This is a genomic window from Halioxenophilus sp. WMMB6, from assembly GCF_033283405.1.
In the GTDB taxonomy this organism is placed as follows: Bacteria; Pseudomonadota; Gammaproteobacteria; order Pseudomonadales; family Cellvibrionaceae; genus Halioxenophilus.
Window position 1 is genome coordinate 115,343 of sequence record NZ_JAWMQR010000010.1, and the last position, 57,671, is coordinate 173,013.

General features: G+C 59.4%; 52 protein-coding genes (2 of these 52 running past the window's edge). 35 read left to right on the forward strand and 17 right to left on the reverse strand.

Annotation, left to right across the window (positions count from 1 at the left end; translation table 11 throughout):
• Positions 1–1,372, reverse strand: the 5' portion of a protein-coding gene (locus SBL51_RS19845) for an efflux RND transporter periplasmic adaptor subunit (protein ID WP_317932883.1). The gene continues 95 nt to the left of window position 1, outside the view; only the first 1,372 of its 1,467 coding nucleotides appear in the window; it begins with the start codon at positions 1,370–1,372; the stop codon falls past the left edge of the window.
• Between the two features lie 59 nt (positions 1,373–1,431).
• Positions 1,432–1,818, reverse strand: coding sequence for a hypothetical protein (locus SBL51_RS19850; RefSeq protein ID WP_317932884.1), 387 nt, complete (start codon positions 1,816–1,818; stop codon positions 1,432–1,434).
• A 224-nt stretch (positions 1,819–2,042) separates the two neighbouring features.
• Here SBL51_RS19850 and SBL51_RS19855 point away from each other — a divergent pair, with 224 nt between their 5' ends.
• The 4 genes from SBL51_RS19855 (at position 2,043) to SBL51_RS19870 (ending at position 5,352) form a co-directional block, all read left to right on the forward strand.
• The gene (locus SBL51_RS19855) at positions 2,043–3,068 is read left to right on the forward strand and encodes a molybdopterin-dependent oxidoreductase (RefSeq protein WP_317932885.1); all 1,026 of its coding nucleotides are present in this window, start codon (positions 2,043–2,045) and stop codon (positions 3,066–3,068) included.
• Positions 3,069–3,151: 83 nt separating this feature from the next.
• Entirely contained in the window at positions 3,152–4,021 is an 870-nt protein-coding gene (locus SBL51_RS19860; protein WP_317932886.1) for a BadF/BadG/BcrA/BcrD ATPase family protein, read from the forward strand.
• A 179-nt stretch (positions 4,022–4,200) separates the two neighbouring features.
• Positions 4,201–4,779 carry a MarR family transcriptional regulator gene (locus SBL51_RS19865; protein ID WP_317932887.1) on the forward strand — a complete coding sequence of 193 codons (579 nt, stop codon included), beginning with the start codon at positions 4,201–4,203 and terminating at the stop codon, positions 4,777–4,779.
• 30 nt (positions 4,780–4,809) lie between these two features.
• Positions 4,810–5,352 (forward strand): glutathione peroxidase, encoded by a 543-nt coding sequence (locus SBL51_RS19870; protein ID WP_317932888.1) that lies wholly within the window; start codon positions 4,810–4,812, stop codon positions 5,350–5,352.
• A 76-nt stretch (positions 5,353–5,428) separates the two neighbouring features.
• Here the strand turns inward: SBL51_RS19870 and SBL51_RS19875 are convergent, their stop codons facing one another.
• Positions 5,429–6,526 carry a hypothetical protein gene (locus tag SBL51_RS19875; protein ID WP_317932889.1) on the reverse strand — a complete coding sequence of 366 codons (1,098 nt, stop codon included), beginning with the start codon at positions 6,524–6,526 and terminating at the stop codon, positions 5,429–5,431.
• 484 nt (positions 6,527–7,010) lie between these two features.
• On the opposite strand from SBL51_RS19875, the gene SBL51_RS19880 reads away from it, so the two are divergent.
• The 4 genes from SBL51_RS19880 (at position 7,011) to SBL51_RS19895 (ending at position 9,685) form a co-directional block, all read left to right on the forward strand.
• Entirely contained in the window at positions 7,011–7,352 is a 342-nt protein-coding gene (locus tag SBL51_RS19880) for a hypothetical protein (RefSeq protein ID WP_317932890.1), read from the forward strand.
• A 97-nt stretch (positions 7,353–7,449) separates the two neighbouring features.
• Entirely contained in the window at positions 7,450–7,758 is a 309-nt protein-coding gene (locus tag SBL51_RS19885; protein ID WP_317932891.1) for a pyrimidine/purine nucleoside phosphorylase, read from the forward strand.
• Positions 7,759–8,045: 287 nt separating this feature from the next.
• Positions 8,046–8,951, forward strand: coding sequence for a TIGR03619 family F420-dependent LLM class oxidoreductase (locus SBL51_RS19890; protein WP_317932893.1), 906 nt, complete (start codon positions 8,046–8,048; stop codon positions 8,949–8,951).
• 149 nt (positions 8,952–9,100) lie between these two features.
• Complete coding sequence (locus tag SBL51_RS19895; protein WP_317932894.1) at positions 9,101–9,685, forward strand: ankyrin repeat domain-containing protein; 585 nt, start codon at positions 9,101–9,103, stop codon at positions 9,683–9,685.
• Positions 9,686–10,351: 666 nt separating this feature from the next.
• On the opposite strand, the gene SBL51_RS19900 is transcribed toward SBL51_RS19895, so the two are convergent.
• Positions 10,352–11,500: an acyl-CoA dehydrogenase family protein gene (locus SBL51_RS19900; protein WP_317932895.1), complete on the reverse strand. Its 1,149-nt coding sequence runs from the start codon at positions 11,498–11,500 to the stop codon at positions 10,352–10,354.
• Positions 11,501–12,238: 738 nt separating this feature from the next.
• Here SBL51_RS19900 and SBL51_RS19905 point away from each other — a divergent pair.
• The 4 genes from SBL51_RS19905 (at position 12,239) to SBL51_RS19920 (ending at position 17,822) form a co-directional block, all read left to right on the forward strand.
• Complete coding sequence (locus tag SBL51_RS19905) at positions 12,239–13,393, forward strand: PilT/PilU family type 4a pilus ATPase (protein ID WP_317932896.1); 1,155 nt, start codon at positions 12,239–12,241, stop codon at positions 13,391–13,393.
• A gap of 508 nt (positions 13,394–13,901) precedes the next feature.
• A complete protein-coding gene (locus SBL51_RS19910; protein WP_317932897.1) occupies positions 13,902–14,243 on the forward strand; it encodes a hypothetical protein in 342 nt (113 codons plus the stop codon).
• A gap of 270 nt (positions 14,244–14,513) precedes the next feature.
• The gene (locus SBL51_RS19915; protein WP_317932898.1) at positions 14,514–16,901 is read left to right on the forward strand and encodes a fatty acid cis/trans isomerase; all 2,388 of its coding nucleotides are present in this window, start codon (positions 14,514–14,516) and stop codon (positions 16,899–16,901) included.
• Between the two features lie 75 nt (positions 16,902–16,976).
• Positions 16,977–17,822: a glycosyltransferase family 2 protein gene (locus SBL51_RS19920; protein ID WP_317932899.1), complete on the forward strand. Its 846-nt coding sequence runs from the start codon at positions 16,977–16,979 to the stop codon at positions 17,820–17,822.
• 11 nt (positions 17,823–17,833) lie between these two features.
• Here SBL51_RS19920 and SBL51_RS19925 read toward each other — a convergent pair whose 3' ends face one another.
• Positions 17,834–18,238, reverse strand: a complete 405-nt coding sequence (locus SBL51_RS19925; protein WP_317932900.1) for a hemerythrin family protein — start codon at positions 18,236–18,238, stop codon at positions 17,834–17,836.
• 421 nt (positions 18,239–18,659) lie between these two features.
• Between SBL51_RS19925 and rbsK the strand changes: the two genes are divergently transcribed.
• The 6 genes from rbsK (at position 18,660) to SBL51_RS19955 (ending at position 25,433) form a co-directional block, all read left to right on the forward strand.
• Entirely contained in the window at positions 18,660–19,598 is a 939-nt protein-coding gene (gene rbsK / locus SBL51_RS19930; protein WP_317932901.1) for a ribokinase, read from the forward strand.
• Positions 19,599–19,623: 25 nt separating this feature from the next.
• On the forward strand, positions 19,624–20,031 hold the full coding sequence (locus SBL51_RS19935; protein WP_317932902.1) for a GNAT family N-acetyltransferase: 408 nt from the start codon (positions 19,624–19,626) through the stop codon (positions 20,029–20,031).
• Positions 20,032–20,167: 136 nt separating this feature from the next.
• Positions 20,168–21,163: a sugar ABC transporter substrate-binding protein gene (locus tag SBL51_RS19940; RefSeq protein ID WP_317932903.1), complete on the forward strand. Its 996-nt coding sequence runs from the start codon at positions 20,168–20,170 to the stop codon at positions 21,161–21,163.
• A 9-nt stretch (positions 21,164–21,172) separates the two neighbouring features.
• Positions 21,173–22,717 (forward strand): sugar ABC transporter ATP-binding protein, encoded by a 1,545-nt coding sequence (locus SBL51_RS19945; protein ID WP_317932904.1) that lies wholly within the window; start codon positions 21,173–21,175, stop codon positions 22,715–22,717.
• Between the two features lie 24 nt (positions 22,718–22,741).
• Positions 22,742–23,743: an ABC transporter permease gene (locus tag SBL51_RS19950; RefSeq protein ID WP_317932905.1), complete on the forward strand. Its 1,002-nt coding sequence runs from the start codon at positions 22,742–22,744 to the stop codon at positions 23,741–23,743.
• A 157-nt stretch (positions 23,744–23,900) separates the two neighbouring features.
• Complete coding sequence (locus SBL51_RS19955) at positions 23,901–25,433, forward strand: MFS transporter (RefSeq protein ID WP_317932906.1); 1,533 nt, start codon at positions 23,901–23,903, stop codon at positions 25,431–25,433.
• Here SBL51_RS19955 and SBL51_RS19960 read toward each other — a convergent pair.
• A complete protein-coding gene (locus SBL51_RS19960) occupies positions 25,430–26,074 on the reverse strand; it encodes a DUF2959 domain-containing protein (protein WP_317932907.1) in 645 nt (214 codons plus the stop codon). The genes SBL51_RS19955 and SBL51_RS19960 overlap by 4 nt on opposite strands.
• Before the next feature lie 173 nt (positions 26,075–26,247).
• Between SBL51_RS19960 and SBL51_RS19965 the strand changes: the two genes are divergently transcribed.
• The 5 genes from SBL51_RS19965 to SBL51_RS19985 all read left to right on the forward strand — a co-directional run bounded on the left by SBL51_RS19965 (position 26,248) and on the right by SBL51_RS19985 (position 29,998).
• Positions 26,248–26,712, forward strand: a complete 465-nt coding sequence (locus SBL51_RS19965) for a YaiI/YqxD family protein (RefSeq protein WP_317932908.1) — start codon at positions 26,248–26,250, stop codon at positions 26,710–26,712.
• A 10-nt stretch (positions 26,713–26,722) separates the two neighbouring features.
• On the forward strand, positions 26,723–27,130 hold the full coding sequence (locus SBL51_RS19970; RefSeq protein WP_317932909.1) for a VOC family protein: 408 nt from the start codon (positions 26,723–26,725) through the stop codon (positions 27,128–27,130).
• A 307-nt stretch (positions 27,131–27,437) separates the two neighbouring features.
• On the forward strand, positions 27,438–27,992 hold the full coding sequence (locus SBL51_RS19975; RefSeq protein WP_317932910.1) for a flavodoxin: 555 nt from the start codon (positions 27,438–27,440) through the stop codon (positions 27,990–27,992).
• Between the two features lie 33 nt (positions 27,993–28,025).
• Positions 28,026–29,393 (forward strand): (Fe-S)-binding protein, encoded by a 1,368-nt coding sequence (locus SBL51_RS19980; RefSeq protein ID WP_317932911.1) that lies wholly within the window; start codon positions 28,026–28,028, stop codon positions 29,391–29,393.
• An 80-nt stretch (positions 29,394–29,473) separates the two neighbouring features.
• Complete coding sequence (locus SBL51_RS19985; protein ID WP_317932912.1) at positions 29,474–29,998, forward strand: gamma carbonic anhydrase family protein; 525 nt, start codon at positions 29,474–29,476, stop codon at positions 29,996–29,998.
• Here the strand turns inward: SBL51_RS19985 and SBL51_RS19990 are convergent.
• Positions 29,995–30,864, reverse strand: a complete 870-nt coding sequence (locus tag SBL51_RS19990) for a DMT family transporter (RefSeq protein ID WP_317932913.1) — start codon at positions 30,862–30,864, stop codon at positions 29,995–29,997. The two genes, SBL51_RS19985 and SBL51_RS19990, sit on opposite strands and share 4 nt — an antisense overlap.
• Before the next feature lie 274 nt (positions 30,865–31,138).
• On the opposite strand from SBL51_RS19990, the gene SBL51_RS19995 reads away from it, so the two are divergent.
• From SBL51_RS19995 to SBL51_RS20005, 3 genes are all read left to right on the forward strand, one after another.
• Positions 31,139–31,858, forward strand: a complete 720-nt coding sequence (locus tag SBL51_RS19995; protein WP_317932914.1) for a pilin — start codon at positions 31,139–31,141, stop codon at positions 31,856–31,858.
• Between the two features lie 161 nt (positions 31,859–32,019).
• Positions 32,020–33,513: a hypothetical protein gene (locus SBL51_RS20000; RefSeq protein ID WP_317932915.1), complete on the forward strand. Its 1,494-nt coding sequence runs from the start codon at positions 32,020–32,022 to the stop codon at positions 33,511–33,513.
• Positions 33,495–34,535: a succinylglutamate desuccinylase/aspartoacylase family protein gene (locus tag SBL51_RS20005; RefSeq protein WP_317932916.1), complete on the forward strand. Its 1,041-nt coding sequence runs from the start codon at positions 33,495–33,497 to the stop codon at positions 34,533–34,535. Before SBL51_RS20000 ends, SBL51_RS20005 begins: the two co-directional genes overlap by 19 nt.
• A 16-nt stretch (positions 34,536–34,551) precedes the next feature.
• Here the strand turns inward: SBL51_RS20005 and SBL51_RS20010 are convergent, their stop codons facing one another.
• Together SBL51_RS20010 and SBL51_RS20015 are read right to left on the reverse strand one after the other, a co-directional pair.
• The gene (locus SBL51_RS20010; protein WP_317932917.1) at positions 34,552–34,872 is read right to left on the reverse strand and encodes an antibiotic biosynthesis monooxygenase family protein; all 321 of its coding nucleotides are present in this window, start codon (positions 34,870–34,872) and stop codon (positions 34,552–34,554) included.
• A 28-nt stretch (positions 34,873–34,900) separates the two neighbouring features.
• Positions 34,901–37,093 (reverse strand): FdhF/YdeP family oxidoreductase, encoded by a 2,193-nt coding sequence (locus tag SBL51_RS20015; protein WP_317932918.1) that lies wholly within the window; start codon positions 37,091–37,093, stop codon positions 34,901–34,903.
• 159 nt (positions 37,094–37,252) lie between these two features.
• Here SBL51_RS20015 and SBL51_RS20020 point away from each other — a divergent pair, with 159 nt between their 5' ends.
• A complete protein-coding gene (locus tag SBL51_RS20020; RefSeq protein WP_317932919.1) occupies positions 37,253–37,945 on the forward strand; it encodes a DUF3313 family protein in 693 nt (230 codons plus the stop codon).
• A 19-nt stretch (positions 37,946–37,964) separates the two neighbouring features.
• On the opposite strand, the gene SBL51_RS20025 is transcribed toward SBL51_RS20020, so the two are convergent.
• Positions 37,965–38,432, reverse strand: a complete 468-nt coding sequence (locus SBL51_RS20025; RefSeq protein WP_317932920.1) for a M15 family metallopeptidase — start codon at positions 38,430–38,432, stop codon at positions 37,965–37,967.
• 287 nt (positions 38,433–38,719) lie between these two features.
• On the opposite strand from SBL51_RS20025, the gene SBL51_RS20030 reads away from it, so the two are divergent.
• From SBL51_RS20030 to SBL51_RS20060, 7 genes are all read left to right on the forward strand, one after another.
• Positions 38,720–39,607 (forward strand): hypothetical protein, encoded by an 888-nt coding sequence (locus SBL51_RS20030; protein WP_317932921.1) that lies wholly within the window; start codon positions 38,720–38,722, stop codon positions 39,605–39,607.
• A gap of 212 nt (positions 39,608–39,819) precedes the next feature.
• On the forward strand, positions 39,820–42,696 hold the full coding sequence (locus SBL51_RS20035; RefSeq protein WP_317932922.1) for an EAL domain-containing protein: 2,877 nt from the start codon (positions 39,820–39,822) through the stop codon (positions 42,694–42,696).
• A 226-nt stretch (positions 42,697–42,922) separates the two neighbouring features.
• Complete coding sequence (locus SBL51_RS20040) at positions 42,923–44,278, forward strand: TolC family protein (protein WP_317932923.1); 1,356 nt, start codon at positions 42,923–42,925, stop codon at positions 44,276–44,278.
• The gene (locus SBL51_RS20045; RefSeq protein WP_317932924.1) at positions 44,275–45,492 is read left to right on the forward strand and encodes an efflux RND transporter periplasmic adaptor subunit; all 1,218 of its coding nucleotides are present in this window, start codon (positions 44,275–44,277) and stop codon (positions 45,490–45,492) included. Before SBL51_RS20040 ends, SBL51_RS20045 begins: the two co-directional genes overlap by 4 nt.
• Positions 45,485–48,631, forward strand: a complete 3,147-nt coding sequence (locus tag SBL51_RS20050) for an efflux RND transporter permease subunit (protein ID WP_317932925.1) — start codon at positions 45,485–45,487, stop codon at positions 48,629–48,631. Before SBL51_RS20045 ends, SBL51_RS20050 begins: the two co-directional genes overlap by 8 nt.
• Positions 48,625–49,293 (forward strand): response regulator transcription factor, encoded by a 669-nt coding sequence (locus tag SBL51_RS20055; protein ID WP_317932927.1) that lies wholly within the window; start codon positions 48,625–48,627, stop codon positions 49,291–49,293. Before SBL51_RS20050 ends, SBL51_RS20055 begins: the two co-directional genes overlap by 7 nt.
• Complete coding sequence (locus tag SBL51_RS20060) at positions 49,293–50,579, forward strand: HAMP domain-containing sensor histidine kinase (protein WP_317932928.1); 1,287 nt, start codon at positions 49,293–49,295, stop codon at positions 50,577–50,579. Before SBL51_RS20055 ends, SBL51_RS20060 begins: the two co-directional genes overlap by 1 nt.
• Here SBL51_RS20060 and SBL51_RS20065 read toward each other — a convergent pair.
• The 7 genes from SBL51_RS20065 to SBL51_RS20095 form a co-directional block, all read right to left on the reverse strand.
• Positions 50,576–50,797, reverse strand: coding sequence for a hypothetical protein (locus SBL51_RS20065; RefSeq protein WP_317932929.1), 222 nt, complete (start codon positions 50,795–50,797; stop codon positions 50,576–50,578). The two genes, SBL51_RS20060 and SBL51_RS20065, sit on opposite strands and share 4 nt — an antisense overlap.
• A 29-nt stretch (positions 50,798–50,826) precedes the next feature.
• Positions 50,827–51,396 carry a 3D domain-containing protein gene (locus SBL51_RS20070; protein WP_317932930.1) on the reverse strand — a complete coding sequence of 190 codons (570 nt, stop codon included), beginning with the start codon at positions 51,394–51,396 and terminating at the stop codon, positions 50,827–50,829.
• A 16-nt stretch (positions 51,397–51,412) separates the two neighbouring features.
• Entirely contained in the window at positions 51,413–51,943 is a 531-nt protein-coding gene (locus tag SBL51_RS20075; protein WP_317932931.1) for a GNAT family N-acetyltransferase, read from the reverse strand.
• Positions 51,944–52,030: 87 nt separating this feature from the next.
• A complete protein-coding gene (locus SBL51_RS20080; RefSeq protein ID WP_317932932.1) occupies positions 52,031–53,197 on the reverse strand; it encodes an acetyl-CoA C-acyltransferase in 1,167 nt (388 codons plus the stop codon).
• Positions 53,198–53,317: 120 nt separating this feature from the next.
• On the reverse strand, positions 53,318–54,019 hold the full coding sequence (locus SBL51_RS20085) for a hypothetical protein (protein ID WP_317932933.1): 702 nt from the start codon (positions 54,017–54,019) through the stop codon (positions 53,318–53,320).
• Between the two features lie 197 nt (positions 54,020–54,216).
• Complete coding sequence (locus tag SBL51_RS20090) at positions 54,217–55,101, reverse strand: DMT family transporter (protein WP_317932934.1); 885 nt, start codon at positions 55,099–55,101, stop codon at positions 54,217–54,219.
• 99 nt (positions 55,102–55,200) lie between these two features.
• Positions 55,201–56,031 carry an AraC family transcriptional regulator gene (locus SBL51_RS20095; RefSeq protein WP_317932935.1) on the reverse strand — a complete coding sequence of 277 codons (831 nt, stop codon included), beginning with the start codon at positions 56,029–56,031 and terminating at the stop codon, positions 55,201–55,203.
• A 356-nt stretch (positions 56,032–56,387) separates the two neighbouring features.
• On the opposite strand from SBL51_RS20095, the gene SBL51_RS20100 reads away from it, so the two are divergent.
• Positions 56,388–57,671 carry the 5' portion of a diguanylate cyclase gene (locus tag SBL51_RS20100; protein WP_317932980.1) on the forward strand. Its footprint extends 378 nt past the window's final position, so the window shows 1,284 of its 1,662 coding nt (coding positions 1–1,284); it begins with the start codon at positions 56,388–56,390; its stop codon lies off the right edge, out of view.

Here is a 57,671-nt window from a genome sequence, read left to right on the forward strand (position 1 = left end):
CACCCTCCGCCAGCCGGGTCAGGTTGATCTCCGGAGCCACGCTGAAATCGAGGGTGGCGGCCGGTCGATGCCACTTGGCAATCGCCTCGCGGCTGATGTTGAGGGTGCGTTGGTCGGCATTGATGGCATTGATGACACCGGCGACGGTGGCGGTTTTGGCCATGCTCGCCGGTGGCGCCTGCATGCGCAAAAAGTCTGAGCGCTTGCTCGATTCGGAGTCGATCAGGAACTGGGCTGAGGTCACCACCCGGTCGCCGGGCATAAGGCCGGTTAGAATCTGCACTAGGTTGCGGTCGCTCTGGCCGAGGGTGACCGCCACCGATTTGTACTCGCCGGCAGCAAGCTGCACCACCACCCGGTCCTGGTTGCCGGTGCGAATCACCGCCTCGCGCGGCACGGTAAGGGCAGCGGGCAGGGTTTGTTCAATGCGCACCTGGGTGTACATACCCGGCTTTAGCTGGTGATCCGAATTGGCAAACCGCAGCCGTAGGCGCAGAGTGCGACTCATCTCGTTGAGGCTCGGGTAGATGTAGTCGACTTGGCCCAGCCACTCCCGGCCGGGTAGAAACTCGAGGTTCATGGTCACCGGCAGACCCACGGCAATGCGGTTGGCCTGGCGGGCAAAAACCTCGGCCTCCACCCAGACGGAGTCGAGCGCGGCAATCGACATCAGCTGCACCCCCGGCTCCACGTAAAAGCCGGCGCGCACATTGAGGTTATCCAGCACACCGTTTTTGGGGGCGTAAAAGATAATACTCTGGCTCACCTGACGGCTCTTTTTCAGGCTCTGAATAAAGGTTTCGGGAATTTGCAGAGCGCGCATGCGCTCCTCGGTGGCGGCCACCAGGCGGCTATTGTTCTGATTGAGTGCCAGCAGCAGCTCCTCCTGGGCGTTGACCAGCTCCGGCGAATAGAGGCTGTAGAGCTTTTGGCCGCGGCTGACCGGGTCACCGGTGGAGCTGACAAACAGCTGTTCTATCCAGCCGTTAACGCGCGGGTGGATATGTTCCAGCTGGTTCTCGTCGTACTGTACAAAGCCGACGGTTTCGATATTCGGAGTAAGTACTCGCTCATCGGCTGTGGCCGTGCGCACGCCCAGGTTATTGATCACCGTGGGCGTTATGCGGACGGCGCCAGGGTTGTCGGTACTACTCGGGGCCTCTTTATAAACCGGCACCAGGTCCATGCCCATGGGCGACTTGCCGGGGGCATCGCGGCGGTAGTTGGGGTCCATGGGCGCCACCCAATAGAGTGGCTGGCGCTCGGCGGGCTGCTCGGTCGGTGCCGGTTGCAGGGCAAAATAGAGGGTCGGCAGAGCGCCCAGGGCAAGGCCCAGGGCCAGCATCGGCCAGGCTCGGGATTTTAAATGCACGCTAAAAACTCCTAAAGATACGGTGGTGTGGCCCAAATTGCGGGCGGATTAAGCCTGTATCAGAGGAGGATGGGAGGGTGATATAAACCGCTTTGGGGGGAGCTCACCAGGGCAACCGCTGTGGTGCTCTCGAATTGAAAGAGGAGTGGCTCAATGGCTGTCGGTTCCGCCGGCGGCAGGGCGAAAATACCCAGACAGTGGCCGCTGGCACAGCTGCCGTGGCAACAGCTACCGGCAACCTTGGCCGGCTGGGGTTGGGCGGCGTCTTCAGCCTGATGGTGGCAGTGGTCCTGGGCGCTCTGCTGGTGGCTCGCGGCCGCCTGCTCGTCTTGGATTGGTGTGGCCTCGTGCTGACAACCACCGCCGGCCATAGCGCGCGTCGCCAGCGACAGAAGCAGCAGCAGGCAGAGGCAGTGGCTGAATTTACGGCTAAGTCGACGCGTCATTGGTTCGCCATTGGCTAAATCATGAGCGGCGCAGTGTAACAAAAGCCCACAGCGACAACCAGTTTCGGATCAAAAACCGAGCTGATATTGTCACAATCGTTATAAAAACCGCAGTTGGCGCCTAAAAACAGCCATCAGCGAAATAAAAACGGCGGTTGGCGGTGCAGAATCGACCAGCCAGGCAAAGGCGAGTGCCAGGTTGCCAGTGAATCCGCAGGAGAGACATGAGCCGAGAACCGCAATTACCACCCCGCCAGCAGCTGACCGACAAATTTCCCCTGGTAGGCGAACAGAGAGCCAGCACCGAGCTGACCACCGACAACTGGCGGTTAACCATTACCGATGCCCTTGGCCGGGTGCAACAGCTTACCTTTGCCGAGCTGTTGGCCCTGCCGCAAACCGACTATGAGCGGCCGATTCACTGCGTTACCCGCTGGAGCCGCCTGGGCGACCGCTTCACCGGTGTGCTGCTGGCTGATTTGGTGGCCGAACTGGGGCTGGACACCGGTGCCCTCTTTGTGCGCTTCGTCGCCTACTCGGCGCGCAACCACGACACCTCCCTGCCCACTGCCGTCTGCCTGCAGGAGGCGGTGATGTTGGTGCACGCCATCAATGGCCAGCCGCTGGCGCCAGAACACGGCTTTCCGGTGCGCACCTTTGCCCCCACGCGTTATTTCTACAAGAGTTTGAAGTGGTTGCAGGCGATTGAGTTTATCGAACAGGACCAGCTCGGCTTCTGGGAGCGCGGTGGCTACCACAACAACGCCGACTACCGCAGCGAGCAGCGCTACGTCACCGGCAACCTGACCGGTCGCGAACTGGAGAAACTGCGCCAAGCTAAAAATTTCAAGAAATACCAGGGCCAGGTGTTAATCTCACTCGACCTGTCGAATCTGGATCTGACCGGTATGAATTTACAGGGGGTGCAGCTTAAAAACTGTAATCTCGATGGCTGTAAACTGGCCGGCGCCAACTTAAGCGGCGCCAACCTCTCCAACTCATCGTTGATGGGCGCCGATTTAACCGCCGCCAACCTGGCCGGCGCCGACCTCGACGGCGTGCTGTTCATGGGCGCGACCTTGATCAATGCCAATTTCGATGGCACGTTTCTCAATGCCACCGAGTTTATCCGCGAAGGCCTGCCAGCGGCCCTGGTGGCGGGTATGCACTTTCAGGATGCCCAGTGCAGTGGTTTAATTAGCCGCCAACTGGACTATCTATTGGCGCACGGCGCCCAATCGAAACGCTAAACGTCACGGGTTGCCAGTGTCTGAGCCACCTGCCACAGAGCAACAGCAACGCATAAACACATCGACCAAAAGCGAACAGAGACATGTATTTTTTAGGCATTGATGGCGGCGGCAGTAACTGCCGGGCACGATTGGAATCCGCCACCGGCGAGTTGCTGGGTTTTGGTCAGGCGGGGCCGGCCAATGTCGCCAGCAACCCCGAGGTGGCCAAGGCCAATATCCTGGCGGCCACCGCCGATGCGGTGGCCAGTGCCAATATCACCCCCGCCGAGCACCTGCCCATCCATGCGGTGCTGGGGCTGGCCGGCTACAACCTGGCCGCCGGCCGGGTGGCCATGGCCGAGTGGCGCTCCCCCTTCGCCAACACCTTTGTCACCAGCGATATGCACATTGCCTGCGCCGGCGCCCACGCCGGCCAGGATGGCGCGATTATGATCGTCGGTACCGGCTCATCGGCGATTCTCTGTTTGGGCGAGCAACTGCAGGAGGTGGGTGGCTACGGCCTGCCCCTGGGTGACCAGGCCAGCGGCGCGGAGATGGGGTTAACGGCAGTGCAGCTGGTGTTGCAGTGCCTCGATGGCCTGCTGCCCACTACGTCACTGGTGCAGCGGGTATTGCAGCAGGTGGCGGTGACCAGCGCCACCGAGCTGGCCGAGATCTTCCACAAGGCCAAGCCGGTCGACTTCGCCCGCCTGGCGCCGGTGGTGGTGGAGCTGGCCCGCAGTGGCGACCCCCACGCCGAGGCGATAGTCGCCAAGGCGATCAGCTACATGACGCGCATGATCAGCCATCTGCAGCAGGCCGGCGCGCCGCGCATCTCCCTGGTGGGTGGCCTGGCCGAGGTGTTGGCCGCCTTTCTGCCTGAGGAGCTGCAGGCCAAGCTGGCAGCGGCGGCCATGAGCCCGGTGGAGGGCGCCGCCCTGCTCGCCCGGGAGAAGTTTGCTACCCCCTAGCAGCTGCGCCGGGGTGTGATGGTCTGCCTGTCAAAAATTAAATTGTGCACAATTTAATTGTGTATTAGGGTAAGACCTTTCGAGGTTGAGCTACAACCGAACAGCGGACAGCCAGTAATCAGAAGCCTGATAACTGGCAGGCCAAGGCCTAGCACATACACCCGAGAGCCGGTAAACCGATGCCGAATAGCCCTAAGCCCAACGCCAAAATGTCAGCTATCAGCGAACCGAAAACCGATTTGACGCCGGAACCCAGCTACGACCGCTTGAAGCTGGATGCCCAGCTCTGCTTTCCCATCTACGCCGCCAACAATTTGATTACCCGCGCCTATCGCTCACTGCTGGAACCTCTGGGACTCACCTACCCCCAATACCTGGTAATGCTGGTGCTTTGGGAGACACCACAAATTGCCATGGCCGAGCTAGCACGCCGGCTGTTGCTCGACTCCGGTACCCTCACCCCGTTGCTCAAGCGCATGCAGGCAGCGGGGCTGCTGGAGCGCCGCCGGGCCAGCAGTGATGAGCGCCGTCTTATTATTGAACTGACCAGTGCCGGGGCCGACCTAAAAGCTCAGGCGCGCACCATACCCGAGGCCATGGCCTGCCGGCTGGCGGCCGAGCAGGAGTGGCTGGCCGGCCTGCGCATGGACATTAAACAACTGGTTACTCTGCTGAGTGAGCCAGGTAATTCAGCCAAGCAAAACGATTATGCCGATCAAGAAAAACAAGCAAAGCCGGGTGAAAACCCAGCTACCTAACCGCCAATAACAGCAACAAGGGGAATAACTATGAGCAGCATTCACGATATCGAGGTCACCACCATCGACGGCAGCCCCGTCAAACTGGGCGACTACGCCGGCAAAGCACTGTTGATTGTCAACGTCGCCTCTGCCTGTGGCCTGACGCCACAGTACGAAGCCCTGGAAGCGCTCTACGAAGCGAAAAAAGATCAAGGCTTGGAGGTGCTGGGCTTCCCGTGCAACCAATTTGGCGCCCAGGAGCCAGGCACCGAAGCGGAAATCAAAGAGTTCTGTACAATGAAATTCGGGGTGAAATTCCCCATGTTTTCAAAAATTGAGGTCAATGGTGACGGCCAACACCCGCTCTACCAAACCCTGCTCGGTGCCATTCCCGCCCGCACCAAAGCGCCGGACAGCGGCTTTGAAGAGAAGATGATCGCCTATGGCAAAGAGGTTAAAGATGGCGCGGTGATGTGGAATTTCGAGAAGTTTCTGGTCTCCCCCACCGGCGATGTCATCGGCCACTTTGCCCCGGATATGACCCCCGATCACCCCATCCTCGCCGAAGCCATTGAGAAAGCCCTGGCGTAAGCGAAAAAACCCGGCCGAGGCCGGGTTTTTTTATGCCTGTGAAGACCATGTTTTGCAGCAGATAATGCGCCGCCAACTAATCCACAGTGGCGCGCAGCTGCACGCGAACGATGTCGCCGCTGGTTACCGTCAACCCGGCAGCAACACAGTCGAAATAGTTGCCCGTTAGCGTAATCGAGACGCGTTGGTGGGTGGTCTGATTGACGCAGAGGGCGTCATAGACACCGGCACCACGAACGGAAACGGATACTACCGGTTCGAGTTCAACGGCCCGCACCCGATAGATGGCGAACTCCTGGTCGCTGATCATGGCGATCAAACTCCCCCCGAGCAAATCGATAAAATCTTTGGTATTACCCAGTACGGCAATGGTACCGGTTTGCAAGGTGGTAACACTGTCCCACACCTTAACCTCGTCGGCCTGGTTGTTGGTGTAGACGGAGGTGCCATCGATCGAGTAGTGGATGGCGCGGGGATAGGCGCCGGTGGCATAACTGAAAAACTGGCCATCCAGCAGGTCGACCGCCAGCGCCTGGCCGTTACTGCCCAGGGTATTGAAATCATTTTTAATCAGCAGCTGGGGTTCGCTGGGCGTGACTTCAAAAACGCCGGTACTGGCGGGGCTCAAGCCACGGTTGGCAAAAATAAGCTTGCTGCGGTCGGGGGTGAGCTCAATGGCGCCGCGCGTGTAGGTGGAGAGGCCACCGGTAAAGGCGCTGACGTATTGGCCGGTGGTGCGGTCCACCCGCATGATGCCGCCGCTCTGTGTCGCGGTGGTGACAAAAATTTGGTTGCCGGCGACGGCAATCTCATAGCCCTCGTAGGGAATGGCGATGGGATCGAGAAATAGGTTGGTTAGCAGGTCGATAACAAAGATCTGGTTCCAACCGCTAACGGTGACATAAGCCAACTGATCGGTCTCGTCGAGGGCGACATCATTGGGCGCGCCGGGTAGTGGGATCGCGGCCAGTTGGCTCAGTGATCTGGCACTAATAACTAACAGCTGATTGCCGAGCTGGTCGGGTACGTATACAAAATCACCTGTGCTGTCGGTCGCCAACTGCAAGCCGGTGGCATTGGTTGAAAAAACCTTTTCAATCTGGGCGTTGGCCAGCGGCGCGAAGAGCGGCAGGCAGGCGAAAATTAATAGGGATTTTAATAGTTTGCTTGTCATTGTATTGCCTATCTCTCATGTGATTTATAAGGGTGTAAAGCCACGTTAAAAGTGTTGCCGGTGTTTGCTGACCACTAATTTATTGAAAGTTAATTCAGTAAAATCCAACCGCTAGCGGCCCCCAAAAATCTAGGTGAAGATAGTATTTATGCAGTAGTGAATAGATTGAATTTAAACAGAAAAGCTGATAAAACCTGTGGCAAATAACAGGCCGTTGGCGGCTATATTTACCATTTTCTGAACCAGAAAAATTGATATGGTAATCGCAGGCTACACTGGAAAAGCAGCCGGTGTTGGTAGGCATAAACGCTTGCAAAACTCGACTCTTACCAAGAGTTTATCGCCAACCCAATATTCAGGAAAAATGGCCATTAGCGGTTAGTTTCTTAGCTCGAGGCGACCGTAATGTGTTAGCGCTGGCGTTGGAATACGAAGTTAATTCTCATCGAAACGCTATTGGCGCACTTCCTAAGAGGAGTTGTAAATGTTCAGCATGCTTTGGTTGATTGGAGTGGGCTTGATTGTGGCAGCGCTACTCAGCCACTACCTGTTTATCCGACGTCTGCAGCTCCACCACGGTGATCTGTATCACGCGTTGGGAACGCCGGCTTTCTCTACCCAATACCCCATCTCACGTTGGTTGCAGTGGCGCAAACCGACTAATGGTGCTGACGTGGATGCCTACAGCGAATTTATGCTTAATAGTGGCTGGTTATCGATTGCCGACCCGCGCCTAACCTGCCTGGCCCTTATCCGCTGCTATGCGCAGGTGGCCTTGGGACTGCTACTGTTGGCGGTTGTGGCTATCTATCTTTGGCTAGTGTGAGGCTGGTGATATGCCGTTGAATCGGAGTATGATTCGCTCCCGATTTTTTAAGCGCACACAGCCGAAACTCGGCTGGTTAAGCCCCCCAGGAGCAACCATGACTGAATTTAACAATGTAACCGTAGTAAAAGCAGCCAACATCTATTTCGATGGCAAGGTGACCAGCCGCATCGTGCTGTTTGCCGATGGCACTAAGAAAACCCTGGGCATCATGATGCCGGGCGAGTACGAGTTTGGTACCGACTGCAAAGAGCTGATGGAGATCACCGCCGGCGAGCTGGAAGTGCAACTGCCAGGCGCCACTTGGCAAAAAATCAGTGGCGGCCAGAGCTTTGAAGTGCCGGCCAACGCCAAATTCCAACTGAAAGTAAGCCAGGTAACCGATTACTGCTGCAGTTACTTTTAATTCCCCCGCCAAGGGTTGGCTGGGTTCTGGCCAGCCTTTGGCTGCGCTTGGGGCGCCATGCTTGTATTGGCCCCAGCAAGACACCGGCCCTCGCTTCACACATAGAACACCACCGACAATCTAAATTTTACTGCCTGCCAACCTTGCCTACCGGCAAATAGATGGGCCACAAACGATAAAATTATCCATTAAAAAAATAATAAAAAATTAGCAGTACTCATTAGCACAAATAAAAAACAATAAATTAAATAAAAGTAACGATAAGAAAAACGTACAAGAGGTGCTCAATGAAATTCAACGCCTATTTACCGGTGGGCAACGTTACACCCGGCCAGTTTCAATCCAAACAGGCCATCAAAGAGATGGTTACTGCTCTGGAGAAGGCAAAGTTTGCTATCTGCTGCGTAACCGACCACCCAGCCCCCTCTTCGGCTTGGCTCCATGCCAGTGGCCACGATGCATTGGATCCGTTCACAGCGCTGGCGGTAGCCGCCGCTTACAGTGAATCACTGCTCTTACAAACCAATATTCTGGTACTGCCCTACCGCAACCCATTTATCACCGCCAAGGCAGCCACCACCTTGCAGGTATTGTCGGATAATCGCTTTATTATGGGTGTTGGCACCGGCTACCAAAAAGAGGAGTTCGATGCACTGGGGATTGATTTCCACAAGCGCGGCAAGCTTACCGATGAAGCCCTGCAAACACTGGCGCAAATTTGGCGGGGTGGCAGTATCGTCGCCGAGGGGCTGAATTTTAACGCGGTCGGCAATGAGCCGCGGCCAACACCGGCAGTGCCCCCCAAAATATGGATTGGTGGCAGCAGTGCCAAAGCCATGGAGCGGGCCGCTAAAGCTGACGGCTGGTGCCCGTTTTTTTCTGTGCCGCGGTTAACCCAATCGAACCAGGATACCGGCATTCACACCGCCAAAGATCTGCAGGAAAAAATCGAGCAACTCCGCACTATGCGAAGTGAAGTGGGCAACAGCCCAGAGTGCGAAATCACCGTTGCGCCCGCGCTGCGACTAAAAAGTATCGAGTCACCCGAAACCGAGCGGTACATAGAGCAATTAATTGAAATGAAAAGTGCGGGTGTCACCTGCGCTACTGTCTATCTACCCCACCCAAGTAGGGCCAGCTATTTAGAAAATATTCAGTGGTTTAAAGAGGTTGTTGTGCCGCAGTTGGGTTAATAGCAAACAGTCGGGCAAATTGATGAACTATAAAAACTCAGCGATTCTCCAAAATTTAATATGAGCGAAAAGTTAGTGGAAATAGAATAAAAGCAAGGAGACAGGCACTCAAAATCTCTATCCGGCAGTTACTTTGACTAAAAAATATAATGAAAATAGATGATCCATTTGCACTATACGAAACAGCTTTTAAAGATGATGCTGACAGTATCAGGGTACTAGTGTTAGAGGGTTGTATGGATCCTGGTGCTCTTCATCCAAAATCCGGCCATACGCCAATACATTTAGCCTGTGAAGCAAACTCGTTAAATGCCATCGTTGCATTGCTCGCCTTAGGTGCAGACCCTAATCAGAAGTACAGCAAAATATCTCGGGTGGATGGGCGTAGGACTTTGGATCAAACCACGGCGCTGGCGAATGTTGTAAGCGGTGAGGCGGCCGAACTATTGATCAGTGCAGGTGCTATTGTGGATGAAATCGATGGCGAGGGGTTTACCCCTCTGGCCAAAGCCGCTATCAAGCGTTATCCCGCAGTGGTTGAAGCCCTACTCAACGGAGGAGCAGATCCGAGCAGAAAATTATCGATAGATGGTTCGACGATAACGGTTGCTGAGTTAATAGACCATAAAATAGCTGTATTGAAACAAACCTTCGGTGACGATTTGAACTGTGCCCAGCAATCCTACCTACACGAACTTGCTCAGATTCAAGAGTTATTAAATATCAAGAATTAGGGTAATCGCTATGGCTAGTTCTTTATCGCCATATAATTTCCGCTCAAGCAACTATTTGCTTCAAAAACCATCGCCACTTGCTTTCGAACGATAAGTCTCAGCCACCAAGCAAAACAAAACCAAAGCCCTCCGCCGCCGGGATGGAAAATGCCTCGCAAAGTAAGACAAATCCCTCATAAAGTAAGAAAAATGCCCCACCAACAGGGAAAATTGCCCCGGTCACTAGCATAAATGCCTCCCCAGCAGGCAATTTGCCCCCCGAAGTGAGAAAAATGGTTCTGCCACCGGCCATCTTCTACCAGCAACCGGCAAAAATAGTGTCGCCGCTAGCAAATTGCCCCTCACCGGGAGAATGGCGAGCCTTTTACAGCCATTGTTCTACCCGCCAGTAGCATTTATCTAACAACCAGCGGCATTTAACTCACTCAACCCGAAAAGGGCGACGGTCGAAGTGGCAACCATGTCACTCAAACAGGGAAAGCTTTGGACCAGTAATCGGCGTAGCTTTGTGCTTGGGCCTGCCAAGATTCCTTAGCCTCTAAATTCAGCCTTAGTCTATAGCGTTACTAAGCAAACCGGCCGCCACTCGACAATCCTTTGTATGACGCCTGTGCAACAGGCCTTCGCCAAAGGTGTAGTCAAAACATCCGGTGGCCTGAACAGGAGTTACGCCAACGGATGGTTCGGCTCCAACCCCAGTTGATGGCGGCCGGCCAGCTCCCGGCTGGCATCCCAATCCCAGAAGGCATGAGTGCACAGGGTATTGAGATCCCGCCAGTAGCGCTGCATGGGTTTGTCGAGATGAAAGCTGGAGGCGCCGGAGTTGGTCATCATGGTGTTAACGGTGTTGAGGGCAAGGCGGGAGAGAAAGGCCACCCGCCCCTTGAAATCCAGCCGCTGCTCCAGGGTAAAGGGCTGTTTGTTGGCAAGCGTCAACAGCTTCTGCAGATTGAACCGGGCCAGGTCCCGAGTGGTTTGGCTGGCGATTCTCGCTTCACCCAAATTAATGTGCGCGTGCTGTTGATCCTTCACCACTGCGCCACTGAAATTTCTGACCCGCTGGGCGACACTGGCCGCGTACTCCTCATAAGCGCCCAACAACCCGCCAGTGACGACACCGGCGATGGTGTTATAGGCGATGGGCAGCACGGGTAAGGAGTAGATGGGGTTGGCGTAACGCAGCGAGCCCGGCGTCGGCCCGGCGGCAAACTCCGCCTGGCTGGTGGTGCGATGGTGGGGGACGAACACCTTATCGAGCACCACCTCATTACTGCCGGTGGCTGCCATGCCGGTAAAATGCCAGACATCCTCTACCTGCACATCGCTGGCGGGCAGCAGGAACATCCAGGCCGCGCCTTCGCCAACACCACTCACCAGCACCCAATCGGCGTGCATAATACCACTGCCCCAGGGCGCTTTGCCGCTCACCAGCCAGCCGCCGTCGGTGGCCTCGGCCGTCATCACCATGGCATTGATCGCCGGCATAAGGGCAAAGCCACGGCTGCCAAATACCTCCTGTTGTGCCTGCTCGCCCATTTTCGCCACGTACATATTGTGGTTGATGTAAAAGGCGGTAATCCAACCGGTCGAAACACAGGCACTGCTGATAATCTCGACCACCTCCAGCATGGTGGCCAGGCTCGCTTCCGCCCCGCCCCACTCTTTGGGCACCAGCATCTGCATAATGCCGGCCTCAATCAGCTCCTGGATGGAGTCATCGTGCGGCCGGCGCAGCGCCTCTGCCTCGGCGGCTCGGGCCTTGATGGCGGGCGCCAGTTGCCGCGACCTGGCGATTAATGTTTGGTCGGTGGTCATAAATTCCCTCTTTTTGCTGATCAGTGTTTGGTCGGCGTTAGCCGGAGCTTACCCTAGCAATAGTAGTTATGACATAACAATATATCTAAATGGGTGAGTGGAGATGAGCCGGATACTGGTGAAGAGGGTGGGATTAACCTGCAGTAGATTTAACCTTCGCTTGGGCGACCGCCGGTCGCCCCTACGGGTTTCGGTTTGCGGTGGAGGTTAACTGTCTGCCTGTAGGGGCGATCGGCGATCGCCCGAGAGGGCTGGGTTTAACCCCGCAATCAATTTAATCCGCAGGTGGGCGACCGCCGGTCGCCCCTACGGGTTTCGGTTTGCGGTGGAGGTTAACTGTCTGCCTGTAGGGGCGATCGGCGATCGCCCGAGAGGGTGGGGTTAACCGCGCAATCCATTTAATCCGCAGGTGGGCGACCGCCGGTCGCCCCTACGGGTTTCGGTTTGCGGTGGAGGTTAACTGTCTGCCTGTAGGGGCGATCGGCGATCGCCCGAGAGGGTTGGATTTAACCCCGTAATCCATTAACCCGCAGATGGGCGGCCGCCGGTTGCCCCTACGGGTTTCGGTTTGCGGTGGAGGTTAACTGTCTGCCTGTAGGGGCGATCGGCGATCGCCCGAGAGGGCTGGGTTTAACCCGTAATCCATTAACCCGCAGATGGGCGGCCGCCGGTTGCCCCTACGGCCTTCGCTTTGCGGTTTTCTGTCTATACTAATTTTATTTGCCCAGGGAATGATCGATGAAGTTTGAAGATTATCTGAAGATACTTGCCTTTAAAGATGGTTCGGATCTCTACCTCAGTACCGGGGCTCCCCCCTGTGCCAAGTTCCAGGGCCAACTGAAGCCCCTGGAGAAGAACCCGCTGCAGCCCGGTGAGATCGCTGAAATTGCCCAATCGTTGATGGATGAGAAGCAGCGTAAGGAGTTTGCCGAGGAGCTGGAGATGAACCTGGCGATATCCATGTCCGGTATTGGCCGTTTTCGTATCAATATTTTCAAGCAGCGCAACGAGATCTCGATTGTTGCTCGTAACATCAAGACTGAAATCCCCAAATTCGACGATCTGCGCCTGCCACCCATCCTGAAAGAGGTGATCAACAAGAAACGGGGCCTGGTGCTGTTTGTCGGTGCCACCGGTTCCGGTAAATCGACCTCCCTGGCGGCGCTGATCGACCACCGCAACAGCACCAGCGCCGGCCACATTATCACCGTGGAAGATCCGGTGGAGTTTGTCCACCGCCACAAAAAATCGGTGATCAATCAACGCGAAGTGGGGGTTGATACCCACAGCTTCCACAACGCCTTGAAAAACACCCTGCGCCAGGCGCCGGATGTGATCCTGATTGGTGAGATTCGCGACCGCGAGACCATGGAGCACTGCCTGGCCTTTGCCGAAACCGGCCACCTCGCCATCTCCACCCTGCACGCCAATAACGCCAACCAGGCGCTGGACCGGATTATCAACTTCTTCCCGGAAGAGCGCCGGGCGCAGTTGTTGATGGATCTCTCCTCCAATATTCAGGCGTTTGTTTCCCAGCGTTTGATCCCCACTGTGGATGGCAAACGGGCGGCGGCGGTGGAGGTGCTGCTTGGCACGGCCACTATTCAGGAGAAGATTCTCAAAGGCGAGTTTGAAGATATCAAAGAGATTATGGAGAAGTCGGAAAACCTCGGTATGCAAACCTTCGATACCGCGCTCTTTTATCTCTATCGCGAGGGCCGCATCACCTTGGATGAGGCGATCCACAATGCCGACTCCCCCAACAACCTGCGCCTGCGCATTAAACTGGCGGGCAATGCCGGCAGTGGTGCCGGCGCCGCCGGCGATCAGAAGATGAGCCTGGCGCTGGAGGAGATTGCCGAAGAGGAAGAGGAACCCGGCGCGTCTCATTAATGGTGGTTGCCAAGCTCGCCTGCCCGGCTGGGAAATAAAACCTGCCGCCCTTCCCCTATAAAACCAGCCTTTAATAAAACCTGCACAGTCTCAACCACTGTGCAGGTTTTTTTATTGCTTTTGCTGTGAGCCGACCGGCGCGGTGACCAGTAACGGTTTGCTTACTACCGCCAGAAAGCCCACTGAACCGCAGCTGAACCATAAAAAATATTGGCAAAAATCGCCGCAACTATTTCAGAAAATCAAATCGGGTTTTCGCGTTGGAAAAAATTATTTGTCACTGCCTGCCAACTTATTAACAAACGCTTTTATTAGCGCGTGTTACTCCAATGGCTCGGCAATTTTTACCAGGCAACGGAAAGTAAGAACCGGTTCACAGCCTGGCCGACAAATCGACGATGACTTCGCATCTTGAAGGTTTGCTCTGTTGGAAAATCGGCAAAGTCCTTCTAATACTGATAGATCGGAAAAATATCCATTTAGTCACCGTGGTAAAAGGAGACAGTTTATGTCAGTGATTAGTGCCTCAGTTAAAGCCAAGCGATTGGCATCGGTGGTCACCATCGCCCTGGCCGCTTTGGTCAGCAGTACCGGCGCCTGGGCTGGTAACAATCATCACGACAGCGGCCTGCCACCCGGTTTGGCGAAAAAAGCCGCAGCCGGTCAGCCACTGCCGCCTGGCTGGCAGAAGAAACTGGTGGTTGGCCACCGTCTGGATCGCGATATCTACCGCCACGGCGATGTGATTGTGGCGGATGACCGCGGCCTGGTGACCGTGCGTATCGAAGGTAAATTGGTTCGTCTGGTGGAAAATACGCTGGAGATTGTCGATATTCTCGACACGCTGTAAGTGGTAAACCTTAATACCGCAGGTGTGGCTCTACCATCGGCCACGCCTGACCGGCCGGAGCCGCGCTCCGGCCTCCCCGCTCAACGCCCTGCCATCACCACAAATTTATCTAGCCGCTGCCATCACGCTGGTTGTTAACCGGACGCTCTGGTCCGTTGTTGGCGGCGCTCTGGTGATAATCACCGGGTGCAAGGCTGGCGCGATTGTCTTATATTGGGCCCCTTATCGAGGGGGCACCCCCGCAGCGCCTCGGCACAAATTTGTGATGCAATGGTTATATTGAAACGCGGCGCTGGTCGTCTGTCACAACGGTTGTTGATCCTCACCGCCCTGTTTACGCTGGTGGCCTGTTCGGCACTTACCCACTACGAGTTAAACCAGCGTTTTGGCAGCCCAGAGCCTAAAGCGCGGATAACGGCCGATAGCCAGCAGACGCAGCTTTTTCGCGAGCAGGTAGAGCCCATCCTCAATAGCCGCTGTGTGGTCTGCCACGCCTGTTACGACGCCCCCTGCCAGCTGAAGTTGTCCTCGCCCGAAGGTATCGACCGGGGCCTAACCCAAGCCAAGGTCTACAGTGCCAAGCGCCTGATTGCCGCCGACCCAACCCGCCTGTTTATCGATGAAACCACTACCGAAGGCTGGCGTTCGGTAGGCTTCGACCCGGTATTGAATGAGCGCAGCGATACGCCCGACGCCAACTTGGCCGGCAGCCTGCTCTACCAGCTGTTGGCTTTGAAGCAGCAGCACCCTCTGCCCGACGATACCACTCTTGCGAGCGATACGTTTGACTTTGCCCTGCACCGCAACGAGAGCTGCCCCACCCGCGAAAGCTTTGACACCTACGCCAGGGCCAACCCTCTGGCCGGTATGCCCTACGGTATGCCGGGACTGAATGCCGGTGAGTTCGCCAGCATTGAGCAGTGGCTGGCAACGGGTGGCCGGCTGCCGGCGCCCGAGCCGTTGCCGGCGGCCCTGGCCAGTAGTGTCGCCGAGTGGGAGGCGCTGCTCAACCAGCCGGACAACAAAACTCAGCTGGTGGCCCGCTACCTCTATGAGCACCTCTTTCTGGCCAATCTCTACTTCGATGAGGTAGAGCCCGAGCCGGCGGCGCGCACCTATTTTAAGCTGGTGCGCTCGCTCACCCCGCCAGGGCAGGCGATTGAGATTATCGCCAGCCGCCGACCCACCGACGACCCGGGCAGCAGTCACATCTACTACCGTTTGCAGGCGCAAAGCTCGACGGTGGTGGCTAAAACCCATCTGCCCTACCCGTTGAACCACCAGCGCCGCCAGTGGCTGCAGCGGCTCTTTTTTGATGAGCCCTTCGAGGTGGCCGGCCTGCCCGGTTACGAGCGTGAGCACGCCAACCCGTTTGCCACCTTCGCCGCGATTCCCGCCCGCTCGCGCTATGAGTTTCTATTGGCCGACAGCCACTACTATATTGCCGGGTTTATTAAGGGGCCGGTCTGTCGTGGGCCGGTGGCGGTGGATGTGATCAACGACCGTTTCTGGGTGGTGTTTGTTAACCCCAAGGCTACGGCACTGCCCATGCTCGACGGCTTTTTGGAATCGCAGGCCGCCAATTTACGCCTGCCCGGCGAACAGGGCAGCAATGGCAATATCCTCGCCTACTGGCTCACCTATTCTGAATTGCACCGCAACTATCTGGTGGCCAAGGGCGGCGCCCTGCAGTCTCTGTTTGCCGAGCAACCCATCGACCTGGATCTAATCTGGGATGGCGACAGCAACAACGCCAATGCCGCGCTCACCATTTTCCGCAACTACGACGATGCCGCCGTGGTGCGTGGCCTGGTGGGCACACCGCCGAAAACCGCCTGGGTGATCGACTACCCGCTGTTGGAGCGCATCCACTACCTGCTGACGGTGGATTTCGATGTTTACGGTAATCTCGCCCACCAGTTGAACACGCGCATGTACATGGACTTTTTGCGCATAGAGGGCGAGCTTAACTTTTTAACCCTGTTGCCGGCGGCCGAGCGCGCTAAACTGCTCGACTACTGGTACCGGGATGCGGCCGAGCGGGTGGTGAAGCAGCTGCAGAGTTACCACATCGAAAAACTGGGCGAGACCGCCGTGGCCTACCAAACTGAAACACCCCAGCTGGAGCTCTACCAGCAGCTGCGCCAGCATCTGCAGCCGGTGCTGTCGGATTTTTATAGCCTGGCTAATGCCCAGGTGCCGGAGCCACAGGCGCAGCTACTTAGTCAGTTAGAGGCCATTCGCGGCCCGGCAGCCAGCCAGCTTTCGGAAACCACACTGCTGCTGGTGGAGGGGCCCAATAATAAAAAGTGGCTCTACACATTGCTGGCCAATCACGCGCACCTCAACATCACCAGCTTGTTTGCCGAGCAGAGCAATCGCATACCGGCGGAGGACTCCATCACCGTGGCCAAGGGTGTCATTGGCGACTACCCCAACACCTTTTTAAGGGTGACGGAAGCGGCCCTACCAGAGTTGGTGGCCGACATCACCGTCATTGAAAATGCTGAAGATTATGCCCACCTGTTGGATCACTACGGCGTGCGGCGCACCAACCCCGATTTTTGGGCCTTTAGTGATGAGCTGCACCAACTCTACCGGGCAGGCCAGCCCGCCAGCGCCGGCTGGTTGGACTACAACCGTTTTGAAAACCGTTAACAGCACACGCTATCGCTGAGATGGCTGTGTCCTGCGGTTTAAAAATAAATGCCAAATGGCTTTTAGGAAAATTCAGTGCAAACCCGTAATGACTCGCTCACCATCGCCATAGTGTCGTACAACAGTGCCGAGGTAATCATTAACAGCCTGGGCGACTTTATCGATCAGAATGCCTTTCCCGTGGTGGTGGTCGATAACGCCAGCCAGGATGGCAGCGCCGGGACGTTGCGGCAGCGCTTCCCCCACATTGAGGTGATCGCGCTCGATACCAATATCGGCTACGGCCGGGCGGCCAATCGCGTGTTACAGCACTGCCAAAGCCGCTACGGCCTGCTGCTCAACCCGGATATCTCGGCCTCGGTGGCCGGCTGTGAGCGCTTAATCGAACTGCTCGAAGGCGAGGCCAATGCTGCCATCATCGCCCCGGCCACCGATGCGAAAGATGCCGCCCAGCTACCGGTGCGGGAGAAGCGCTGGGTGATCGGCGCGGCCTTGCTGTTTGATATGGCAAAGCTGCGCCAACTCAACTTTTTTGATGAGCGTATTTTTCTCTATTACGAAGAGAAGGATCTCTGTTATCGCGCCTGGCAGGCGGGCTATCGGGTTGTGCTGGCGCCGGAGGTCTACTTTCCCCACCTGCGTGGTAAATCGACACCGGCGAGTGACGCCAATACCTATTTAAGGCAGTGGCATGTGGGCTGGTCGAGCGCCTACTACAACCATAAACATGGCCTGGATGTCGGCAAGCGTTCGCTCTGGCGCCTGCGGCTGGGTTTGTGGGCCAAGCTGATCAGCAATTTCGATCCGGCCAAACAACTGAAATTCCGGGCGCGCCTGGCCGGTATCGCTGCCTTTACTCGCGGTGAGCAGGCGTTTGATCGCAATGGCCAGCCGAATGCCAATGCCCGTCTGAAAAAATAGCGCTGCGGCTGTTAACCCTGTTCGGCTTTAAGTTCTGCCGCCAGCGCGCTGTCCATGGTTTGGGCGTGGGTGTGAAACCACTGCAACAGGCTATCGGCCACCCAGGCGCGGGCCATGGTGTGGCGTCCGGCGGCGACCCGCTCGTTGAAGCGATCCATATCGCCGAGAATGCGCTGATGGTCGGCGACGTGTTCAGCCATGGCCGCGTGACCAATGCGGCTCATGCTCGCCTCCTCGTCGGCAAAGTGGGCCTGGGTGTGGTTGAACAGCTGCTGCATGGCGCCGGCGAAACCGGCTTTGTCGGCCGCGCAGGCCGCCGCCACTTGATTTAAAAACTGGCGGTGGGTCTCATCCATGGTATCGACGCCCAGGCAGTACTCCTGCTCAAAGCGGGTTAAAAAATCCTGAGCGGACATGGGGTTCTCCTCTTTTCATGCGGCCGCAAGCAGCTTATCCGTCTTACGGCAGTGTCGCTTTTTACGTACTCTTTTGTGTATGGCATGCGCCGCTGCGGGAGCACCCGGCGAGTGCTCTGATAGGTCTGTCTGAAGGGCGTATTGCAGAATTTGTACCCGCGGCCGCGACAGAGCGATTGCGTAAAAGCAGAGAAGCGTCGGCAGCCGTGATGTCGCGATTGGCAAAGCGCGGCCGGGCGGCTCTCCTTTATAATTGATCGATTGGCCAGAATTTGGCCGGCGTGTTTGATGGTGGTTGAAGGCCGGCGGCCTTGTCGAACTTGAAACAATCCGTTGCAAAATAGATTCAAAAATAACAAGCAAAATTATCACGACAAATAGCAACGACAAACAGCCACAACAAAAAACAATAGGCGGGCGTATGGCGGCAAAACTGGTGGTGTTTGGCAGTACTAATTGGGATATGTCCATGCGTCTGCCCACCATTCCCCGGGCGAAAGAGACGGTGCGCGGTGGCCAGTGTCACTTCTGTTTGGGCGGCAAGGGTGCCAACCAGGCGGTGGCCGCGGCCAAAGCCGGCGGTGAGGTGCTGTTTGTGTCGGGCCTGGGTGACGACGCCGTGGCCGAGCAGGTACGCGCAGAGTTAGCCGGTGCCGGGCTGGCAAGTGATGGCCTGCTTACCATCAGTGGCAGTGAGACCGGCAAGGCGATGATCTTTGTCGATGCCGAGGGTGAGAACTGCATCGGTGTCGCCGATGGCGCCAACGCCGCGCTCTTGCCCAGCCATCTGGCCGGCTACCGTGAGCAGTTACAGGCGGCGGATTTTCTGCTGCTGCAGTTGGAGATCCCTATGGCGACGGTGACCGCCGCTGCGCAACTGGCCAAATCCCTCGCCACGCAGGTTATCCTCAACCCGGCGCCGGCCGCCCCGCTACCGGCGGAGCTGTTGGCCTGTGTCGATATCCTTACCCCCAATCAGATTGAAATTGCTCAGATCACCGGCCTCACTATTAACAGTGAGGCCGACCTGCACCGCGCCGCCGATCAACTGCTGGCGCAGGGGTTGTCGGCGGTGTTGGTGACCTTGGGCGGTGCAGGGGTGTTTGTCGCCAGCCGGGAGGAGCGCTTTACCAGCCCCGCCTACACCGTACCGGTGGTGGATACCACCGCCGCGGGTGATGTCTTTAATGGCGCCTTGGCTGTGGCCCTGGCTGAGGGTGGCTCCCTGGGCAGCGCGGTACAGTTTGCATCGGCGGCGGCCGCGCTTTCCGTTACCATGGCCGGGGCCCTGCCCTCGATACCCAGCCGCACGCAGATTGAAAACTTTATGGGCTCTGCGACTGCAACCGATAACAAATAGACGTTTATGAATTCAGGAGTGGAAATTGGCCTACGAGCTTAAGGAAGAGATCCCCGATATAGATGTCTATATTGCGATTCGCTTGGCTGCGGGGCTTTCCAGAAAATCTGTTGAAGCGGCATCGATAGGGCTGCCAAACAGCATCTATTCGGTGGTTGTCTATTTTTCAGGAGTTGCCATTGGCATCGGCCGAGTGATAGGCGATGGTGGCTGCTTTTTTGAAATCACTGACATTGCTGTTCGACCGGAACATCAGCAACAGGGCGTTGGCCGCAAAATAATGCAAGCCTTGGTTGATTATCTACACGCTAACGCTCCGGCAACCGCATTCGTAAGTTTACACGCAGATCATGGCACACCTGAATTTTACAAAAAATTTGGCTTTTCGCTGGCCGAGCTACCTAAGTCAGCGGGCATGTACATGAGAATTTAACTCATGCCCAAGGGGGTAAATTTTACCCCGCTGTTAATAAACAATGGTTAATAAATAGGGCATCAATAAACAAACCGTTCAGCAACGGCTTGGTGAATTAACCACGCAGCAACCCGACCAAAATAAGGCAACCAGCATGATGCAGAAAAAACGACTCTTCCATTTCACCCCGCACTGGCGCCGGGTGCTGTTGGCCCTGGTGGCATTAATGGCCGTGGTCGGCTGCTCTCCGGGCGACGACAGCAGCGCCGGAGGCGATGATAAAAGCCACAAACCAAAAGTGGCGCTGATTATGAAATCCCTGGCCAACGAGTTTTTCGTGACCATGGCCGAGGGCGCCAAGCAGCACCAAAGTGAGCACGCCGACCAGTACGACCTGATTGTTAACGGCATTAAAGATGAGAGCGATTTAACCCAGCAGGTGGCGCTGGTGGAGCAGATGGTCGCCGCCGGTGTGGATGTGATTGTTATCGCCCCGGCCGACTCCAAAGCGCTGATACCGGCCCTTAAGCGCGCCGTGAAAAATGGTGTGGTGGTGGTCAATATCGATAACAAACTGGATACCCACATTCTGCAGGCATCGGAATTAACTATTCCCTTTGTCGGCCCCGATAACCTGGCCGGCGCGCGTATGGTGGGCGACTACCTGGCCGGCCAACTGGCCCCCGGCAGCGAGGTCGCCATTATGGGGGGTATTGCTACCGCCTTTAACGGCCAGCAACGGGTGAAGGGCTTTCAGGCGGCGATGCTGGCAGCCGGTATGAAAATTGTCGATTTCCAAAATGGTGATTGGATGCAGGCCAAGGCGAGTACCATCACCTCTGCGTTAATTACCGAGCACCCCGACTTAAAAGCGATTCTCTGCGCGAACGACAGCATGGCCATCGGCGCCGCGGCGGCGCTGAAAAAAGCCGATAAATCGGAAGCGATTCAACTGGTTGGCTTTGATAATATTCAGGCCGCCCGCGAATTAATTAAAAGTGGCCGGCTGCTGGCCACGGCCGATCAATACGGCGATCAACTGGCGGTGTTTGGTATTGAATTCGCGTTACAGATTTTGGCCGGCGGTATGCCGGAAGATAAAAAGACGCCGGTCGATCTGATCACCAGCGACAGCCTGGCCACTGAATAAAGATCGCCAATGGAGAGCAATAGTCCGCCCCTGCTGCGCATAATCGACCTGCATAAATCGTTTAATGTACCGGTGTTAACCGGCATTGATATCGATATTCATGCCGGTGAAGTGCACGCCCTGATGGGGGCCAACGGTGCCGGCAAATCGACCCTGTGCAATATTGTCGCGGGTTTTCTGCCGGCCAGCGCCGGCCAGCTGTTGTTGGCCGGCGAGCCCTACGCACCCGAGTCGGTGAACGCCGCCGAGCAAGAGGGTGTACGGCTGGTGATGCAGGAGCTCAATCTGATTGGCAACTTATCGGTTGCCGAAAATATCTCGCTGCGCAATCTGCCCAACCGCTTTGGTTTTATAAAAAAATCGGTGCTGCATCGGCAGGCCGAGCAGGCGCTGGCGCTGGTGGGTTTGCAGGCTATCGACCCAGATACGCCGCTCAACCAGTTGGGGGTTGGCCAGCAGCAGTTGGTGGAGATCGCGGCAACCATCACCAAGCCGTGCCGGCTGTTAATTTTGGACGAGCCCACCGCGGCCTTGACCGACCCCCAAATTGATCGCCTGTTTGAGCAGCTTAAGCAGTTAAAGGCGGCGGGCACCGCCATTATTTATATCAGCCATCGTATGGCGGAAATTCAGCGCATTGCCGATCGCATTACCGTGATGCGCGACGGCAAAAGTGTCGCCACCACCGACGCCCACGCCACCAGTGTGGCGGAGATAGTGCAGCACATGACCGGTGAGACCCAGGGCCGCCACGCAGACTACACCCGGCGTGTTACCGGGCCGCTCGCCTTGCGGGTAGTGGGTTTGTCGCGGGCACCGTTGTTGCAGGCAATTGACCTGGCTATTTATCGCGGCGAAATTCTTGGCATCGCCGGGTTGATCGGCTCGGGCCGCACGGAGTTGTTGCGCGCCCTGTTTGGAGCCGATGGTGCCCGTGCCGGCGATGAGGGTTACCTGCAGTTGGGCGAGGCCGGCCCGCGGCTGGTGTTTACCAGCCCCAGTGAAGCAATTGCCGCCGGCCTTGGTTTAATTCCCGAAGACCGCAAACAACAGGGGCTGCTGCTGAGCGACTCCATCGCCGGCAATATTAGCCTGGCCAACCTGGGCGCGGTGAGCAACCGTTGGGGTTGGTTGCAAACCAGCCGCGAGGAGCGTGCGGCCGAAAGCTATCGCCAGCAGTTGGCCATAAAATGCAAAGCCGTCAGTCAGCCGGTGGCGCAGTTGAGCGGCGGTAACCAACAGAAGGTGGTGATCAGCCGCTGGCTGTTTCGCGACCGGGAAATTCTGCTGTTCGACGAACCCACCCGCGGTATCGATATGCACACCAAACAGCGCATCTACCAGCTGTTGCACGAACTGGCTCTGCAGGGCAAGGCGATTGTTATGGTCTCCAGTGAGACCAGCGAATTGACCACCCTCTGCGATCGCATTGCGGTGATATCCAACGGTGCCATCAGCGCGCTGTTTGAACGCGGCGAGTGGACGCCGGAAAAGCTATTGGCGGCCGCCTTTAAGGGCTATAGCGAGCGGCCCTCGGCCGCAGAATTAAATTAATTGGTACATCAGTTAGGGAGCAGTATGTCGTCGCTACGACGTTTTATTCCATGGGAGTATCTTGGCCTGGCAAGTGTGCTGGCGGCGCTGGTGTTGCTGTTCAGCCTGCTCAGTAATCACTTCTTTTCCGCACTTACTTTTGTCACCCTGGCCAATCAAATTCCGGCACTCACCGTCATTGCCGTGGGCATGACATTGGTGTTGGTGATTGCCGGTATCGATCTCTCGGTGGGTTCGGTAATGGCACTCAGTGGCGCGGTCTTGGGGTTGGCGCTGGCCGACTGGCAGCTGCCGCTGCTGTTGGCGATTCCGCTGTGTCTGTTGGTCGGCTGTGTGTGTGGTTATGTCAACGGATTTATCAGCGCCTACTGGACCATTCCCTCGTTTATTGTTTCGCTCGGCATGTTGGAAATTGCCCGCGGCGGCGCCTACCTGGTCACCGATTCGCAAACCAAATATCTGGGCGGCTCGGTGGAGGCGATTGGTGCCCCCCTGCCCGGGTTGGGTCTGTCACCGGCACTGTTGTTGGCGGTGGCCTGCGTCATTGCCGGCCAGGTGTTGTTATCGAAAACCGTGTTTGGCCGCTACCTGATTGCCATCGGCACCAATGAAGAGGCGGTGCGTTTATCGGGAATTAAATTATTGCCGATTAAAGTCTCGGTATTTGTACTGTCTGGCTTGATGGCGGGCTTGGGTGGTCTGTTTCATGTGGCCTATCTGGAGTCCGCGGATCCGAACGCCGGCATCGGCCTGGAGTTGTCGGCTATCGCCGCGGTGGTGATTGGCGGTACCAGTCTGGCGGGTGGCCGCGGCTCGGTGGTGAATACTTTTTTAGGTGTGCTGATTATCGCCGTGCTGCAAACGGGCCTGGCACAGGTTGGCGCCAGCGAACCGACCAAGCGGGTGATCACCGGTGCGGTAATTGTCGCCGCCGTGGTGTTGGATGTTTATCGGCATCGGGCCACCGGTTGGCGTGGCTGGCTGCAAAAAATTCTTCGGCAAAAAAAGCCGGCTGTGGCAGAATAAAAAATCTTATAAAAATTAAATTCTTCTACTGCCTTGCCAATTAATTTGCATCGGAAAGCCCGGCCAGCCATTTAATGGCCGACTTACCCTTGCCTGGTAGGGCGGTAAGCCTGCGCAAAATAAAGCGGAAAATTGCGGCTGAAGTCAGAGGTAACCGATGTCCGATAATAATAAAACGCAGGACGTGGATGATAACACCAGTGCTTACGATGTTATCGATCCCGCAATTAACCTCGGCGATAACCCCGGTGATCATTCCGGTAATAGCCTCAGTGATACCCCCAGCCAAAACAGCAACAATAATTTCAGCGATGATGCCGCTGCAAAGCAGCGCGAGAGCATCGGTACAAACCCCTACCCCTCCGGCTGGATAGGCTGGTACTCCACGGTTCTGTTGGCACTGCTCTACTGGCTCTCGCTGTTGGACCGCTCTATTATTTCGCTTTTGGTCGACCCGATTAAAAAGGATCTGGGTATCAGCGATGTGCAGTTTGGCATGCTGCACGGCATGGCCTTCGCCGTTACCTTCTCACTGTTTGGTCTGTTGGCCGGTACCATCGCCGACCGCTTTAACCGCCGTTGGGTGGTGTTTACCAGTGTCACTATCTGGTCGCTGGCCACCGCCGCCTGCGGTGTTGCCCACAATTTTTGGCAACTGCTGTTGGCGCGGGTGGGCGTTGGTGCCGGTGAGGCCGGCTTAAACCCCAGTGCCACCTCCATGATCAGCGACCTCTTCCCACCGGAAAAACTGACGCTGGCACTGGCCATCTATGCTCTGGGTGCCTCGGTGGGAGTGGGTACCGCCTTTCTGTTTGGCGGCGTGCTGGTGGAGAAGGTGGCGGCCACGGCGGTGGTGGTGTTGCCGCTGATTGGCGAGGTAAAAAGCTGGCAGGCGGTATTTTTTATTATCGGCCTGCCCGGTCTTTTTATTTCGCTGCTCAGCTTCACCATGCCGGAGCCGAGCCGCAAAGGGGTGCAAAGGCGGCAGACGCAGAGCTCTGTTGTCAGCGGCCTGTTTAGCAGCTATCGCGATCTGTTGCACTTTATTGGCAGCCGCAAGCAATTTTTTATGCACCACTACCTGGGCTTTGGTTTGGCCTCGGTCTGTTTTGTCGGCGGTTCGGCCTGGTACCCGGCGCACATGGCGCGCGCCTTCCACTGGCCGCCGTCGCAGATTGGCCTGGGCCTGGGGGTGGCCCTGGTGGTGGGTGGCATTCTCGGTAAATTGCTGTGCGGCTTCGCCATTGGTGTTTTGTATCGCCGTGGCTACAAGGATGCCCAGTTCCGCTGGTACGGCGGCTGTTTACTGGCCGCTCTGCCCATGGGTGTGGTGGCCGGCATTACCCCAAACCCCTGGCTGTTCCTGGTGCTGTTGGGGCTGTTTGTGATGTTGCTGGCGCCGCTCAATGCGGTCTATATCGCCTCGCTTAATCTGGTTACGCCCAATGAGTTGCGCGGTGCCGGGGTCGCCTTTTTTGGCTCGACGGTGGGCCTGCTGTCGCTCAGTTTGGGGCCCATTCTGGTGGCGGTTTTCTCCGACTGGTTGTTTGGCGGCGATGCCATCGGTTTGGGGCTGGCGCTGCTGTTTGGCCTGGTCTGCCCGGTGGCGGCGGTGGCACTGTTGACTGGCAGCGGTGCCATGCACAACGCGGTGGTGGCCGCCGAGCAGTGGACGCGGGCGAAAAATTAACGGTTGAGTTCGGCAATAAAGGCGTTGGACTGGTCGATCGCCGCCTGCATATTGGTCAGCAGCCTTTGCACATCGCTATTCACTGTGTTGAGCTCACCCTGTAAAGAGCTGATCGCGCGGGCGTTGAGGTTGTGTTTCAGGTAGAGCACGTTGTCACTCAGCGCCGTCAGCACCGGCGCCGTCGAGGCCTCGGCTTTGTGCATGGCGGTTATTAACCGTTGATAGCGCTTCTGGGTGTCGGCCAGTTTGGCGGCGCTGTCGCGGCGCAGGTTCTCGCTGTTGTAGAGCTTCAGCTCCTCCCGCCATTCGGCAAACAGATCTTCCGCCACGGTTTCGACGTCGTCGATGCGGCTGGAGATCTTATTGGCGGCGGACTGGCTGGCTTCCAACTCGCCTCGTAACTCCTCGTAGTAGGCTTCCAGATCACCGCCGTCAAAGGCGGCCACCAAACGGAACTGCTCCAGCGCGTTGGTGAACTGCACCTTGCCATCCTCCTGGGCCTCTTGCGCATCCTCCACCTGGTCGATCAACAGGTCGCGCTTCTCCACGCCTAACTTCTCCCAGGCGGCGTAATAGGCAGACTGGCAGCCGGTGAGGGTGACCAGGGCGAGGGTGAGGGTGAGTCTGGCAACAAGAGTCATGGCGGTTTCCGTTGTAGCTACACAAATGGGCTCTCTCAATATAGCGCATAGATCGCGCTGTGCTGGCGGCAGTCGAGCTTGCGGCGCCGGCGCCAATGGCGCTAACCTAGGCCGCGCCTGTCCCGGACAGACCGTATTCATTGAAGGCAAGAGCGCTAAACAGGGTAACAACAGTGGTAAATATTTGGGTTGATGCCGATGCCTGCCCGGTGGTGATCAAGGAGATTCTCTTTCGCGCCGCCAGCCGCACCAAAATCGAGACCACACTGGTGGCCAACCAGAGCATGTCGCTGCCCAACTCACCGTTTATCAAGCGGCTGATTGTCAGTTCTGGTTTCGATGTCGCCGACAACGAGATCGTGAAACGGGCCGAGGCCGGCGATATTGTCATCACCAGCGATATTCCCCTGGCGGCGGAGGTGCTGGCCAAGGGCGCCAAGGCGCTCAGCCCGCGCGGCGAGCTCTACACCGCCAATAACATCAAGGCCCGGCTTAATATCCGCGACTTTATGGACACCATGCGCGCCAGTGGCGTCAACACCGGAGGCCCGCCGCCCTTAAGCCAGGCCGACCGCAAAGCCTTTGCCGATAAGCTCGACCAGCTGCTGGCCAAAGCGCGCAGCAATCCCAACCCTTAGTGGAGCCCGCATGATCAAGATCCGAGGCCTGGACCATGTGGTGCTGCGCACCACGCAACTGCCGCAGATGCTGCACTTCTATGGCGATCTGCTCGGCTGCCCGGTGGAGCGGGAGATGCCGCCGGCCATGGGTCTCACCCAGCTGCGCGCCGGCAGCGCATTGATCGACCTGGTTACCGTCGACAGTGAACTGGGCCGCATGGGCGGCGGCGCCCCTCAGCAGCAGGGGCGCAATGTCGACCACTTCTGCCTGCAGGTGGAGCCGATCGCCATCGACGCCCTGCGCGACTACCTCACCCAGGCCGGCGTCGCCTGTCTGGAAGATGGCGAACGCTACGGCAGCGACGGCTTTGGCCTGTCGCTCTATGTGCTCGACCCGGAGGGCAACACCGTCGAGCTGCGGCCCCCGGCCGGCTGAGGCCAGCCACTCGCCACCCTTTGCCGCGGTTATGCCGGCGGCGACCAGCCGACCCTACCCCGCCAGGCACTGGCCTCTCCCCGGCCTGGAACAGGCCTTGCTGAACCCCTCCCAGAAATGGCTCTTTCCAAGGCCGGCGGCGGCCAAATTGTTGTGATTAGCACAATTCACCGCCTGCCCGCCAAGTTGAGCCAATCCGGCGCCTGTTGCAAAACCGACAATCCCGGTCCCAGGCCGGCCGCCGGCAACCACCCCGACCAGACCGCGCACCGTCAGCCAGTAAAGACAGAGAGTAGAGATCGCAGCCATGCAGAAGATAGGTATCTTTTTTGGAACCGAGACCGGCACCACCCGTTTGATTGCCAAAAAAATCTACAAACTCCTGGGCGACGACAACGCCGCCAAACCGTTGAATGTCAATCGTGTTACGGCGGAGGAGTTTCTGCAGTATGACGCGCTGATTCTGGGTACCCCCAGCTACGGCGTGGGCGAGATTCCCGGCCTCAGCGCCGGCTGCCTGGAGAAAAACTGGGAGGAGTTTCTGGCTCAGTTTGGCAAGCCTAACCTGACCGGCAAGCGCATCGCCATGTTTGGCCTGGGCGCCCAGGAGCGCTACGCCGAGCGTTTCTGCAGCTCACTGATTGCCCTCCACCAGACCTTTGCCGACCTGGGCGCGGAGATGATTGGCGACTGGTCCACCGAGGGTTACCAGTTTGACCACTCCGCCTCGGTGGTGGATGGCCGTTTTGTCGGCCTGGTGATCGACCAGCGCACCCAAGGCATGCATACCGACCAGCGCCTGGAGCAGTGGCTGCAGCAGGTGAAGCCGCAGCTGCTGCAAAAACTGCAGCGCGCCGCTTAAGGCGCGCGGCCGGTAAGCGGGTACCCAAACAGTATGAAATCCTTTCTCGACTGGTCTGCCTACAAAGACGCCGGCATGGGTGACGCCTATGCCGATATTCCCAAGCACGGTGGCGACTACGCCAAGGCGATTGCCGTCTGTATCAACAGTGGCCAGTGCGAAACCCTCAACAAGCAGGTGATGTGCCCCAGCTTCAAGGTGAGCGAAGAGGCCAGCCACTCCACCGGTGGCCGCGTACGCCTGTTGAAGGCGGCGCTGTCTGTCGACAACTGGCAGGAGGCCTTCACCGACCCGCAGCTGGCCGAGGCCATGGAGCTCTGTGTCTCCTGTAAGGGCTGCAAGCGGGAGTGCGACAACAACGTCGATATGGCCTTGATCAAGGCCGAATACTTGGCCTGGAAGGGGGCCAACCAGGGTTACTCCCGGCGCAGCCGGCTGTTTGCCGATACCCCCAAACTGCTGCACCGCTTCGCCTGGCTGGGACGCCTGCTGCGTTGGCGCAATCGCTCACCCTGGCTGCGCAAACTGGGTGGCCAATGGTTGGGGCTGGCGCCGGAAATGCCCCTGCCCGAGCCCGCGCCGGCGCCGCTGAGCGACGAACGTGCCCGGGCGCTGGTGGCCGAGTGGTGTGTTGAGGTCAATCCGGAGCTGCCCGAGGTGGTACTGCTGCTCGACACCTTTGCCCGCTACTTTGAGCCAGAGATTGCCGAGTCCGCCATCGCCCTGCTCGGTAAGGCCGGCTACCGGCTGTTTATCGCCAGCCCCATCGCCGAAGACCGCGAGCCGGAGCGGCCGCTCTGCTGTGGCCGCACCTACCTGGCCCAGGGCATGGTCGCCAAAGCCCGGGCCGAGGCCGGGCGCATGGCGGCGGCGCTCACCCCGCACATTCTGGCCGGGCGCACCATCGTCGGCCTGGAGGCCTCCTGTGTGCTGGGCTTGAAGGACGACGCCCTGGCCTTGGGGCTGGGTGAGTCAATGGCCATCATCTCCCGCCAGGTGTTTCTGCTGGAGGAGTTTCTGGCCAAAGAGATTATGGCCAAGCGCCTCAACCTGCCTCTGGCCGGCAACAGCGAGGTCGAGCTGCTCATCCACGGCCACTGCCACCAGAAGGCGGTGGGGGCGATGAAGTCGGTGCGCCGGCTGCTGAAGCAGTACCCCGAGATCAAATTCTCCATGGTGGAGTCCGGCTGCTGCGGCATGGCCGGCACCTTCAGCCTGGAGGCGGAACACCACGAGATCGGCATCGCCATGGCCAAGCAGGCGCTAATGCCGGCCCTGGCCGCCAACCAATCCGCGCAGGTGGTGGCCAATGGTTTCTCCTGTCGCCAGCAGATGCGCGCCCTGGGTGACCAGCGGCCTCAGCATCTGGCGGTCTATCTGCGCAGCCTATTGGCCGACTAAGCGCGCTGCTGCGCTTTGGTCGGCAGGTGGTAACATGCCCTCTACTGTTTTGATCGACAAGCTACAGAGGTGGGGGATCTATGTTTTTCAAATTGGGTGACAAACAACCGCGCAAAGGCCGAGACGTCTATGTAGCCCATAACGCCACCGTAATTGGTGATGTGGTGCTGGAGGATGAGGCGAGCGTCTGGTTTGGCGCCGTGCTGCGGGCCGATAACGACACCATCACCATCGGCGCGCAATCCAATATTCAAGAGAACGCCGTGCTGCACACCGACCCGGGCGTTAAGTTGACCCTCGGGCGTGGCATTATCGTCGGCCACCAGGCGATGCTGCACGGCTGTGAGGTGGGCGACTTTTCACTGATTGGCATGCAGGCGGTGGTACTGAACGGCGCCAAGATCGGCAAGCACTGTATTATCGGCGCCAATGCCCTGGTACCCGAGGGGATGGTGATTCCCGATGGTAGCCTGGTGGTGGGCAGCCCGGCGAAAATAAAACGCCAGTTAAGTGCCGAGCAGCAGGCCGAGCTGGAACAGGGCGCCCTGCACTATGTGGATAATGCCCGCCGCTTTATGGCCCAGCTGGAGCCGGTGGAGCTTTAACCGCTGTTGGCCCGCAGGTAGCGCCGGCCGACAATCACACAGGCAATCCCCGACAGCACCAGCAGGCTGGCCACCACCAGGCGCAGGGTGATGGGTTCCGCCGCCCAAATTAAACCGCCCATGGCGGCGAGAATGGGCACCAGCAGCTGCAACACCGCGGCCTCGGTGGCGGAGAGGCTGGGCAGCACCCGGTACCAGATGGCGTAGCCGAGCGCCGAGGTCACCGCACCGGAGGCAATGGCATAAAAGAGGCCGGCGTTGGCCGCGTGAAACTGGTAACCACTCAACAACAACCCCACCAGCAGTGCCGCCATCATCCACGGCAGCGACAAGACAAAATTGGCGCTGCTGTCGGCCACGGGTTGCTGCGACCCGCGCCCTAAATAGGTGTACCAACCCCAGCTGATGCCGGAGATCATCATTAACAGCAGTGCCGCCAATGGCGGTGCCGACACCCCAGGCAGCATCAGGTAAACCAAGCCGGCAAAGGCCAGGGCCATGCCGCTCCACTCCAGCAAGACCACCCGCGCGCCGCGCCACTTGTCGATGGCAATCAACGTTAATTGCACACTGCCAAACAGCACCAGGGCACCGGTGCCGGTATCCAGTTGCAGATAGGCCAGCGACAGCGCCAGGGCGTAGCTGAACAGGGCCAGGCCGGCCAGCAGGCGCGGCCGCAGCTCGCCTTCACCCGGCGTTCGCCGTTGCAGCTTAACCAGCAGCACCAACACCAGCGCGCCACTGACCAGGCGCACACCGGTAAAGGTGAGGGGGTCGATACTGTCGGTGAGCAGTGCCAGCCGGCAGAGGACGGAGTTGGCGGCAAAGGCGATGAGGGTGAGCAGGGTTAACACAACAATTTGCATGGCTGGGCGCTCAATGGTGCATGGTTGGGGTTGGTGCTGCAGTGAGGGCTGCGCTCTAGGGTAATGGTGTCGCTGGCGAAGTGGAAGGCGCACAAATGCGGGTGGCAGGCGCAGGGGTGGCCGGTAGTCTGGCTGCGCTTTTCTGTACCGCCGGCTAAACTCTGTAGGGCGCCCGCCGTGAGCGCTGCCTAGCGATAAATAGATAAGCCGATAATCGATAAAGAGTGGTCGAGGCCAAGGCCAATGGCCACAACCATAATTTTAGGGAGAAACTATGCAAACCTTTTGTACCACCTGTGGTAGAGAGCTGCCGGATAACCCACCACAGTGCCCGGGATGCGGCGCCATTCAGGAAAACTTCGTCTATCGCAGCCGAGTGGCGGCCTCGGCGCTGGCGGTCTTTGCCGGCATTTTTGGTGCCCACCGTTTCTATCTGGGCCAGTGGTGGGGGGTCTTTTATATCCTCTTTTTCTGGACCTACATCCCCTGGCTGGTGGGCGTGATCGAGGGCATCGTCTTTCTGGCCACCTCGCAGAAAGAGTGGAACCGGCGCTATAACCAGGGACTCTCGCTGGGCCGGGAAAAGGGCACGGTGGTGGCGGTGTTCCTGCTGATTTTGCCGGCCTTTATGGTGATTGGCATTTTGGCGGCGGTGGCCATTCCCGCCTATCAGGATTACACCGTGCGCGCGAAAACCGCCGAAGCTCAGGCGCTGGCCAGCTCTGCGCGGGCCTATGTCGAGGAGTACGTTTACGATAACCAGGAGTTGCCCAGCAATCTGGCGGCGATGGGGCTCAGTGAGGCTGACTTCAGCGGCATCAATGTGGCGTCGGTGGCGGTGGCCGATGGCGCTATCTACGTCACCCTGGACCCGTCGATGAAGGTGGAGGGCAAATTGATCTACGTGCCCACCCTGGAATATGGCGAGGTGAGCTGGAGCTGCACCGAATCGACCCTGCCGCAGAAGTATCTGCCCTCGGAGTGCCGCTGGTAGTCGCATGCGTGTTATCGGGTTGTGAAGGCGCTCGCTTGAGCGCCTTTGCTTTTTTACCCGGCCCGGTTTGATCTAGCCCGCCTCGGCCCTAACACTGGCCACGCCAACATTGCCCTCGGGCTTAAGCCGGGTTTATTCTAAAAAATTCGTTGAGCAACCGAGTGCGTGCCATGGGCCTGGCCATCAGCCAAAACCACTTCGACCCCGCCGACTACCAAGCCTTCATGGAGAAAACCCGGCGCTGTTTAACGGTGCTGCGCCAGCTGTTGGCGCAGCCGGGCTTTGGCGATGGCCCGGCCAGCCTCGGTGCCGAGGTGGAGTTCTACCTGGTTAACCCTGAGGGGCTGGTGCAGCCCATTAACACCGAGCTGGGTGAGCGGGTGCCGGACCCACTGCTCACCATGGAGCTCAACCGCTTTAATCTGGAGTACAACCTCTCGCCCCAGCCCTTTGCCGGTACCCCCTTCACCGCCTTTGAAGCGGAGTTGCAGGCGGCCACCGCGGCGATCAACCGGGCGGCCCGGCCGCTGGCCGGTGAGCTGGTCACCATCGGCATTCTGCCCACCCTCGAGCGCAGCGATTTTGGCCCCCAGTCGATGACCGACCTGCCCCGTTACCACGTGATGGCCGAGGCGCTGCGCAATCTGCGCGGCGACCCGTTTCATATCCATATCGGCGGGCCGGAGCCGCTCGATCTCTATATGGATGACGTCACCCTGGAGGGGGCCAACACCTCCTACCAACTGCACTGGCGGGTACCGGTGGCGGAGTTCGCCAACTACTACAACGCGGTGCAGTTGGCCACGCCCATTGTTCTGGCGCTGTCGGCCAACTCACCTGGGCTGTTTCAGCACCGGCTCTGGGATGAGACCCGCATCGCCCTCTTTAAACAGTCGATCGACAGCCGTACCCACATCGACAAGGCCTGGCACCTGCCGCCGCGGGTCTATTTTGGTAACGGCTGGCTGCGCCACGCCGGGGACGCCTTTGCCAGCTCGGTGGCGCTCTATCAGCCGATCATCCCGCAAACCAGTGAAGAGGAGCCGGAGGCGGTGCTGGCCGCCGGCTGCGTACCGGAGTTGGCCGAGCTGAAGCTGCACCACGGCACCACCTGGCCCTGGAACCGCGTGGTCTACGACCACCACGATGGCGGCCACCTGCGCATTGAGATGCGCGCCCTACCCTCCGGCCCCACGCCCATGGACATGAACGCCGGTGGCCTGTTTCTGGTGGGCGCGGCACTCTCACTGGTCGAGAGCATGGCCGAAATCACCGCCTTTATGCCTTTTGCCTACGCCGAACACAACTTCTACCGGGCCGCCAAGTTTGGCCTGCAGGCGGAGCTGATCTGGCCCGACCCGAGCGGTTGCCAGTTGCGTGAGTACCCGTTGTTGGAGATTGCCGAGCGGCTGCTGCCCCAGGCGCGTCAGGCACTGTCGGCCACCGCCATGGCCGAGGCTGAGGTGGCGCGACTGCTTGGCCTGATTGAAGGTCGCATCGCCAACCGCATTACCGGCGCCCGCTGGCAGACGGCGGTGGTCGAGCGGCTCAGCCGCCAGGCCAGCGGGCCGGAGGCACACCGGCAGATGCTGGCCCACTACATCGCCAACAGCCAGAGCGGCAAACCGCTGCACGAATGGACACTACCCCTGTGATTGACTATCTAAACAACCCCACGCCGGAAGAGCTTGGCCGCACGCCATTGGAGTTTTTGGCCAAACTGGAAAAGCCGACGCTGATTAACATCCGCGGCCGTGACTCCAGCCGCGTGCGGGTGATCTCCACCCTGTTGCATGGCAACGAACCCTCGGGCTTTTTTGCCGTGCACCGCTGGCTGTGCCAACAACAGGTGCCGCCGGTGAGCCTGCTCTTTTTTATCGGCAACGTTGCTGCCGCCCGCCTCTCGCCCACTTTCAGCCAGCGCCAGCTGCCCGATGGCCGGGATTTCAACCGCTGTTTCAAAGAGCCCTTCGACGGCCCGGAAGGCAAGGTGGCCGAGGCGTTTCTGGCGGTGTTGCAGGAGATAGGCCCCGAAGCCCTGGTCGATATTCACAACACCTCGGGCACCGGCCCGGGCTTTGTGGTCTCGGTGTGTAATGATCGCCGGCACCAGGCACTCACCGCCCTCTTCACCGAGCGGATGTTGTTCACCCCGCTGCGCCTGGGTTCGTTAATGGAGTACTCGGAAAACGCCGTACCCAGTGTCACCTTTGAGTGCGGCGGTGCCCAGGATGAGCACGCCCACCAGGCGGCCTGGGAGGGGTTGCTGCGCTTTATCGACTGCGCCGACCCCTTTGCCCTGCCGGAGGCGGACTGGGATATCGAGGTGCTCACCAACCCGGTGCGGGTGGAGCTGGTGGAGGATGTGACGGTGGCTTACGGCGAACGCCCGGTCAGTGGTTGCGAGGTGACGTTTAGGCCGGATATCGAACACTTCAATTTTGGTGTTATCGGCCCCGAGATTGCGCTGGGCCAGGTGGGGCCTCGGGGTTTGGCCTGTTTTCGGGTGGTCGACAGCGAAGGTCGTAATGTCTGTAATCGGGTGCTGCGGCTGGAGGCGGGCCAGCTGTTTGTCGCCCAGCCGATTAAGGCCTTTATGATCACCAGCAACGCCGAGATCGCCAAAAGTGACTGCCTGATGTACGTGGTGACCGCAGCCGGTGGTGGCTTTATCTGATCGGCAGTGAGCCGAGTCAGTGCTTACTGGCGGGTGGCAGCACCGACCACTGGGGGTCGGCATACTCGCCCAGCGGCCGGATCTCACACAGGTGGGCGACGCTGCTGATAATCGCCTTAATGGCGGCATCGGCGTTGGCCTCCATGGCATCGCGCTCCGCCTTGCTGCGCCACTCGGCGATGGCAATCAGTTTGCGTTCGTCCTGCAGGTGGCGGTGCAGATGCGTGCCGAGCGCCCCCGGCGCCTGCTGAATCAAGCTGCTGGCCGCCACCCAGGCGGCGGCGTACTCCTCCACCTGAAAGCCCGGTTTAATGGTTACCTCAAAAATAAATTTCATGGCTGCACCTCCAGGGCCTGGGGCCCGGTCAGACTGATTTGGCAACCGCCACCGGCACCGATTTAAAGGCCGGGGTTTTACTGCGCGGGTCCTGCTCGCGGCCGATGAGCACGTTGGCCTCGGGGTAGTAGGCCATCAGATTGCCCGGCGGCAGATTAAACGGCACCGCCTCCAGGGCGAGCATCTCACCGTGGCGGGAGCAGAGGTCGACCCGGTCGCCGCCGTTAATGCCCAGCCGGGTCAGATCTTCCGGCGCCATCAACACCACCCAGCGGTGCTGGGTGCCGCGATAGCTGTCTTTCTCTTCGTAAATAATGGAGTTGTACTGCCCTTCGCTGCGCACGCTCATCAGCTGGTATGGGTAGTCGTGGTCGGCCTGGCGATGGGCCTGCCACTGGTGGGCGACGAACCTGGCCCTGCCATCGGCGGTGTGAAATTGCGGCGTGTGCAGCAGACGGTTCTGCACGTGAAACTCTTTGCGCGCCACGGCGATATCGGCCAGGGGTGCCATGCCGGGAATGGTCTTGGCAATCGCCGCGCGGATCGAGTTGTGCGATTTAAACTCCGTTAAATCGACCGGGCACTCGGGCAGCAGGCGTATAGCCAGTTCACTTAGGATATCGACCTCCGGGCGGGTGTTGTCGAGCCGTTCGATGCCGCCGTCGCTCAGCCGGACATAGTTGAACATCGACTCCTGGGTGGTCGGCTGCCACTCCTCGTCGCGGGCGGTGACCGGCAGGATCAGGCTTTCCCCGGACTCCACGCCATGGACATGGCCGCGATTGAGGCTGGTGGTTAAAAAGAGCTTAAAGGGGATGCGATCGAGCGCCTGTTCCGCCCAGCTGGAGTCGGGAGTCGCCTCAAACAGGTTACCACCCATAATCAGCGCGGCATCGATATTGCCTTCGGCGGCGGCGGTAAGGCAGGCCAGGGTGTCCAGGCCGGGGCTGGTGGGCAGGCTCACGCCCAGGTGCTGCTCGATATTGGCGAACACCTGGCGGTCGAGTACCGGCTTCACGCCGATGGTGCCTATGCCCTGCACATTGCTGTGGCCGCGCAGGGGCAAGAGCCCGGCCGAGGGTTTGCCGACCATGCCGCGCAGCAGCGCCAAGTTGGCAATGGCCTCGACATTCTCCGCCCCGTGGCGGTGGTGGGTTATGCCCATGCCCCAGGCAAAGACGGCGTTGTTGGCCTGGGCGTAAAAGCGGGCCACCTCCATGATTGCCGGCTGGGTGATGCCGGTGGCGTGGGTGATCGCCTCCCAGCTATCGTTCTCCAGCTGTTGCCGGTAGTCGGCAAAGCCCTGGGTGTGGGCGCTAATGAAGGGGTGATCACAGGCGTCGAGCTCGAGCAGTGCCTTGCCGATGCCGGCCAACAGCGCTGCGTCGCTGCCGATATTGGGCTGCAGATAGTGGCTGGCGATCTCACTGCCGCCGGCAATCAGTGAGCTGGGACTCTTCGGCAGGGCGAAGCGGACCAGACCCGGCTCCTTGGCGGGGTTGATCACCACCACCTGGCCACCGCGGTCGCGACAGGCCTTCAGTTGATGAATAAAACGCGGGTGGTTGGAGGCCGGATTGGCACCGATAACAAAGATCAGGTCGCACCCGGGCAGGTCGGCCAGCTCCACCGTGGCGGTGCCGGTGCCTATGGTGGTGCCCAGGCCGACGCCGGTCGCCTGGTGGCAGTAGTAGGAGCAGTTATTAACGTTATTGGTGCCGTACAGCCGGGCCAGCAGCTGTAACAGAAAGCCCGCTTCGTTGGAGGAGCGGCCGGAGGAGTAAAAGAACGTGCGCTGGGGTTGGCTGGCGGCAAAGCGTTCACTGGCCAGAGTGATCGCCTCGGGCCAGTCGATGGCGGTGAAATGGTCGCTGCCGGCGGCTTTGTAGAGTGGCTGGTTGAGCCGGCCCAGGCGGTCCATCTCGCGCCCGGTGAGCTTCTGGAACTCCGCCAGGGGGTGCTCGAACACCGCCGCCGGTATTGCCGCCCGGTTGTCACTCGCCTGGGCCTGCACACTCTTATTGCAGACGGCGGGAAACTCGCCCAGTTCGTTGGTCATACCACCCGCCTGGCCGCCCATGCCGAGGCCACAGGCTTTGCAGGTATTGTGGCTGGTGAGTGCCTTGGCACTTTTGGTCAGACCAATACGGCGTACCGTATCGAGGGTATAGAGAATTTTCTTAAAGCCACCGCCTACGGGTGGTTGGCGCAGTTCGCTCATCTTGTTACAGCTTGCCTTTCGTCGATCTTAAACAGGGGGCTAGCTTAGTACGTTCTGTCGCGCAGGTATACGAGCGTTCAAAATGGAGCCGGGGCGAAACTTGCACGTGCTCGAGCCGCTCTAAAGCGTTATTTTTCCCCGGATTCAGGTACTCCTAGCATGAAAATCACCTCTCGCCCCCTGCTAACCCCCCTCCTCCTGGCCGGCGCACTGCTGCTGTTACTGGCCGGTTGCACGGCGCTTGGCACCGAACCGGTGGCGGTCAGCCACGATGGCCTGCAGCGGGTTGAGCAGGACGCCTTCGATGCCGTCTACCGTAAACCGGGGCTTGATCTGAGCAGTTACCAGCAGGTGCAGATTGAAACCTGCCAGGTAAGCCTGAAGAGCAACTGGCTACGCGACCAGAACCAGCGCAGCCACGAACTGAACCGGCGGGTTACCGATGAGGATGTCGCCAAAATAAAGTCGACCCTGGCGGGGCTGTGCAACGAGATCTTTACCGAAAAGCTGACCGGCAACAGCCATTTTCAGCTGGTGAGCGAACCGGGCGAGGCGGTATTGCAGCTGACGCCCTCGATTATCGACCTGGATATCCAGGCACCGGATGTCGACCGTCTGGGCAATACCCGCACCTACGTCACCTCCGAGGGGAGCATGACGTTGGTGTTGGAGGCGCGCGACGCTATTACCGGCGAGATACTGGGCCGGGTGGTGGATAAACACAAAGGCCACGGCCAGGGTTACCTTACCTGGACCAACGCCGCCATTCAGAAGCAGGAGGCGAAACGGCTCCTGCGCAGCTGGGGCGATGCCCTCAACCGGATGGCGGAGCAGGCCTGGCCTGCGCCCTGATGGTGCCGGCCGTTAAATGTCAGGCCGGGTAGCGGGCGCTAGGCAGCTCAAAGTGGGGGCCGTCGAGAAAGGCGCTTTTACCCGCCGCCCGGCGCCGCTCGCTGTAGGCCTGTACCATAGCCTCGGGGTGGTCGCCGGCGCTGGTGAAGTCGATATCCCAGGCACCACCCCAACGCAAGGGCACGTCGCACAGCTGCGCCGCGGCGTGCATCGCTTCGGCAATTTTATAGATGGGCGGCCACTCCCAGCGCAATTTACCGTTGATATAGGGCACCAGGTCCACGGCGTGGCCGGTAATGTGGCGTGAGTTTAAGGTTTTGCTCACTCCCCGATTGACCAGCTCCTGCTGCTCCGCCTGGCTGCGAATGCCATCGTGCACGCTGAAATCCTGGGTGGTTATCTCGATGGCCTTCTCCACAACCCGGATCAGGTCGGGATGGACGCCTACCAGCTCCTGGCGGGAGCGCGAGCCGAGTGAATACGCCATAACACCTCCTATTCTTATCGTTTATTTTGATACTGAGGATGATCGACGAGGCCTGGTTTGCTGCAAAAAGGGGTAACTGCAAAACGGGATTACAGCAAAACTGAGTTACGGCAACCGCTACCGTCGATCTTGCTGACTACAATTACAGACAGTGTGCAGGCTGTGCGGAAAATACCAGGCGATTGTAGCGCCCCTCTGCTGCCCGGGACAGTAACCGCGGGGCCAGCACTAAAGTAGTGATCACCAGGCACCGGGCCGCCAGTGGCCGCCGCAACCGGGAGTGAGCCATGACCAGCGCCGATATTCTCGCTATGCAACCCATCGCCAAACCCTGGTTGCAGTGGTACACCGGTTTGGACCACCTCTTCTACGACGTTGGCAAGCTGAGCGACGACGAGCAGGCCGGCCTGCTGCAGCAGCCGGAGGCAGAGGGGTCGCTGGTGATTGTGCCGCCGGGCGCTAGCGGCCGGGCAATTCAACACCGCCAGAGTGCGGCGGAGTTTCTGGCGAAAGATAGTAAAGCCGTCTCCGCCCTGGTGGTGGCCGGCGTCGGCAGCTCGGTGCTGGGTACCGCGGCGCTGGCGCGCAATGTCGCCAATGCCTATCAAATCGATGTCGCCGGCATCGTCTCTGGCCACGGCTATCTCGACCTGCTGTCGGAGGCCCTGGGCGGCTTCTTCTTCTACGGCTATACCGACCACTACCGGCAGCTGGCCCGCCATTTTTGCAACACCTTTGCCCTCGGCTGCCGGCGCGCTTTTGCCCGGTCGCCTCGGCCGGCCTTAAACGAACAGGCCGGCTACGCCCGGGATGTGTCTGCCTTGATCGAGATCCTCAACGCCGATTTTGCCAATCTGAAGCTGTTGGTTGGCCACAGCAAGGGCGACCTGATTCTCGACTATGCCCTGGAGAGGTTTGTCGCCGGTTGCCGGCCTGGCCGGCGGGCGCTGTTTGCGCGGTTGCAGGTTGTCACCTTTGGCGCGGTGGTGGATATCCCCAAGCGCTTCCGGCGGGTACACCAATTTATTGGTGACATGGACCCGTTTGGCTGGCTTAACTCCCGCAACTACGTCGACCACCAGTTTGTTCCGGGCGCCTGGCACCACCTCAACACCGAATTGCCCTTCCACCTGGATGTCGAAGCCGTACTTACCGAGCAGCTGCCGCTGGCCTGAAGCCGATACTGCGCACTCGGCCAATGATGGCACTACCCTGCAAACCACTAAGCCGTAGAACAGCTAAGCTTCTGGCGCCAGTTTCATTGCGTTTTCGGGAAAACAACTATACTAAAATGAGATCAGTGTCTCAGATTCTGGCAAACACTAGAATCGGGACTGCTATTGCGATGGATTGCCACTAAAAAATAACTGGCGAGGCACCCCTGGCAGTGGGCAAATCGGTTCTCTACGTTGAAGACGATGTGGTTCAGGCCACACTCATTCAAGGCCTGTTGGAAGATGAGGGTTACAGCGTTGTGCACGCCGAAGATGGCGCTGCCGCGCTCGAGCTGTTGGCGCACAACAGCTTCGACGTCATTCTCACAGACCACTACATGCCCGCCATGAACGGTGTGCAGCTGATTGAGACCATCAATCAGCGTGCGATTGGCGTACCGGTGGTGATCATGACCGCGGCCAATGATATCAGCCTGGCCTTTGCCGCCCTGAAGGCGGGGGCCGCCGATTTTATCGCCAAGGATATGGAGGGTAACTACCTCGCCATCATTGAGCAGGTGCTCGCCCGGGCGATAGAGAAGCACCGCTTGGCCGCGGAATCGGCCGCACTGAAGCAGCGCCTGGCGCTGGTGCAGAATCTGGCGCGTACCACTCTCGATACCCTCAAACAGGGGGTGGTGGTACTCGACGGTGAGCATAGCATCCGCTACTGCAACCGCCAGTTCAAAGAGCTGTTTGGTGTGCCAACCAATGAAGAGGTGATCGGTTACAGCGGCGAGTGGCTGGTTAACCTCATCGCCCAACGAGCCCAGGTCAATGGCCTGGTTGAACAGACCAAGGCGGTGCGCCTGCTGCTGCATGCCTTGGAAGACTCCCGTATCCGCATTGAGCTGATGGTGGGTGATACCACCCTGGCGATGTTGGCCACCACGCTCGAAAACGAGATCAACGTCTACACCTTTTCCGATATCACCCACGAGCGCGCCCAGCTCAACGCTATCCACGCCATTATTGAACACGCCCCGGTGGCGATGATGGTGCTCTCTAAGTATGGCTCGGTGGTGATGACTAACCAAAAGGCAGGTCAGCTGCTACAGGCGACACCGGAGGAGCTGGTTAACCGCGATATCCGCACCTTTGTGCCGGCCCTGGGGCAGCGCGAGGCGGCCGGTGAGTTGGGAATCGGCTTTACCGTGCAGGAGAATGGCGAGTGGCAGGGCTCCGCCGACCTGGTGGTGGTCACCAGTGAAGGCGCCACCATCCCGGTGGAGATGGCGCTGCAGAGCCTGCGCACCAACGATCAGGACCGCATCCTGGCCACCATTGTCGACATCAGCCACCGCAAGCTGGCCGAACAGGCCATGCGCCGCGCCAATCAGCTGACCCAGTCCATCGTCGAACACTCCCCCTTCGCGCTGGTGGCGACCGACACCCAAGGTGAGATCATCGCCGTGAGCCCGGCATTGGAGACCATGTTGGGTTATCGAAGGGATGAGTTGGTTGGCCGGCAAAAGGCGACCATTTTTCACGAGCCGACCGAGCTGCAGGTGCGCGCGGCGGCCCTGTCGAGCGAATGGGGAGCAGAGGAGCCCTCGGAGTTCGAGGCCGTGGTCGAGAAGGCCAGCCTGGGTATCGTCGAGGGCAGTGAATGGATCTATCAGCGCAAGGATGGCTCCTCTTTTCCGGTTAATTTAACCGCCACTCAACTGCGCAGCGAAGACGGCACCGTCACCGGCTATCTGCTGGTCTCCTACGACATTACCGAGCAGAAAAAGGCCCACGAATACATCGAATTTATCGCCCACCACGACGGTCTCACCGGCCTGCCCAATCGCAACCTGATGCGCGATCGTCTGGAATACTCCCTGCACCGGCTGGCGCGCACTGGCAAGCGCATGGGGGTGTTGATGATGGACCTGGACTACTTCAAGCGCATTAACGACACCTTAGGCCACCTGGCTGGCGATCAGCTGCTGGTGGCGGTGGCCGAGCGACTGCAGCAGGCGGTGCGCCGCTCAGATACCGTCTGCCGCATGGGCGGTGATGAGTTTGTGGTGCTGCTGCCCGACATCAACAGTGCCGACGACGCCGAGCAGGTGTGCCGCAAAATTCTGGATATGTTGGTACAACCCATCCAGCTCGGGCGCCATCAACTGGTGGTGACGCCCAGTATCGGCGTCAGTATGGCGCCCGACGACGGTACCAGCAGCGAGACCCTGCTCAAGCATGCCGACATCGCCATGTACTACGCCAAGCAGACCGGCCGCAACGGTTACCAGATTTTCAGTTTGGACATGGTCCAGGCCAATCAGGAGGAGCAGGCTATTGAACAGGCGCTGCAGGCGGCGCTGCACAATGGCCATCTCGATCTTCACTATCAACCGCAGGTCGACCTGGCCAGCGGCAATGTGGTCGGCTTTGAAGCGTTGATTCGCTGGGTCGACCCGGCCCGCGGGGTGGTGGCGCCGGCGCAGTTTATCCCGCTGGCGGAGACCACCGGCTTTGTCATCAAGCTCGGCGAGTGGGTACTCGAGCGCGCCTGCGCCGATATCAAACGGCTTAACGACCGCTATCAGCATAAGCTCTATGTGTCGGTGAATGTCTCGCCCCGCCAGTTCGAAGATAACCAATTTGTCGCCAGTGTTGAGAACGCCTTGGCAGCCAGTAACCTGCCGGCCTCGAGCCTGCAGTTGGAGATTACCGAGGCGCTGCTGGTGGCCGAGTCGGCCAGTGTCAAAAAGCGTTTAACGCAACTGCGCGAGATGGGGGTGACCATTGCCATCGATGACTTCGGCACCGGCAACGTCGGCCTCGGCAGCGTTACCCAGTTTCCGATCGACCGCCTGAAAATTGATCGCCGGTTCATGCGCCTGGACATCAAAAGCAACCAGGCGGTGGTGGCGGCCATTTTGGCCATGGCCCAGGGCATGGAGCTTGAGGTGCTGGCCGAGGGAATCGAGAACCGCGAACAGTTGAATTTTGTGCGCCAGCTGGGCTGCAGTCTGGCCCAGGGCCACTACTACTACCCGGCGCTGTCGCTGGCCGAGGTGGGCACGCTGCTGCAGACCGACCAATCCGCCAATCTGTAAGTTAAGCGCAGCCGCGCCGGTTACCGTTTAAAACTGAGTACCACCTGCAAGTCCCCGGCCGCGCGCAGCGGTCCACCTCATTGATCATCCCCCCCCCTTTCTCCCAAGCCAGTTGGCGGACACGCAAGTTAAGGATAAGCGGACGCTGCGGACAGTGGCTGACCCTTAACCGGTTATTAACCTCGCTTTGGTTAATCTAGTGTTATTAACCTTACCAGAGCGAGCCATGAACAAATTTCTACTCGGTATTTTGAGCCTGAGCCTGAGCCTGGCCGGTTGTGCGGTGCTGGGGCCGGATACCGACTACACGGCGCAAGCCGACCAGGCGCAGCTGGCGGTGAGCGGCCAGGCTGCAGGCGATAAAGAACCCGTGGCGGCCAACACCCTGCTCAACCAGCTGCTGCCTTCGGCCGAGCTGGATAGCCTGCTGCAACAGGCCTACGTGGCCAACCCCTCCCTCCAGCAGATGCAACTGGCGCTGCAGATCAGCCAGGCGCAGTGGCGTCAGGCCAACGGCGGCCGCCTGCCCAGTGCCGCGCTGACGGTCGATGCCAGCAAAGCCGAAGGCGGTGAAGCCAGCTACGCTGCGGCGTTCAATATCAGCTGGCAGATTGATCTCTGGCGCACGCTCAGTGATCGCAGCCAGGCGGCGGCGAAGAGCGTCGAGCAGCAGGCCTGGTTGTACCAGGCGGCAGAAGATTCACTGGCTGCCCAGGTGATGCAGAGCTGGCTGTTGCTGATCAACCTGCAGCAGACCATCGCCATTGGCGAGCAGCGCATTGCCACCTTGGCCAGTAACGAAGCCTTTATTGTGCAACGCTACCGCAACGGCCTGGGCAGCCTGGATGACCTGGACAGCGCGCGTACCTCTTTGGCCAGCGCCCGCGCCAGTCAGGAGGCCAACCACCAGGCGCTGGCCGAAGCCCGGCGCAGCTTACAGCGGCTGTTGGGGCAGAGTGAGCCGGTGCCGGTGCCCGCGGCCGAGTACCCCGAGGTGTTGCTGCCCCTGGCCGACCTGCCCGAGCAGCGCTTGCGCCTGCGGCCGGATCTACTGGCGGCTTACGCCGCCATTGAGGCCGCCGATTTCACCAGCCGAGCCGCCTACAACGATCTGCTGCCCAGTCTCAACCTGCAGGCGGCGCTGAGTGATGTGGCCAGCAACCCCCGCGATGCCCTGCTCACCGATCCGGTCTGGTCACTGCTGGCCAACTTAACGGCGCCGCTGTTTAACGGCGGCCAGCTGCGCGCCAGTGCCAAAATTGCCGAGTTACAGGCGGCCGAGAGCTACCAGAGCTATCGCGACACCCTGCTTACCGCGGTGACGGAGGTGGGCAACGCCCTGGATTTGGAGCAGAGCCTGGGCCGCCAGCAGAGCTATACCGAAAGCGCCCTGGCCAGCGCCCACAACACCCTCAAACAGTATCAAAACAGCTATCGCTCCGGGTTGGTCTCGGTGCTGGACCTGCTCTTGGTGCAGCAGACCAGCTACGACCTGGAGAGCGAACTGAACAATTTAATCTACCAACGGCTGAGTAATCGCATCACTCTGGGCTTGGCGTTGGGTTTAGGAGTAGAGCGATGAGTCTAACCCGTTTGCGACACCACCCCCGCCGCCTCAGCCTGGCGATTGCGTTGGTTTGTCTGACCGGCGTCACCAGCCTGGTGATGGCCAACCTGAGTGGCCCGCCCATGCCGCCTGCGCCCCAGGCGAATGCCAGTGTGGCGGCCGAGGTGAGTGTGGTGACGGTGAGCGCCGATGAGTATCAGGCCCAGGTGAGTGGCTTTGGCGCCGCCGACCCCCACTACAGCCTGGCCGTGACCGCCAAGGTGAGCGGTTACATTGAGCAGCTGGCCGATAACTTCGAGGCGGGTGCCGTGGTCCGCCAGGGCGAGCAGTTGGCCGCCCTCGATGACACCGAATACCGTGCCCAGCTGGCGGCGGCCAAGCAGGCGCTGAGCCAGGCGCAGCTGACCCTGATCGAGGAGCAGCGCCAGGCGCAACAGGCGCGCACTGAGTGGCAGAGCTCGGGCCTGGGTGGCGAGCCGGACTCACCGCTGGTGCTGCGCCAACCCTATGTCGAGGCGGCGCGCAGCGCGGTCGCCAGTGCCGCCGCCGAGGTGGCCAACGCCGAGCGCAACCTCAGCTACACCCAGGTGCTCGCGCCGTTTGATGGTTTGGTGGTGGCCAGAGATATCGCCCCCGGCGGCTACGTGCAGGCCGGCGGCCAGTTGGGCACCCTCTACAGCAGCGACCGGGTGGAGATCAAACTCAGCCTCTCCGCGTTGGAGTGGCAGCAGTTGCCCAGCGCCGAGCAGATGATCACCGACCGGCAGCCGGTCACCGTCGCCAGTGTCGATGGCGATGGCCAGTGGCAGGGCTATGTTATTCGAGCCGAGCAGCACCTCAATGGCGAAACCCGCCAGCGCGCCCTGATTGTTGCCGTTGATCAACCGCTGGCGGCGGCCCAACCACTGCTACCGGGGGCGTTTGTGTCGGTGGCCATCCCGGGTCGGGCGCTGGCCGGACTCTGGCGCCTGCCGAGTTCAGCCCAGAGCCAACGGGGTGAGATCTGGTACGTGGCGGACGACAGCACCCTGGCCAGCTTCACCGCCAAGCCGCTGTTTGGCGATGGTGAGTTTATCTATGTGGCGCCGCCGGTAGCATTGCTGGCGGGCAGCCGCCAGGTGTTGATTCACCCCTTAAACGGCTACCTGCCCGGTTTGGCGGTAGTGGCCAAAGAGCGCCCAGCCCAACAGCTGGCCGGTGCAGCGGTGGAGGAGCCTAGTCGTGGTTGAGCCCAATAACCAAAAAGGGATTATCGCCTGGTTTGCCAGCAATCCGGTGGCCGCCAATCTGCTCATGATCATCGTCATTCTGATGGGGTTGTTTACCGTTAACAGCCTGCGCCGGGAGGGGTTTCCGAGCTTGGAGCCCGACACCGTCACCGTCTCGGTCAACTACCAGTCCGGTTCCGCTAGACAGTCGGAAGAGAGCTTGGCGATGAAGATCGAAGATCAGCTGGAGGATGTCGCCGGGATTAAATCGATCACCAGCTCGGCCAATGGCAGCGGTGCCTCGGTGCGCATTAAAAAGCAGTCGGGCTATGACCTGGAGCAGCTGCTGCAGGATGTGAAAACCAAGGTCGATGCCATCTCCAGCTTCCCCACCGACGCCAAAAACCCGGTGGTACAGAAGTCAGAGCGCGAAGAACACGCCCTCTGGTTACAGCTCTACGGCGATGTCGACCGCCACACACTGCAACAGCTGGCCGAGTCTCTGAAGGAGGATCTGCTGGCCAAGGGCGCCATCAGCCGGGTGAGTATCTCCGGCTGGTTGGACCCAATGCTGGAGGTGGAGATCGACGAGGGTCGCCTGCAGGCCTATGGTCTGAGCCTGACCGATGTCGAAAATGCCATTAACCAGGGCTCCAGCACACCGCTGACGGCGGTGCTGCGCAATGAGACCACCTATCTGCAACTGCAGGCCTCCAAGCAGGCCTATGTGGCGGCGGACTTCGCCGGTATCGCCCTGCTCACCACCAGCGATGGCCAGACCATCCGCCTGGGCGACGTGGCCACCATCCGCGACGGCTTTGACGACAGCACCTCGGTGCTGTCGCGCTTTAATGGCCACGACAGCCTGGCGGTGGAGGTGGTTACCGCCGGTGATGGCGATATCACCGACACCGCCAACGCTGCCCGTGAAGTGGTGGCGGAGTGGCTAGGTGAGGGCAAGCTGCCGGCGGCGGTTTCGCTCACCAGCTGGTTCGACTCGAGTACCAATATCAATGATCGCCTGGACCTGATGGTGCGCAACGCCATCGGCGGTATTGTCCTGGTGTTTATCCTGCTGGCGCTGTTTCTCAATGTGCGGGTGGCCCTGTGGGTGGCGGCCGGGCTGCCGTTTATCTTTTTTGGCACGCTCTATCTGATGGGCGACAGTGGGTTGGGGCTAACCCTCAACTCCTTTACCACCTTCGGTTTTATCATGGCGCTGGGGATAGTGGTGGACGACGCGGTGGTGGTGGGCGAGTCCGTCTACACCACCCGCCGGGCCCACGGTGATACCCTGGCCAACACCGTTTTGGGCACCCAGAAGGTGGCAGTGCCGACCCTGTTCGGTGTCTTTACCACCGTGGCGGCCTTTTTTGCGCTGGCCAATATCCAGGGTCATCTGGGCAACCTCTACTCCCAGTTCGCCCAGGTGGTGGCCGCCTGTCTGGTGCTCTCGATTGTGGAATCGAAGCTGATTCTGCCCTCCCACCTGGCCCATCTCGATACCCGCGAGCGGCCGGCCAAAAACCCATTGGCAGCGCTCTGGCAGGTGTGTCAGAAAGCGGCCGATGGCGTCCTGCAGTGGTTTAACCAACGCTGCTATCGGCCGCTGATTGGCCTGGCCCTGCACCATCGCTACACCGTACTAACCCTCTTTTTTACGCTGTTTGTGCTGGTTATGACCATGCCCTTCACCGGCGCCGTGCGCTTGAGCTTCTTCCCCGATATCCCCGGCGATACCGTGCGTGCCGAGCTGGAGATGGTCAAAGACGCCAGCTTCGGGCTCACCCATCAGGCCCTGCTGCAGATTGAAAATGCCGCCTACGAGAGCGACAAGGCCCTCACCGGCAAGGCGGCGAGTGACAACATCGCACACCTGCAGCTGTTATCAGAGGATGATCAGTCGGGCACCGTTACCGTCGAGCTGAGTGACCAGGCGCCCTACGATATCGAGACCTTCACCCGCCAGTGGCGGCAGTTGGTGGGCATGCCGGAGGGGGTGCGCAGCCTGGCGGTACAGAATGCGCCCCGCTTTGTCGATGCCGTGCGCATTGAGCTGCGCTCCGACAGCGACACCACCCTGGCCCAGGCGGGTGCGGCCTTCCGCCGTGAGTTGGCCAATATCGGCGGGGTCAGTGGCATTGAAGACAACCTCGACCCAGGCCAGCCGCAGCTCAACCTGGTGCTCAATGCCCAGGGCAAGGCACTTGGCCTAACCACCGAGGAGCTGGCCACGCAGGTGCTGCAGGCCTTCAGTGGCAAGGTGGTGCAACGCTATCAGCGCAACAGCGATGAGATTGAGGTGAAGGTGCGCTACCCGGAAGCAGACCGCAAAAATGCCGCCGATGTGCTGAGTGCCAAGGTGCGCACCGACGATGGCACGGTGCTGCCGCTGTCGGCGGTGGCCGATGTCAGCTACGGCTACACCCGCGATAGCATCAACCGTATCGACGGCAAGCGCGCGGTCTACGTCAGTGCCGATGTCGATAAAGAGACCTTGTCGGCCACCGAACTGGTGCAGCGCCTGTCGGCCGAGGTGGCGCCGCGCCTGGAGCGGGAGTTTCCCGGCCTGGACATTCACTTTGCCGGCGAGGCCGAAGAGCAGGCCGAGACCCAAGCCTCCATGGTGCAGATGTTTTTGCTGGCGCTGTTGGCGATCTACATGCTGATTGCCATTCCCTTGCGCTCCTACGTGCAGCCGCTGTTGATCATGACCGCCATCCCCTTCGGCGTGGTCGGTGCCATCATCGGCCACTGGCTGTACGGTATACCCTTGGGCATTCTGTCGCTGAATGGCATCATCGCGCTCAGTGGTGTGGTGGTTAACGATAGCCTGCTGCTGGTCTCCACCTTTAACGAAAACCACCGCGACAGCGACGACCTGTTCAGTGCCATCACCGAAACCTGCAGCAGTCGCCTGCGGGCGGTGCTGCTCACCTCGGTGACCACCTTTGCCGGGCTGATGCCGCTGCTGGGTGAAACCTCGCTGCAGGCGCAGTTTTTAATACCGGCGGCCATCTCCCTCGGCTACGGTATTCTGTTTGCCACGCTCATCACCCTGGTGCTGATACCAACCCTGTTGGCGGTGCAGCACGATGTGATAGCGTTGCTGCAGAAACTTAAACCGAACCCGGCGACACCTGTGACCGAAATATGCTGACCGTACTTCTGGTAGAAGATGACCTCGATCTGGCCGCCACCGTGGTTCAGTACCTGAGCCTGGAGGGGGTTGAGTGCGACCACGCCAGCAATGGCGTGGCCGGCCTGGAGTTGATGCGCCGCCAGCAATACGATGTGCTGCTGCTCGATCTCAACCTGCCCAAGCTGGATGGCTTAAGTGTCTGCCAGCAGCTGCGCCGCGACGGCAACGATACCTCAATCCTGATGTTAACCGCCCGCGATCAGCTGCAGGACAAGCTGGCGGGGTTTGACTCGGGTACCGACGACTACCTGGTCAAGCCGTTTGAGCTGCAGGAGCTGGTGGTGCGCATTAAGGCCCTGGCCAAGCGCCGCAGTGGCCAAACCCGTGTGCTGCGCTGGGCCGACCTGGAGATGAACCTCGACAGCAAACAGGTGACCCGGGCAGGCCGGCCGATAAAGTTATCGCCCCTGGCCTGGCAGCTGCTGGAAGAGCTGATGCGGGCGGCACCGGCGGTGGTCGCGAAAGCGCAATTGGAGCAGAGTCTGTGGGGCGATGACCTGCCCGACAGCAACGCCCTTAAGGTTCATCTGCACCATCTGCGTAAAGCCTTGGCAGGCGCTGACGCGGTGGTCGAGACGGTGGCCGGTCAGGGCTTTGCGCTGCGCGGAGGCGGCCACTGATGCAACTGAAACTGAGCCTGCGCTGGGCGGTACTGCTCACCTTTGCGACGGTGGTGCTGGTGTTGGTGGTCGGCTACTCGATGCTGTCGGCGGACTACTTTCGCCGGGGTATGGACAACATCGTTTCGCTCAATATGGAGAGCACCGTCAAGGTCTACCTGGCGCGGGTGCCGCCGGCCGAGCGCACCCAGGTGGCTACCGTGTATGGCCTGCAGATCACGCCGGGCTGGGAGCTGCTGCCGGAAGCGCTGCGCCAGCAGTTGGGGCAGCCGCCCAAGCGCCATGAACAGCTGCTAACGGTGTTTGGTGAGCAGCTGGATGATCAGCAGCGCCCCTCCCTCACCTTCGTCTTTCCCTACCAGATAGAGAACAACTGGATCTACGCCACCTACGCGGTGGATCCCGACAAGGTCTCGGATCTTGTCGCCCGCAACACCAACGCCAGTCTCATCAAGTTGGCGGTTATCGGTATCGCCAGTGCCACCCTGCTGAGCCTGGTGGTCTGGCTGATTCTGCTGTGGGTCTCCCGGCCGGTCATGCGCCTGGGTAACTGGACCCGCCAGCTGAACCCCCAAACCCTGCGTCAACCGGTGCCCAGTTTTGGCTTCCCGGAGTTAAACGAGTTGGCACTGTTGATCCGTGACAGCCTCTCCTCGGTGCAGCAGAGCCTGGAGCGCGAACACAGCTTTTTACGCCACACCAGCCATGAGTTGCGTACCCCCATCACCACCATTCGCAACAGCGTCGAATTGATGCGCAAACTGGAGCAAAACCCGGAACTCGCCCAAGCCCAGTACCCGCAGGTGATCGACCGGCTCGACCGTGCCAGTTTGAATATGAAATACCTGACCGAAACCCTGTTGTGGTTATCGCGCGATAACGTCGAGCGGCTGCCGGAGACGCCGGTGGATCTGGCGCAGCTGCTGCAACAGCTGGTGAGTGAGATGAACTACCTGCTGCAGACCAAACCGGTGACGGTGGTGCTGACCACCGAGCCCGGCCAATACCGATTACCCGCGGTAGCGGCGCGGATTGTCTTGGGTAATTTGGTGCGCAACGCCTTTCAGCACTGCTGGGAGGGGGAGATCACTATTTTGCAACAGGGGCCGGTGGTGGCCATCAGCAACCCCATCTACGCCGAGAGCGACATCGGTGAACAGGGTTTTGGTTTGGGGTTACAACTGACGCAACAGCTCTGCCAACGCCTGCACTGGCCGTTGAGCTTGTCGGCTGAGCGGGAACACTACCAGGCGCGGGTGGCGTTTCCGGTTAGCCAAGCGGGCTAATCGCGCAGCTTGGTCATACCAACAAAACGATTGAGAATGGTCTGAAACTCCTCCTTGCTGATATCCACCATTTCGCATACCCGGCCGTAGAGCATGATGGTCGGCACATTGCGATTGTTCAGCTCTTTTTGGGTTTGCTGCAGGCAGACCAAAATGGCCCGCTCCTTTTTGGTTAAACCGTCGCGGACATCGGGAATATCGTCAAAGTTGTTGTTCACGCTTCCTCCCGGCATTTTGTGGCCATCGTCTACAGGCAGAGTTCGGTACTGGCATGGGTCACTCGATAACTGAGCGCTCTGGCAGCCTCGCCTTCGCCGGTGTAGATATCGATATGACGCTTGCCAATGGCGCTGCCACGGTCGGCCACTTTAAACACACCCTGGTTAAAAATGGAAGTGAGGACCGGGATGGTTACCGTCGTTCCCTCGCTTAAATAGGTGTTGTCGGCGGCAACCTGGCCAATCGCCAAGTCGCCCCCCAATGAATTTTTCGGGCTATGGCTCAGGTGCCAGCCGCCGCTGTAAAAGCCCAAATAGGGGTAACCGTTGATGGCTGTCTGTAACCTGCCCCACCCCTCCAGTTTGGTGGCCTGCAAGAAAGGGCTGGCCAACCGGGCTGTGCCGAAACCGGCAATGGTTATGGCTGTGGTTGGTGTTGCCGGGAAATCCTGCTGGCGGGGAACATAGTAGCCGGTGATCTTCCAGTTGGGGCTGCAGGTAAGCGTTGGTTGTTGGGCACAGCCGGCCAAAAGCATAGGCAGACACACCAGTAACCAAAAAGCGCTGGTTACGCCGCTGTTAACCACTCTACTGCGCATACCTGCCATAGCCAATTTAAACCGGCATCGCCTGTCGGCGGTAGAGCAGGAACTGCTCCTCCAGCACCGCAACCTTCAGTTCGCCCTCTGCTTTAAAGGCCAGCTTTTGCAGCAGCTTTTGCGAGCGGGTGTTGCCCGGTTTGACGATGGCATCCAGGGTGGGGATAACAAACTGTCGCAGGCCAAAGGCCAGCACCGCGCTGCTGGCCTCAAAGGCGAAACCCTGGCCCTCGAATTCCGGCAGCAGGGCAAAGCCAAAGTCGGGAAACTCCAGGTAGGGTTTTTTTAAAAAGCCGCAGATACCCAGGGGCAGCTGCTGGTGGTTGCTGATCAGGTAGTAACCAAATTGGTGGCGGCGGGCACAGTCGAGCAGGCCCATCTCCAAAAACTGGCACGCCTCTTCGCGGTTACGGATGCTGCGCTTGCCGATGTTGGTGCGCCAGCCCTCGGTGTTGCAGAGGGTGATAAAAAAATCGGCATGCTCGATCCGCACCGGCTCAATGCGGGTGCGGGCGGTGATGATCAGTGGCGGCGGCAGGGCAGACATCTTTTGGCTAACCGGGGTTTACTGGGGGAATGAAAAAAGCCGGGTTAAACCCGGCTTTTAACGACTCTGTCAATCACCCGGCGACGGCTACAGCGCCAGGTTTTCAATAATGGTGACGTTGGCCAGACCGCCGCCCTCACACATCACCTGCAGGCCATATCTCAAACCGCGATTGCGCAGGGCGTAGGCCAGAGTCGACATCAGCTTGGTGCCAGAGGCGCCCAGCGGGTGGCCGAGGGCGATGGCACCGCCATTGACGTTGAGTTTGGCCGGATCGGCGCCGGTCGCTATCAGCCAAGCCATGGGCACGGCGGCGAAGGCTTCGTTCACCTCGAACAGGTCGATCTGGTCGATGGTCATGCCGGCGCGTTCCAGGGCTACCTTGGTGGCGCGCAGCGGCTCTTCCAACATGATCACCGGGTCGCCGGCGGTAACGGTGAAGTTCTTGATTTTGGCCAGGGGCTTGAAGCCGTACTTTTTCAGGGCGCGCTCGCCGACGATCAGCGCGGCGGAGGCGGCGTCGGTCATCTGGCTGGCGTTGCCGGCGGTGTGGAAGCCACCGGGCAGAATGGTGTCGAGTTTGGCGAGCCCCTCGGCGGAGCAGTCGAAGCGGATACCTTCGTCCTGTTTCAAAACACCGATTTCGGTCTCTACCGGAATGATCTCGTCGGCAAAGGCGTCGGCCTTAACGGCCGCGGCGGCTTTCATGTGGCTCTCGTAGGCGAACTGATCGAGCATTTCGCGGGTGAAGCCGTTCTTCTTGGCGATCATGTCGGCGCCGTCGAACTGGCTGAACTCTTTCACGCCATATTTATCGAGTACGGCCTGGCTCCAGGGGCCCATGCCGATGCCGGCTTTTTCGTGCAGGCGGAAGTCGCTCTGCATGGGTACCCGGGTCATGTTCTCTACACCCGCGGCGATGATGATGTCCTGGGTGCCGGAGAGTACTGCCTGGGCGGCAAACTGCACGGCCTGCTGGGAGGAGCCGCACTGACGGTCGATGGTGACCGCGGGCGTGGCGTCGGAGAGTGCATTGGAGGCGAGCACGCAGCTGCGGCCTATGGCAAAGGCCTGCTCACCGGCTTTGGTAACGCAGCCAACGATCACATCTTCCACCAGCTGTGGGTCAACACCGGTACGCTCAATCAAAGCGTCGAGCACCTTGCCGCCCAGATCCGAGGGGTGAGTGCCTGAGAAGGAACCCTTTCTTCTACCACCGGCAGTTCGCACTGCGTCAACAATGTATGCTTCCACGGACCAATACCTCTTTTAATCTATGTTTTTGTTCAGGGCGCTCATCATACTGGCTGGCTAAGAGCTAGGTTAACTGGGTATTTAACCAGTGCTCTGCCTCTGGCCAAAAGCGGGAAGGGGTTAAAACTGGTAGAAGAGCGTGGCGCCGAAAGCGGTTTGATCCACCTTCAGGTCAAACCGGCCGTAGTCGGAGTGCTTGTCGAACTCCAGCTCGCCGCTGGCGTAGTCGGCGCTAAGGCTCGCCTTCAGGTGGTCGGTAATGGCGTAGGTGATACCGATGCCGATCATATCCAACACCCCGCCGCCACTGTTGTCGTCGTCATCCTGGTCGACCATGGCGATGACCTGGGGGCCCAGGTGGGCAAACAGATCTACCCGGGGGGCCACGCTAAGGGTGAAGCGCGGCAGGAAGGCGACATAGGCGACCTCAAAATCGCCATACTGGCCGACGGCAATCTGCCCCTCCAGGCCAAACCAGCGGGTGAAGTTGTAGCCAAAATAGGGGCCGAACAGGGTGCTGCTTTCGGTTTCTTTTAGCTCGCTACCGGTACCGATGAAATAGAGTTCGGTATCCGCCCTGCCGACATAGCTGGCTTCGCCCACGGCGACCACGGAGGAGACCCGGTCGCCGCTGAAATCGATAATGGTGGTCGGTGTGCCGACCACGTAGCTGCCGAGGTCGGCACTGAAATCGGCTTCGCCGTAGCCAACAGTGCCGCCAATAAACCAGCCGGTGTGGCCGACCCCGGCCTGGCTGGCCAGCGGGTGTAGCACCAGGCCGGCCAGTAACAGTGTGAGTGGGTAGTTGCGTATGGCCATCATCGTGTTCTCCTCTTCCGTCCTTGGATTGCCGCGTTGTGCAGCCGCTTATGCCTCAGTAGATGCACGAAGAGTATCGTCTGTGCCTGCACGAAAAGTGTGGGCCAATTTAGCAACTCGGCCCGGGCGCGACAATGTCGGATTTGGCACCCGCCAGTAGGTGCCAGTAAGGCGGGAGCGCGGCCACACGCGGGCTTGCGTCAGGCCTTCTCGGCCGACAGCTGCGGCTGCGCTTTTTTCGGCAACAGCGCCACTAAAATTCCGGCCACGGTGATGGCGATCGCGAAACAGGAGTAGACCGTTTGCGCCTCGCCCAGCAGCAGCCAGGCGATCAGGCTGGCGCTGATGGGCGTCGACATGCCGATAATATTGTGGGTGGTGGGGTCGATCTTGGTGACCGCCAGGGTGTTCAACAGGTTGGGTGCGGTGGTGGCCAATACCCCCAGGCCCAAAATCAGCAGCAGGTTATCTTGGTAGGCCGGCAGGTTGTTGCCCTGCACCAGCAACAGTGGCAGCAGCAGCAGCGCGCCGCTGGCCATGGTCTGCAGATTGATGGCCGAAGCATCGACAATCTCCCCGCGGCGGCTCTTCAGCCAGATTAAAAATGAAAACAGTGCGCGTACCACGGCCGCGCCCAGGGCACAGACGGCGCCGGCCAAAAAGGCGAGATTAAATTGCAACTGCCCGCTTGAGTGTTGCGTTTGCAAATAGAGGGCGAGCCCGCCGAAGGTAATGGCAAAGCCGATAATCTGATTGAAATTAATGGTGCGCGTCTGCGTGAGCTGCAGCAGAAAGGCAAACAACGGCGCGGTGGCGATCACCAGCACCGCCAGCGACACCGGCGCCAGGCTGAACGAGAAGGTGGCGAAAAAGTAGTAGCTGGTCATCAGCAGCGCCAAGCCCAGGTGCTTAAAGGGCGAGGCCGGTTTTTTCCAGGAGGAGAGGCGGCCAAACAGCAGCAGGCTCACCACCAGGGCGATAAAAAATCGGCCCCACAAAATTTGCGGCACACTCAGCTCGCCGAGCAGCTTGACGAAAATTCCGGTCAGTGCCCAGAACGAGGCACACAAAATACTGTACTGCATGGTAGCGCTTCCAGAGGCAATTGCGGTGCCGCCAGTTGGCGACACCTGGGTAACAGAATGGCAACAGCGGTGCGTTGCTGCCAATGAAATGGGCCGGTTTCAGGCCGGCAGCTGCTGCTGGTCGACTCGCTGGCGCACCGCCGCGAAGCGTGCCGGGGTTAGCCCATGAAGCTGTTTAAAGGCCCGTGAAAAGTGGGCTTGGTCGGCAAAGCCATAGGCCAGGGCAACATCGGCAATGCGCTCGCCGGCGACCAGGGCGCGGGCCGCCTGGCGCAGTCGATACTGCTTGTGCCAGGCGTGGGGCGGCAGGCCGTAAGTCTGGCTGAAGGCGCGGTTGAGCCGGTAGCCGTCGCAGTCGGCCACCTCGGCCAACTGTTGCAGGCCGACATTGCAGTGGCTGTGGGCGGCGAGAAAATCCCGCGCTTTGCCAACCGCCTTCTGCTCCCGCCCCTGCTTGGCCGGGCGCAGGCGGCAGCGGGTGTAGCGCGTCAAAAAATGGCTGAGCAGGTCATAGAGCAGCGCCTCCTGGGCGAGGGTGGTCTCCTGCCCCAGGCCGTGGAAAAAGCGGCGCAGCCCCAGGGCGAGCCCGGCATCGCCAATGGCGGTCTCGCAGTGAAAGCTGAGCTCGCTGGCGAGCAGGCGCCGGGCCAGGGCCTTGGGGATCACCAGCGACTGGAACAGCCAGCTGCCCCACTCCCGGCTGGCACTACAGGCGTGGGCCTCTTCCGGCGCCACCGCCACCACACTGCCAGCACCGGCGCGATAGCGGCTGCCCCGGTAGTCGACCTGCTGCTCGCCCTGCTCGATGATCGAGAGCATCAGCCCCTCGTGGCTGTGGCGAGCAAACTGGCGAAACTGGCCGATGACCACCTCGCAATGGTCGAGGGCCGGCAGCGTGGTAATGATGGGCGATGCCTGGACAGCCAGCATGGAACTCTCTCAGTGTGCAGATTCGGCCGCCAGTGTAGGCGGCCTCGGCGGGTAAATCTTGAACATTCTTGGCAGCCGGCCCGGTGCTGTCAACGATGGTCGCACCCGATGGTTGTCACAGCGGTCCCGGTGACCGGGTTAACGATAACTATTTTGGTCATTATTGGGGGTATTTAATTAAATTTGTTTATAAGTGGTGGCTAATTGAGGCGTTTGTCTTATCATTCATGCAAAATTGATGAAAAACATGCCAGCAGCGAAATTTTTGTATGGGTTGCAGTACTAGGGACAGGGGTCAGTTCACAGGGGGGTGTCTTAATTTAGCCCTGACACTGCTGCTGTGGTTATTGCCGGGGGTGGCCCTGGCGGCACCGGTGATCGAGCTGGATGATTCGCTCAGCACAGAGCCACTGGCGGCCATCACTGTGAGCCTGCCCGACGCACTGGCCGCCAGCAGCCCGGAGGCGGCCTATCAGCAGTGGCTGCACGGCCGGCGGTTGGCCAATCCCCTGCCCGACCGGGTGGTCACCGAGCCCGCCAGTGGCGCCCAGTGGCTCGCCTTCCAACTCTTCTACCCCGATGAAGCCTCCGGCCGCGAGTGGGTGATCTCCGCCCGCGATGTGATGCACCTCACCCGCATCACCCTCTATGAGCCGAGGGCAGGCGGCTATGAAGAGCATCGGGACAGTCTCCACGCCGTCGGTGAGCCAGCGCTCGGTACCTCGTTGTCGAGTTTTGTCTTCAACGCCGATTTCGACCGCAGCAAGCCGTTTCTGCTGAAGGTGGAGGGCCAGCTACCGATAAAGGCAGCGCTGGTGGTGCAGTCCAGTCAACGGGCGCAGTGGGAGGCGGCGGTGCGCATCGCCCTGCCCACCCTGTTTATCGGCGCGGTGATCGGCCTGGCCTTCTACAACCTGATTCTCTACTTTTTCGTGCGCGACAACGCCTACCTCTATTACGTCGCCTACGCCTTTACTATGTGTGTCTGGCTGGTGCAGATCAGCGGTTTAATGCTGTTTATCAACCGCGACTTTGGCCTCTGGTTTTACGGCATCTACCCGGCCAATTTAGGCGCCGGCATTGCCAACTTTTTTGGCTCGCTGTTTACCCTGGTATTTTTGCGGCTGCTGCAGCAACACCGCTGGCAGGGCGTTGCCGTCCTGGCAACCAGCCTGGCCAACGTGCTGTTGGGGGTGGTGGCGTCTTTTGTTGATGACCAGGCGCTGTTTCGCAGCCTGCACCATGCCCAGTTTATGCTGGCCGGCATTAACGCGGTGGTGATTGTGGTGCCCACCATTTTGTTGGCGATTCGCGGCTTTCGTTTTGCCCTGCCCTTTGTCTTTGCCTGGGGCTCGCTGGGCTCGGGCATTATTCTGTTTGCCACGGGCCACCAGCCGGTGGTGTTTGGTGTACCCTTTGCGCCCAACTTTAATATTTTAACCTCCATGGCGCTGGAGATGATTCTGATGTCCTACGCGCTGGGCATGCGCTTTCAGGTGGCTCACCAGGAGATCAATAAACTGTCGGAGCTGAGTATTACCGATGGTCTCACCAACCTCCACAACCAGCGCCACTATCATGATGTGGTCAATCAGCTGTTGAAGAGTGATATTCCAACCCCTGCCCCCTGGGTGGCGGTG

Bases quoted from the DNA above. Each gene is read 5' to 3' on its own strand.
- SBL51_RS19850 (WP_317932884.1), bottom strand. From the start codon at position 1,818: ATGACGCGTCGACTTAGCCGTAAATTCAGCCACTGCCTCTGCCTGCTG.
- SBL51_RS19855 (WP_317932885.1), top strand. From the start codon at position 2,043: ATGAGCCGAGAACCGCAATTACCACCCCGCCAGCAGCTGACCGACAAA.
- SBL51_RS19860 (WP_317932886.1), top strand. From the start codon at position 3,152: ATGTATTTTTTAGGCATTGATGGCGGCGGCAGTAACTGCCGGGCACGA.
- SBL51_RS19865 (WP_317932887.1), top strand. From the start codon at position 4,201: ATGCCGAATAGCCCTAAGCCCAACGCCAAAATGTCAGCTATCAGCGAA.
- SBL51_RS19870 (WP_317932888.1), top strand. From the start codon at position 4,810: ATGAGCAGCATTCACGATATCGAGGTCACCACCATCGACGGCAGCCCC.
- SBL51_RS19875 (WP_317932889.1), bottom strand. From the start codon at position 6,526: ATGACAAGCAAACTATTAAAATCCCTATTAATTTTCGCCTGCCTGCCG.
- SBL51_RS19880 (WP_317932890.1), top strand. From the start codon at position 7,011: ATGTTCAGCATGCTTTGGTTGATTGGAGTGGGCTTGATTGTGGCAGCG.
- SBL51_RS19885 (WP_317932891.1), top strand. From the start codon at position 7,450: ATGACTGAATTTAACAATGTAACCGTAGTAAAAGCAGCCAACATCTAT.
- SBL51_RS19890 (WP_317932893.1), top strand. From the start codon at position 8,046: ATGAAATTCAACGCCTATTTACCGGTGGGCAACGTTACACCCGGCCAG.
- SBL51_RS19895 (WP_317932894.1), top strand. From the start codon at position 9,101: ATGAAAATAGATGATCCATTTGCACTATACGAAACAGCTTTTAAAGAT.
- SBL51_RS19900 (WP_317932895.1), bottom strand. From the start codon at position 11,500: ATGACCACCGACCAAACATTAATCGCCAGGTCGCGGCAACTGGCGCCC.
- SBL51_RS19905 (WP_317932896.1), top strand. From the start codon at position 12,239: ATGAAGTTTGAAGATTATCTGAAGATACTTGCCTTTAAAGATGGTTCG.
- SBL51_RS19910 (WP_317932897.1), top strand. From the start codon at position 13,902: ATGTCAGTGATTAGTGCCTCAGTTAAAGCCAAGCGATTGGCATCGGTG.
- SBL51_RS19915 (WP_317932898.1), top strand. From the start codon at position 14,514: ATGGTTATATTGAAACGCGGCGCTGGTCGTCTGTCACAACGGTTGTTG.
- SBL51_RS19925 (WP_317932900.1), bottom strand. From the start codon at position 18,238: ATGTCCGCTCAGGATTTTTTAACCCGCTTTGAGCAGGAGTACTGCCTG.
- rbsK (WP_317932901.1), top strand. From the start codon at position 18,660: ATGGCGGCAAAACTGGTGGTGTTTGGCAGTACTAATTGGGATATGTCC.
- SBL51_RS19940 (WP_317932903.1), top strand. From the start codon at position 20,168: ATGATGCAGAAAAAACGACTCTTCCATTTCACCCCGCACTGGCGCCGG.
- SBL51_RS19945 (WP_317932904.1), top strand. From the start codon at position 21,173: ATGGAGAGCAATAGTCCGCCCCTGCTGCGCATAATCGACCTGCATAAA.
- SBL51_RS19950 (WP_317932905.1), top strand. From the start codon at position 22,742: ATGTCGTCGCTACGACGTTTTATTCCATGGGAGTATCTTGGCCTGGCA.
- SBL51_RS19955 (WP_317932906.1), top strand. From the start codon at position 23,901: ATGTCCGATAATAATAAAACGCAGGACGTGGATGATAACACCAGTGCT.
- SBL51_RS19960 (WP_317932907.1), bottom strand. From the start codon at position 26,074: ATGACTCTTGTTGCCAGACTCACCCTCACCCTCGCCCTGGTCACCCTC.
- SBL51_RS19970 (WP_317932909.1), top strand. From the start codon at position 26,723: ATGATCAAGATCCGAGGCCTGGACCATGTGGTGCTGCGCACCACGCAA.
- SBL51_RS19975 (WP_317932910.1), top strand. From the start codon at position 27,438: ATGCAGAAGATAGGTATCTTTTTTGGAACCGAGACCGGCACCACCCGT.
- SBL51_RS19980 (WP_317932911.1), top strand. From the start codon at position 28,026: ATGAAATCCTTTCTCGACTGGTCTGCCTACAAAGACGCCGGCATGGGT.
- SBL51_RS19985 (WP_317932912.1), top strand. From the start codon at position 29,474: ATGTTTTTCAAATTGGGTGACAAACAACCGCGCAAAGGCCGAGACGTC.
- SBL51_RS19990 (WP_317932913.1), bottom strand. From the start codon at position 30,864: ATGCAAATTGTTGTGTTAACCCTGCTCACCCTCATCGCCTTTGCCGCC.
- SBL51_RS19995 (WP_317932914.1), top strand. From the start codon at position 31,139: ATGCAAACCTTTTGTACCACCTGTGGTAGAGAGCTGCCGGATAACCCA.
- SBL51_RS20005 (WP_317932916.1), top strand. From the start codon at position 33,495: ATGGACACTACCCCTGTGATTGACTATCTAAACAACCCCACGCCGGAA.
- SBL51_RS20010 (WP_317932917.1), bottom strand. From the start codon at position 34,872: ATGAAATTTATTTTTGAGGTAACCATTAAACCGGGCTTTCAGGTGGAG.
- SBL51_RS20015 (WP_317932918.1), bottom strand. From the start codon at position 37,093: ATGAGCGAACTGCGCCAACCACCCGTAGGCGGTGGCTTTAAGAAAATT.
- SBL51_RS20020 (WP_317932919.1), top strand. From the start codon at position 37,253: ATGAAAATCACCTCTCGCCCCCTGCTAACCCCCCTCCTCCTGGCCGGC.
- SBL51_RS20025 (WP_317932920.1), bottom strand. From the start codon at position 38,432: ATGGCGTATTCACTCGGCTCGCGCTCCCGCCAGGAGCTGGTAGGCGTC.
- SBL51_RS20030 (WP_317932921.1), top strand. From the start codon at position 38,720: ATGACCAGCGCCGATATTCTCGCTATGCAACCCATCGCCAAACCCTGG.
- SBL51_RS20040 (WP_317932923.1), top strand. From the start codon at position 42,923: ATGAACAAATTTCTACTCGGTATTTTGAGCCTGAGCCTGAGCCTGGCC.
- SBL51_RS20045 (WP_317932924.1), top strand. From the start codon at position 44,275: ATGAGTCTAACCCGTTTGCGACACCACCCCCGCCGCCTCAGCCTGGCG.
- SBL51_RS20055 (WP_317932927.1), top strand. From the start codon at position 48,625: ATGCTGACCGTACTTCTGGTAGAAGATGACCTCGATCTGGCCGCCACC.
- SBL51_RS20060 (WP_317932928.1), top strand. From the start codon at position 49,293: ATGCAACTGAAACTGAGCCTGCGCTGGGCGGTACTGCTCACCTTTGCG.
- SBL51_RS20070 (WP_317932930.1), bottom strand. From the start codon at position 51,396: ATGCGCAGTAGAGTGGTTAACAGCGGCGTAACCAGCGCTTTTTGGTTA.
- SBL51_RS20075 (WP_317932931.1), bottom strand. From the start codon at position 51,943: ATGTCTGCCCTGCCGCCGCCACTGATCATCACCGCCCGCACCCGCATT.
- SBL51_RS20085 (WP_317932933.1), bottom strand. From the start codon at position 54,019: ATGATGGCCATACGCAACTACCCACTCACACTGTTACTGGCCGGCCTG.
- SBL51_RS20090 (WP_317932934.1), bottom strand. From the start codon at position 55,101: ATGCAGTACAGTATTTTGTGTGCCTCGTTCTGGGCACTGACCGGAATT.
- SBL51_RS20095 (WP_317932935.1), bottom strand. From the start codon at position 56,031: ATGCTGGCTGTCCAGGCATCGCCCATCATTACCACGCTGCCGGCCCTC.